We start from the raw sequence: 57,228 nt of genomic DNA on the forward strand, positions 1-57,228 counted from the left end.
TCTACAAAAGTTTGGGAAATAGCAGAAACCGTAATTTTAAAAACTAGGCTGAGGAGATGTCAGTGCAATCGCCATGTGTCGACACCGTTGCGTCACTTACCAAGCTTAGCCGAGAAGATATCGAAAACTTAAAGTAGGAACGACTATATCAACCCAGCATTATTTACTCTTTTCATTTCGAAATAATGGATGAATTTTAAATTTTCTCACTCCTCAGTGCTGTAACTGTCCTTCACCCATCTTAAAATAAACGCGCTTGCAAACAAGCAGATGGGAACAGCTAAGATGGCAATTTGATAGTTGGATTCGCTATAAATACGATGTCCAGCTGCACTTATTTTGCCATCCCAAGCCATATCTAAAATTAACCCCAACAAAGGTTGAAAGATAACCCCGCTCATCATGACGATGGCATTAGTGAAGGCGACTGTGGTGCCGCTAATTTCGTGGCTTGTATTGTTCTTAGCACATGTAAAACATAACACTTGGCCGCCAATGGTCATACCGGCTAACAGCAGTATCACAAACATGATGTTAAGCGGAAGCCATTGGGCGCAAGCAATCGCTGTAAATAAGACAGCCGTTGCTAAAGCCGAAAGCCGCATCACTTTGACATAGTTTTGACAATATTTTGCTAACCAAGCCGCGATAGGACCCCCAATAGCCATACCTAAAAACAACATAACGTTTGCAGTCGAGGCTAACTCGCTGTTGATTTGATATGTGTTTATAAGGAAAGGAACAGCCCAAAGCTCACTAAAAGCAGAGATTGGCAAATACATAAAGCCACCAACAACAGCAGCTAACCAAATTTGTTTGTTCTTAACGACCTCTTGCAAACTTGGCCATAATTTAGGGGCGTCGTGTTTTTCTTGCTCTGTCGGGGTTGGGTTATCTTGAATGCAAAACCAAGACATGATGGCCACCAAAAATCCAGCTGTCGCCAGCATTAACGTTGTTGGTCTCCAGCCATAGTTTTGCACCAGTGTGGCAAGGGGGCGGCCAGCGAACGTGCTACCCAGAGTTCCCATCATGTTGCTAAGGCCAGCTACTAAGGCAAATTGGTGAGGTCTGAACCATTCTGCTGACACCTTTAAACAGCTTATAAAAGCGCAAGCTGAGCCCGCACCAATCAAAAAACGACCGATTTGTGCCAACCATAAATTTTGGCTTTCGGCAAAAAGATAAGTGCCCAGTATGCAAATAAGTGTAGAAAGTGTAACAATTTTCCGAGTGCCAAATTTATCAACAATTAAACCACACGGAACTTGCAAAGGGACATAGGCGAAATAATAGAAAGACACCAAAACCCCTAAGGACGTGGCTGAGACATGAAAGTCTTGGGTCAATCCCTCTGTCATGACGCTGGGTGAAACGCGTAATACCATTTCGTACAGATAAAACAGGCTAGCCACCAGCCACACCATCCAGGCTTTAAAAGGTGCCCTTTCTGGTCTTTGAACAGCACTTGAGGTTGTCATAGAAAAACTCTTTATCTCTTTCATATGTTGTTTCAGAGGGACTAATCAGCGGCGTATGAAGTACCGTAGGTTTCGCGAACGAACTGGACAATGATCCAGCTAAAAAGTAGGGCAGCAATCACGGATGAAAAGGAATATTGATACATGGCTAGGGTGTAGATGGGGGTACCTTCTGCTGATACTTTACCATCCCATGTAAAGTCAAGAATCCAACCTAGTAGAGGCTGAAAGATGGGGCCGCTGGTCATTACCAAACAGTTTGTAAACCCGATGGTTGTGCCGCTGTTATGGGGGGGGCTTACTTCTTTGGCGGCGGCAAAATACAGAATTTGGCCGCCTGATATCAATCCGCCCAAAAATAATATGCCAAACATCAGGTTGAGGGGAATATGGGGAACATAAATAACAATCGAAAAACTAATCAAGGAGCCAAGGGCTGCCCAAGACATAATTTTTTTACGGCTTTGGCAATAATTGGACAGCCAAGCACCCAAGGGGCTTCCTAGAGCCATCCCAAGGAATACCATAATACTGCCCCGCGAGGCCAACTCGTTATCAATACCATACCGTTCCATCAAAAAGGGGACCCCCCACAATTCTGCAAAGGCAGATAGCGGCAGGTACATCATGCATCCATAAATGCCGATCAACCAGTTTTGAGGGTTGGAGGCAACAAGTTTGATGCCTTGTAGAAGGGGTGCTTGTGAAGGACTAGAGGTTTCTTGTTCAATATCCTTTGGGTAATCACGAATGATTAACCAGGAGGTTAATGCTACACCAATGCCGACGATGGCGGCGATTAACATAGCGTTTCGCCACCCATAACCATTTACAAGCAAAGCTAATGGGCTGCTGCCAAACATGCCGCCGAAAGTTCCCATCATCATCGTCATGCCTGTGATCACAGCGAATTTACTGGCATCAAACCATTCGGCCCCAACCTTCGCGCAGCTAAGGTAAGCGCAAGCCGAACCAGCGCCCATCAAGAACCGACCCATCTGCGCCATTAACAGGGTGTCACTGTATGCAAATAAGACGCTTCCCAGAACGCATAAAATGGCAGAGAAGGTTATCACCTTACGGGGGCCCAACGAGTCCACGATAATTCCACAAGGGATTTGCAAGGCGACGTAAGAGATATAATAAAAGGAGACCAAAACGCCTAAAGCGCCTGCCATAACATTAAAATCCCCCATCAAGTTTGCGGTCATGACACTGGGCGAGACTCTTAAGATATATTCGTATAGATAGAAAAGCCAAGCGCAACCAAGAATCATCCAGGCTTTAAAGGAATTTTTTTCACTTAGACAAGAGGAGGAACCACCATGAAGGCCGGAAACAGACTGCAATTCATTTGACTTCATAAAACTCTTTTACTCCAACATATGCAAACAAAACAGCGCCTTTAAGCGACAGGATTTTCTTAGAAACAAACATCTCTATTTTGTCTTTAAGATAAGTTTAGCACAATGTGCAAGCATTAAATGCGAAAAACGGTGTTCGTATGCATTTTATTGAAATTTTTTGAATTTTTATTCTGGCGGGGCGGGAGGGATTTGAACCCTCGATACGCTATTAACGTATACACGATTTCCAATCGTGCGCCTTCGACCGCTCGGCCACCGCCCCATCTTCCATGAAATCAATAGTGGCATAGAAAATGGCCAGCTGTTAAGTTTTTTTTGCATAAAAAATGATTTGAATTGAAGATAACTTTAAGACTTACCCCCCTAAATAAGATCTTTGAACGTCAGGGTTCTTCAAAAGCTCATCTCCTGTTCCTGAAAGAATAATTCTTCCTTGTTCCAAAACAAAGGCCTCATCGCAAAATAAAAGCGCCTGTTCCACGTTTTGTTCCACCAGCAATAACGTGGTGCCTTGTGTGTGGAGGTGCTTTAGAATTCTGAATAGCTCTTTAACCATGAAAGGAGCCAAACCCAAGGTTGGCTCATCGCATAAAATAAGTTGAGGGGTGGTCATTAGACAGCGAGCCAAGGACAAAAGCTGTTGTTCCCCACCTGAAAAAGTTCCAGCCCGCTGTTTTAAACGCTGCTCTAAAAAAGGGAAAAGGTGATAAACTTCTTCAAATTTGTTGCGTTGTTGTCTAGACGACAAGCCAACGGCAATTCCCCCTAATTCCAGATTTTCTTGGACTGTCAGGCTTTGGAAAATTGGATGTCCCTCGGCCATATAGGCCAACCCTAGCTGATAGGTTTGACAAGGTCTAAATGCCGTTATATTGACCCCCTTAAACCTAACCTCGCCTTCGGTTGGTCTATGGATGCCAGCTAGTGTGTTTAAAAGTGTTGTTTTTCCAGCCCCGTTAGTGCCAATAAGGGATACCAATTGCCCTTTACCAATCTTTAGGTCAATACCGTGTAGAACCTCAAAGGCCCCATATCCAACATAAAGATTCTTAATTTCTAGCATGCAGCCGTACCCAGATAAGTTTTAATCACGTCAGGGTGTTGTTGAATGGCAGAGGGGGTGTCTTCGGCAATTTTGGCGCCTTGATGCAAAACGACGATGCGCTGACATAATGCCATTACCGCCCGCATATGGTGTTCAATCATAATGATGGTTAAGCTTAATTGTTGTTTAAGGTCTCGCAGCATCGTTACTAAATTGTCAATTTCCAAAGGCCTAAGGCCGGCCATAACCTCGTCGAGTAACAACAGTTGGGGATTGGTGGAAAGGGCTCGTGCAATTTCCAATCGTTTTTTGTTGGGAAGACTGAGATGGTCTGCCAGCTGTTTGGCTTGGTCCATTAAATTAAGGCAATCCAGGGTATGAATTGCCACTGCTTGTGCCTTGGCAATTGTTTGTACTTTTGTTAAAAAACCCATCATCACGTTTTCCAATACCGTCAGATTTCCAAACGGCTTGGCGGTTTGGAAAGTTCGCGCAATGCCCAACCGAGCAATCTGAGGGGCGTTTAAATTATGGATCGGTTGGCCGTTGAAAAGGATGGATCCCGTATCGGGTTGTTCAAATCCTGAAATTAATTGGAATAGCGTTGTCTTGCCAGCCCCATTGGGGCCAATCAACCCCAAGATTTCATGTGTCTGAACAGTCAGACTTAGGTCATTAATAGCTTGTATACCGTCGAAATGCTTCGACAATCTGTCAATTTTAAGAAGACCGGGTGTGGGATGCATTATGGTGTATCATGATTGCTGTTATCATTAAGCATTTTACGGACTCTAACTGAATTTTTGCAGGTTTGGAAGTGTCTGAGAAGACATCTTTTTTATTCCTGCGGTAAATTTACCTTAGTCATGACGTGAAAGCTTGTGATAAGTTTTGCCATAATGGTAATCAAAGGCGCACCGCATCAAATCTGGGGAGAGCCTATAAAACAGAAAATTATAGTAAAAATGTCTTGGACACTTATCGATGCGGCCGACTCTTTACAAAAATTTTGTCAGGAAGTTCTAGAAGAAAAACCCTCATTCATAGCGATTGACTGTGAATTTGTGCGTCAAACAACGTATTGGCCACACCTTGGTCTGCTTCAATTGGCCACGCCCAACCATGCAGTCATCATCGATCCTGTCATTCATAATCTGTCCCTAGGTCCCCTAGAGGCTATTCTTCAAGAGCCCTCAATCACCAAAGTCTTCCATTCTGGTCATCAAGATATAGAAATTTTATACAATCTGTTGGGGGATTGCCCACGCCCCATTTTTGACACACAAATTGCGGCTGCCTTTGCAGGCCTGGGGGAGGGACTGGGCTACGAAAAGTTGGTCAACGTGTTGCTGGATATAAAAGTCAGCAAGGATGAGCAGTTTACAGACTGGTTAAAGCGTCCCTTACGGCAAGAGCAACTTGATTATGCTATTCACGATGTTTTGTATTTAAAGGAAATTTATGGGTTGTTGAAAGATCGCCTGGATGATTTGGGGCGCCAAAATTGGCCGGAGGAGTTTTTCTTGAACCTGTCCAATCCGAAAACTTTTGCGATTGCTCCTGAAAAAGCCTGGCAACGTCTAAGGGCGCCTTTTTCAAAATGGCAACAATACAGCATTTTGTGGGATTTAGCAGCTTGGCGTGAACAGTACGCCCAAACCCATAACATCAGTCGTAGTTTATTGGCTGACAATCGATTGCTTCTTGATCTAAGTATTGCCCCTTTTATGGAGCAGGCGGAACTGAAGGAAACGCTAAAATCACATCGTCAGAAACTGAATACAGATGCTTTGTTTGAAAACTTTTACCGTTGTTACGAAAAGGCGCATCAGTTTCTGGATCAAGATGATTTAACTCAACAACACCGTAAACAAATTATTAAAGCCTGGACGAGTCAAAGCTTTCAAAATCAACTAACGACTGAACAAAAACAGGCCTTCAAGAATATGCGAATCACCGTTCAAAAGGTGGCGGATCAATTGAGTATACCGGTTTCTTGTGTCTCCAACAGGCGCGAGATAGAGTCATTTATTTCTTGCCCTGATGCAAGTCATAAACTTCTTAACGGATGGAGGGGGGGGCTTTTGAGGGAGGTCTTAAAGTCTTTTTTAAACCAGGGAGAGAATTAAATTATTCCTTCCAATCATCACTCAGAGTCCGGGCAAAGGTCTGGGCCATCCATGTATTGTTTTCCTGGATCAAGTATGATGTTGAAGTTTTTTCCTTCAAAGTTAAATTCCTAATTCCAGCATTAGCAATGACATTGATCTCGCAATATTCAGAAAAATCCCGCAAAATGGCACGAATTTGATATAAATAACTGGTCATTAAATTCAGTATTTGTGACTAAAATCTTGTGAGGTAGATTGTCATTGTTTGATCGTAAAAACTTTATCATCAAAGCAATAATGCTTTTAATTTGTGTGGCGGTTGGCTGGGTTATGGTAAACCGTCTACCAAAGTCAGAGGGCAACGTTGTTAACGTATACTGTTTTTATGGGATGATTCCGCACAGCGTCTTGCGACAATTTGAGAAAGAAACGGGCATAAAGGTTCGTTTTGACGTTTATGATAATAATGAAATATTAGAGGCGAAGCTGCTGGCCACGAATTCAGGCTATGATGTTGTTATGCCAACATCTCCCCCTTATGTAGGGCGCCAAATAGCCATCGGTGTTTACCAACCATTGAAGATGGATCTTTTACCAAATCTGGGCCCTTTGCAGCCCATAATTAGTGAAAAAATGAAAATGATTGATCCAGGGCTTGTCTACACCGTGCCTTATTTTTGGGGAACCGTTGGCATTGCCTATGATTATGATAAAGTTTCTAAACTTTTACCTGATGTAGACCTTGACAGTCACGCCCTATTATTCAACCCCGACAACCTAAAACGCCTAGCTCCATATGGGATTAGTTTCTTTGAAGAGGCGATTGATGTATTCCCCGCTGTTTTGCATTACTTAGGTAAAAATCCAAACAGTGATGACTATGAAGATTTAAAACTTGTCTATAAGCATCTAGAAAAACTAAGGCCCTATATTAGGCGGTTTACATCGTCGCGTTTCATTAATGATTTAGTGATGGGGGATGTTTGTTTAACCCAAGCTTGGTCAGGTGAAGCGCAACAAGCCGTTCAAGAGGCGAAGGAAGTTGGGCGAGATATTCGATTTGTCATCCCAAAGGAAGGGGCGGGCATTTTCATTGATTGTCTGGCTATTCCCAAGGGGGCCAGGCATCCCCGTAACGCCCACGCCTTTATTAATTTTTTGATTCGGCCTGATATTGCCGCCCAAGTCACAAATGACACGTTCATTCCCACAGCAATCTTAAAATCTTTGCCCTTGGTCGACAAAAAAATACGTGATAACGCTTCCATTTATCCTCCCCAAGAGAGTATGAAAACATTAGACTTGTACCAATTGCCTCAGGGTGAAAAAACCTCCCTCTATGAGAGAGAGCGTAATCGCCTTTGGACAAAAATCAGACTTGCACGTTAAGGAAAAAGAAATGCCTCCCACTCATATTCCCCTGCGATCGCTGGAGCCGTGGCAAGATGCAAATGCTGTGCCCTATATTCAGCTGGAAGGAATTACCAAAAGCTTTGGTTCTGTTCAGGCGGTGAGGGGGGTCTCGCTGTCCATCTACAAAGGCGAATTATTCTCGCTTTTAGGAGGGTCTGGTTGTGGAAAAACGACATTATTGCGGTTGTTAGCTGGCTTTGAATCACCGACCAGTGGTCGTATTTTGATTGATGGTGTAGACGTTACCAACTGGCCACCTTATCGGCGACCGGTTAATATGATGTTCCAGTCCTATGCCTTGTTTCCCCACATGACGGTTTATCAAAATATTTCTTTTGGCCTGCGCCAAGAACCACTCAATAAAACCGAAATTAACCAACGCGTACAGGAAAGCTTGGAATTGGTCCAAATGGGCGGATACGCGCACAGGAAACCCCACGAACTTTCAGGCGGACAACGCCAACGGGTCGCCTTGGCACGAAGTCTTGTAAAACAACCAAAATTATTGTTGTTAGATGAACCCTTAGCAGCACTGGATAAGAAACTAAGAGAAAAAACCCAGTTCGAGCTGGTTAACATCCAAGAACGCGTAGGCATTACCTTCGTCGTTGTGACGCATGATCAAGAGGAAGCCATGACCATGTCAACGCGCATGGCGGTGATGGAGGAGGGGCGTATTCGTCAACTGGGCGTTCCCCATGATGTTTATGAATATCCTAATTCCCGTTTTGTTGCCGAATTTATTGGTGGGGTGAATATTTTTGAAGGCCTGGTTGTGGAAGATGAACCCGACCACGTTTTGATTGATTCAGCAGATGCTGGTTGTTTGTTGTATGTAACCGATACGGCAACGCTTCCCATCGGATCGCAGGTGGCCATTGCCATTCGCCCTGAAAAGGTTATGATATCGACGACTCCTGTGGTGGGCAATCGCAACACGGTCAAAGGTATCGTCAAGGAAATAGCTTATTTGGGCGATTTATCAATCTATTATGTCCGGTTGGAGTCTGGAAAAATCATTCAAGCGGCCCTGCCTAATTTGTTGAGGTTATCGGAACGTGATGTGAAATGGGACGATGAAGTCTATTTATTCTGGCGTGCCGAAAATGGCGTCATGCTGACGGTATAAACATGCAACAGTACTTTCAAAAAACCTTCCACAATTGGCAACATCGTTTTCGCCATTCTTTCCAGTCCTTGGCGGTAATCGTCCCGTATCTATGGCTGATTATTTTCTTTTTTATTCCTTTCTTACTCATTCTGAAAATTAGTTTTTCTCAGGCCGTTTTTTCGCTTCCCCCGTTTCACAGCCTTTATGAATGGTTTGATAACGACCTTTTGCAAATTCGTTTGAATTTTGGTAATTTCACGGCTTTGCTGACCGATTCGTTTTATGGCGAAGCCTTTTGGTCGTCGTTAAAAATTGCAGGAACAGCGACTTTATGTTGCCTTGGGCTTGGTTACCTGATGGCTTATGGCATGAGCCGAGCCCCTGAGCATTGGCGAACCCTTTTATTGCTTTTGGTTTTATTGCCTTTTTGGACATCTTTTCTGGTGCGTGTGTACGCGTGGATGAGCTTGCTGAGCGCGAAGGGAATTGTGAATACGCTGTTGTTAAATTGGGGACTTATTAGCGAATCCTTATCCTTATTAGACAATTCTTATGCGGTTTGTTTGGGCATAACGTATTGCTATCTGCCCTTCATGATTTTGCCCATTTATGCATCGTTGGAAAAGATTGACCCTGTTTATTGTGAGGCAGCCTATGATTTGGGGGCAGGGCCCTGGCGAACCTTTTGGCGGGTGACGGTCCCTTTATCAAAGCCTGGTATTATTGCTGGGTGTATATTGGTTTTCATTCCATCAATCGGCGAGTTTGTGATTCCAGAACTTTTGGGCGGACCCGATACGTTTATGATTGGCCGCGCCTTGTGGTCAGAATTTTTCAACAATCAAGACTGGCCGCGTGCCTGTGCTTTGGCCGTTGCAATGATGGTCGTGTTTGTGGTGCCCATCATGGTATTCCAGCATTACCAACAACGAAACTTAAACTTAGCAGGCCGGTAAAGGGCAGGGGCCCAACCAGAGATATTTAACGAACATAATGGATAGTTTTTGTTTGTTGTTTTCTTGTAACGCTCATCCATGTTCGTTATATTTACTTAACGAACAAAAAACCCAAAATATCAACGATCGCAGTATTAACTATTCATGGGTACCTGCAACAATACCCAATCTCCAACACGACCAACATCCGCGAAAAAACAAACTTGTCTCAGCCGACGGTAATTCGTAGTCTTTCTGCGTTAGAGTCGATTGGTATTTGTGAAAGAAATTACCGGAAAGGGGAGACATAAAATATTTGTTTATAAAAATTATTTGGATATTCTAGGCAAGGGAACGGAAAAACCGTTTAGGTATTAGAAGGAAGACTACAACACATGCGTCGATTATCAGTCCCCGGCATCACAGCCTTAATTATTGGGTACACGTTTTTGTATCTGCCCATTTTGTTTTTGGTGGTGTTTTCGTTTAATCAATCCCGTCTTCCAGGTGTGTGGAGTGGCTTTTCAACGCGCTGGTACCAACTGTTGTTTGAGAATGAAACGCTGCTGGCGGCTGTTTTAACCAGTTTTCATATTGCAGCTATGACAGCCACCCTGGCCGTTATTTTGGGTACCTTGGCCGCTGTTGCAATGACCCGTCGCAAAAAATTTCGGGGGCGCACTCTTTTCAGTGGCCTGATTTCTGCCCCCCTTGTTATGCCAGAGGTGATCACAGGCCTTGCCCTTTTATTAACCTTTGTGACCCTGGAACGATTGATTGGTTGGCCAGCCCAACGGGGCATCATGACGGTGACGATTGCCCATACGACCCTGGCGATGGCTTATGTCTATGTGATTGTTCAGTCCCGGTTGCAAGATTTTGACCAATCGTTAGAGGAGGCTGCCCTGGATTTAGGTGCAAGGCCCTTTAAGGTCTTTATGACGATCACGTTGCCCATCATCTCACCCGCCCTTATTTCGGGTTGGTTATTATCGTTTGCCTTGTCGCTTGATGATGTAGTCATTGCCAGCTTTTTATCAGGGCCTGGCGCCACCACGTTGCCCTTGTTAATTTTTTCCAGTGTTCGTTTGGGCGTCACGCCTGAGATCAATGCTCTGGCGACCGTTATTATTGGTATGGTCAGTTTTGGTGTGGTGGTTGCCGGTCTTGTAATAGCTAGACAGCAAAGGAAAAAGCGATTGTATGGTGGGTAAGATTCCTCGCGTATTACAAGTCCTCCCAGCCTTAAAAAGTGGTGGGGTGGAAAAGGCGACCTTAGATTGGGCGCAAATTTTGTGCCAGCAGGCGCCCACATTTGTGACTTCCGCTGGAGGGGGCCTTGTTAAACATTTGGAAGCTTCTGGTGTTGCCCATTTGCCGTTGCCGTTGGATAAAAAGTCTCCCTGGGCTTTGTGGTTAAACGCAAAAGCTTTATGCCAGGTTATAAAAGAGCACAATATTCAGCTTGTTCATGTCAGATCCAGGGCGCCCGCATGGAGTGCTCTTTGGGCGGCGCGGCGGATGAAAGTGCCTTTTATAACGACATATCATGGGGTCTATAACGCCCACAATCGTTTGAAGCGATTTTATAACTCGGTGATGGCACGGGGTGATCATGTCATTGCCATCTCAGAGTATGTAGCCCGGCATATTCAAAGTGAACATGGTCATTTAAAGCCCAATGTTGTGGTTATTCCTGAGGGGATTGATACGGATGTGTTTGATCCCACCAGCGTATCGTGCGAACAGGTGGAAGCCTTGAAACAACAGTGGGGCGTGCCACCCAACAAGTTTTTGATTATGTTGCCAGGGCGCTTGACGCGCTGGAAGGGGCAGGGGGTTTTGGTTGGTGCCTTGAAAGGACTGTCGGATTTGCCCGTTCATGTCGTATTTTTAGGGTCCGATCAAGGGCGGACAGACTATAGCGATCGGTTGCGCCAAGAAACAAAAGATCTGCCCGTAACCTTTGTTCCAAGCTGTGAATATATGCCAACGGCCTATGCTGCGGCGGATTTGGTGTTGTCATGTTCGATCGAGCCGGAGGCTTTTGGGAGGGTAACGGCGGAGGCCTTATCCATGGCACGGCCGTACATAGGAACAGACCTGGGGGCAACGCCGGAGTTGTGTTTAGAAGGTCAAACTGGATTTTTGATTCCAGCGAATGATTTTGATGCGTTAGCGGTCACCATAAGAAACCTTTTTGCCTTAGCGATGGATGAAAAAACAAGAATGGGATTGGTGGCGCGCCAACACATTAGCGATAACTTTTCCTTAAAACAAATGACAGCGAAGACGCTTGATTTGTATCAATTGTTGATTGGCTAATGACGAATTTTTATATGAACCCATAAATCTTATAATTATAATTATGGAAAGTGAAGATCGTTTTCTAAAGTTCCTTGACAAGTCAGAAACATTATTCTATGGCTTAGGTAAATGAACATTACATTAATTGAGGGACAAAATGCTTAACACTTTAAAATACTTGTTTTTAACTAGTTCCGTCCTTGGTGGGGCTTGTATTGCCTCTAATGGAGACCTTGGAAAAGAATTTTCAGAGCTCCCTTCTGGATCTGCTCAGCGATTTGTATCGACTAAGGCCAATGACGAAACCCTTTTAGCAATTAAACAATTTCTAAATATGCAAACGAAAATTTTATATATTCAAATCGAAGAAAATGAGAAATCAATAAAAGCATTTGAAGAAAAAGAATATACAAAAGAAGAAGCAGAAGAGTTGTATGCATACGGTATGATTACCATGACTGATTTGATAAGAATCCAAGCCAAGCAAGTCGACTTAACCTTGACAAGCAAGCAAGCAAGGTGCTTCTACGGCTTCAGGCAAATAGACTAAAAATGAGGAGAAAAATAATTAAAACTTTAAAATAACGTCCTTTGGGGACAAATTATCTGCCTGGCTCATTTTTCTGATGAATCTTTACCCAAATGTCGTGTCATTTTCTGGTTGAGATTCAATTAAGCCTATTTTTTAATTGCAATTAACTCAACGTCAAAAATCAAAGTGGCGTTAGGGGGAATCACGCCGCCTGCTCCTCTAGCCCCGTAACCTAAATTAGAGGGAACAATTAAAGTACGACGTCCCTTAACTTTCATACTTGCCACCCCTTCATCCCAGCCTTTAATAACTTGACCTACGCCAATAGTAAATTCGAAAAACTCATCTCTGTCTCGTGAGCTATCAAATTTAGTTCCATCTTCCAGGGTGCCAGTGTAATGAACGACAACCGTATCTTTGGTTTCAGGAGAAGGACCCGTTCCTTCCTTTACATCGATATATTGAAGACCAGAAGGTGTCGTGACAGTCTTGGGACTATCAGCATTGGCTTGATTCAAAACAGAATTCATTAATAAAGTTACCCCTAGAGTTAAGTGCGTTAAAATTTTTCTTAGCAAAAAAATACTTCAGCTTGGATTAAATAGTAACCAATCAGTACTTTTTCTTGGTCTTAATGTCAACAAATGTCAGCGATGTTGCAAGCGCCAGGATCCGTCTTTAATTCCCGGAAAATGATTTTTAAACGCCTTGACAAGGGAATAATAAAAATGGTGTTGTTTTTCTAAATCTTATTTTAAAAGGAAAATAGAATGTATAAAAGTTTAAAATATTTATTGCTAACTTGCTGTGTTATTGGCACGGCTTATGGTTCAGCCTCGTCTAATAGTGATGCACTAAATTTCGATACTTCGGGCCTGACCACACATAAGTTGAGTACTGGTTGGTTTGGAAGTTCAAAAGACTGTGTTTTTGTTGACGACCTCAATTCCTTCGCGTCACGTAAAAATGCTGAAATTCAAGAAAAGTTGGCACAAATAAACGGACAACACCAACGTGCGTTGGAAGAAGCTGCTCGGGCCGCAAATTCTGAACTTGATAGCTTAAGACAACAATTAGCAGCTGCCAGTACGGAAAAACAGGAAATGTCCTTGGCCTTCGAGCAACAGTTGAACAGCCGATTAACGGAACAACAGGAAAAAGCAGCCAAAGAAAAAGAGGAATTATTGAAGATACCGGCAATGCTGAAAGAGCAAGCTGATCGGGAAAGAGTTGTTCTGGTCAATTCTTTGGAAAATTCTCAAATGCTTATAGAATTGCTGAAAGAGCAACAGAAAGCTCTTTTGACAGCAAAGACAGGTGCTGAAGCTGATGCCCTTTCTCAAAAACAACGTTCGGGACTTTTGGAGCACGCTCTGAAAGAAAAAGAAGGAATTATTAAAAACTTGGAAGAAAAACAACGGGAATTGCAAGATGCTGCGCTTGAAAAACAGGAACTGCAAAAAGACCTTGAAAAAAATCAGGAACAAATTCAACGCCTAGCTGCAAAAAGAAAACGAACTGGAAAGAGAAATTGAGAGGCTGCAAAAAGAAAAGGCAGAAAAAGAGCTTTTAATAGAACAGTATCAGCAAGCCCAACAACGGGGTGATTATTATACCTACCTTTTGAGGCTTATTAACGATCGATCGGTTTCCGATTCTGTCCTAGCCCAACAGATTTACGCAACAGTAATTAGATCAGGAAAATCTCTCGACGCATTTCACACAGCAGGTCAAGAACCACTTACTGCAGCTTTAGTTAATGTGACAAGACCTTACGATGCAATTTATGGCCAAGCGGGTGTAGAAAAAGGCAGCGGAGGTGACCGATATAAAGACAGATTTAGGCTTTTAGGTAATAAAATTGTCGAATTAGGTTTTGGTCCTGACATTGACAAGATCAGCTTTGTAGGTTCACCCTTGGAAAGGCTCTTCGGGGAAGTGACGACACAACTTACCAATGTTGGTGCGCAACCTAATAACCACAGCAGCGAAAGTTCAGCAGCAAAAAAATAAAAACGCCCCCCTTCCCTCTCTTTGGGAAGGGGTTTATTGTGTCAAAGGTTGTGGTGACACCCTGTTGCCCAACCAAAAAAGCGTCCTTACCATAACTGGAAACAGACTGAATGTTATCAGAGCATCCCCCAGCATGTTTGAAAAAGGGATAGATCCATACCCCAAGCACAATAACCCAACCATCTGGATGCCACAAGCGATGCTCAAAAAAACTGCAAACCATCCCCAACAAACCCCCAAACTTGACTGAACCTGGCTCGTTTTTTGACGAATCAACAACAGGTAAAGAACGATAAATTGGCAATTTGAATACCCCAGTGGGTAATCGTAATAGCCATCTTTCAAAAAACCAAAAATCAATAACGAAACAATATTTATAAAGGGCAGCGAATAGATCAGGCTTGTGTACAATAACGTTAAAAATAGGAAAGGACGCAGGCCTATTTTGACCCAAACGTCCATGGCTTCAACGCCCAAGAATCCCGTCGATACACAAAAAAACTTTAAAGTTGCGATGACATTTGAGTGTTTTTTAAAAACTGCTGGCATGACGTCTTAACAAGGCATCCATAACGACCAACTCAATCGGCCCCCTGCCCTTCTTGATCGCAATTTCAGACTGAATGGTTTTGACTAAATTCCTTTTCGCCTGATCAGCGGGCAACCCGCGGTTATATTGATTGGCCAAAACCCTTAACCAATAGATGCCATCCGCCTTTAACGCTGTTTTATCAAGGCCGGCTAACAAATTGAGAGCGGGTGCTGATTTGTAAGCAGGGACGGCTTTTACAGGCGCCTTTTCGTGTGCGGCAGGCCCTTTGGCCCCAAACAAAAACTGTTGTTCAATATTGACGTTTTCTTTTTTCATACAACCCCTGAGTATAGCCTTAGGTTAAGCTACACAATATCAAGGTCATAGTAAAAAGCTTTTTAAAATGGTACAATGCCTGACAGATATGCATTCACGTATTTTAAGGAGAAGCAAATGTCAAATAGATTTGATGATCAACCAATCATAAGAAATTCATCGGCCGCACAGGCTTGGGATGTTGATGCGGGTCTTCGCAGTTATATGATTAAAGTCTACAGCTACATGGCTATGGGGTTGGGCCTGACGGGCCTGGTGGCATTCGTAACAGCCAGCAGCCCTGCCTTTTTCCAGGCAATTTTTGGAACCCCCCTTATGTGGGTGGTGATGCTTGCCCCGCTTGGAATAGTGTTTTTTTTAAGTGCTAGGATAGGCACTCTGTCTTTAAGTGCAGCCCAAACGACCTTCTGGGTCTATGCGGGCGTAATGGGCTTATCCCTGTCCAGCATATTTTACGTCTATACAGGCCAAAGCATTGCCCGCTTGTTTTTCGTATCAGCCAGCGTGTTTGGCGCTATGAGCCTTTATGGGTATACAACGAAAAAAGACCTAACCAATGTGGGTTCTTTCCTTTTCATGGGGCTTATTGGTTTGGTGATTGCCTCCATGGTGAACCTGTTTTTACAAAGTACGGCTCTTCAACTTGCCTTGTCGTATGTTGGTGTTTTGGTATTTACGGGCCTTACTGCCTATGACACTCAGGTTATTAAGGAATTGTATTTTGAGGCTGACAGCACAGAGGTTGCGGGCAAGAAAGCTATCATAGGTGCGCTCAATCTTTACATGGATTTTATTAACTTGTTCCTTGCGCTATTGCGCATCTTTGGCGACCGTCGCTAATTAAAAAAATTCAAAGGGCTATTTAAAAAAATATAAATAGCCCTTATATTACATCAACATGTTTATTTTTGGTTTGTGTTGATGTTTCTTCAATCCCCTTTAAAATTTTCTGGCTCGACAGTTTTGTGTATTGGCGATGTCATGCTTGATCACTTTATCTATGGTCAAGTGGATCGTATCTCCCCTGAATCCCCTATTCCTGTTTTGCGCCAGCAGCATCAGTTCAGCATGTTGGGCGGGGCTGGAAATGTGATGCGCAATATGCTTGCCCTTGGTGGACAGGTCATTTTCATCAGCGTTATTGGTGATGACGCGACAGGTCAAACGTTGAAAAATCAATTAAAATCATTAACCAACGTTCAATCCCAATTGATAACTGAGACAAATCGTCAAACCATTCAAAAGACCCGCTTTATTGCCCAGGGGCAGCAGTTATTAAGAGTTGACGAAGAAGTTGTTCTGCCGTGCACAAAAGCATCCCAAGAACAGATTTTAACAGCGGTACAACAATTTCTTCCCGCTTGCCAGGCGGTTGTTTTGTCTGACTATCATAAGGGGCTTTTTACCGAAGACTTAAGCCAAATTTTAATTGAACATATTCGCCTTCAAGACCCACATATTCCCATTGTCGTTGACCCAAAGGGGCGACACTATGACCGTTATAAGGGAGCGACGATTATTACACCAAACCTTAAAGAATTAAGTGAAGTTGCTGGCTATTCTATCAAATCTCAGGAAGGGATTTTAAAAGAGAGCCACCGCCTGCAGCATGACTTAAATATTGATTCTGTGCTGGTAACCCAAGGTGCGCAAGGAATGACCCTTGTCGAAAAAGAAGGCCAATCCCACTTTTTCCCGGCTCAAACCCGCGAAGTCTATGATGTATCAGGTGCCGGCGATACCGTTGTGGCCGCCTTGGCATTGGGACTTGCCAGTGGGTATTTATTAAAGGAAAGCTGCTACTTGGCCAATGAAGCCGCCGGGATTGCCGTTGGTAAGGTGGGCACAGCCACTGTCAGTTCTGAGGAGCTTGAAAACAGCCTTAATCAACACCACGGTGGCAGTTACAAGCAAAAAATAGTTGACGTGCATCAAGCGCACGACTTATTAAAACGCTGGCGCCACCAGGGTCTGAAAATAGGGTTCACCAACGGTTGTTTTGATTTGCTTCATTTAGGACATTTACATATTTTACGCCAGTCGGCTCAGGCGTGCGATAAGCTTGTTTTGGGGCTGAATACGGATGCATCCATTAAACGCTTAAAGGGTGAACAGCGCCCCATACAAAATCAGCAAACGCGTGCTATGGTTCTGGCTGCCCTTGGTATGGTTGATGCGGTTATTCTGTTTGACGAAGACACTCCACTGGAACTGATTAAAGCTTTGCAGCCTGATGTGTTGGTAAAGGGAGCAGACTACACCGTTGATCGTGTCGTTGGCGCTGACCTGGTGCAGGCGCGCGGAGGACGGGTTCTGTTGGTTGACCTTCAAGAAGGGCACAGCACAACCAACACCGTGGCTAAAATGAAACTGGCTGGTTAATGGTTTATATAGCCCCCTTTCCAAATCATTTGAGTTTTTATGATTTGCGAAAATCGTCTAGTATTCCCTGAAAATCATCATCTTCTACGCGATTATCCAAAATAGCGGCAATTTCTGGTATTTTCCTTAAATCTTCGAGATCTTTTTTGGTTTTAACTAAATCCTGCAAAGCATTAACTTTGTGCATATTAATGAACTCAGCAAGCATTTCTTGGAGCTCTTTGACACGTTCCTGCTTAGTTGAAGCTTGACTCTTGTGTGTAAGAGGTTTTATTTTGCCCACCAAAATTCCGACTTTTATGGAAAAGTTTCTGGATTCATCAATAGGAACACCAGTGCCTTTTAAATTTCCTCTTGCAGCAGCTGCTGCTGCCCCAAGATTTACTGGTGCTATTCCCTCCACAATCGGCTGCTTTGAATGTGGGGAAGAGTGAGACGAAGCTGCGCTATTGCTGCTCTTTCTCAAACCTTTTGCTCCCTGCCCAAGGTGTGCAGCAAGATCAGGGTTTGCTAAGGGGCTCGTGGCTCTTGGTGGCGTCGCAGAAGGAGTCGATGAGAAAGGTGGCGAATCGGGAGCTGAAGGCGGCCCAGGTGGAGCAGGTGGAGCATCAGGTACTGCAGACGAGGATACCGTGGCAGACGTCCTAGAAACCGTGGATGCAGCCTGAAACTTCAATGCATTATCCATATAAGCATTTGCTGTTAACCCATTTATTTGTTGGTCAGGGTGGTTCTTTATAAATTCATAAATGGTGGCAAAACGAAATTCAGTTAAGATTCTACCAATATCATGCAGCGTTAATCTTTGAACTGCCGTTAAAAGAGATTTATCAATCGTAATACTCCCCCATGAAAAACTTCTGATTTTCCCTATAACCTGCTCAGGAACAGCATATAAATTACCCGCCTCCTCAGTAGCATGCGTCCCAAAATACAAAACAATCAGTGTCTTATAATGTTCAATAAGAGACGCGTTTCCAGATTCAGATAAAACCTTCTGACTATTTTCACAAAGAGATTTAAGAGTGTCGTCCATTTTACTGGTCAACGCCAAATGAATGGCGATATGCGTTAAGTTTGTCTTTTCCACATCCGTCGCAGGGTTTTTCTGAATCCCCTGGTTTCCGCCTAATAAAGCTGCAATTTTTGCGTTATGAGAATTAACAGCTTGTGAGTAGGCTGTCGCACTGAATCCAGCACTCCAGTTTCCCATAACCACCACAACTGAAAGCAAAATCAGAAATCTTAATTTCAATCGATGCATCACAACTCACTTAAAATTATAAACACTCCTATACATCAACGTTAATATGAAAACGTTAATATCACCTTAATAATGATCGAGTAGGAGGGGCCTCACGACCCCGTCCTCTCACACCACCGTACGTGCGATGTCGCATACGGCGGTTTCAGTTAAGCTTTTACCACAGCTTTCATGGATCTTAGATTTATAAGCCCTATTTCTTTGAACCAATTGTTATCCATAGCATGATGAACCGGGATACTCAGAGATAACCGCCACCATCCTTTCCCCGATTTTGCTACAGGCCATGCACTGCAAGCAGGCACACCCAAGCTCATGAGGAATTTAGCGATGGACAAGGGTCTCTTTCGCTGTTTAAGTCGATAACACCGTACTTTGTGATGTATCCACCCATCCAAGCTTTTCCTCTGTGAAGGCCATTCTGTTAGTCGAAAATAGTTTCCCCATCCTCTTAGGGCTTGATTTAGGTCAGATACTACTGTTTCTAAGCTAACCCCCCTATTTCGACGGGTAATCCACCGCACCTTGTCTTGAATACGACTCAAACTGTGCTCGGCAACTATAACCTTCCCTTCCTTCAGAAGTCGATACCCAAGAAACTGGCGCTCTTCAACAGAAGCACAAGCACTCTTGGTTTCGTTAACCTTCAGCTTCAGACGTTTTGCAAGAAAATCTTTCACCGATTGCAACACACGTTCCCCCGCTCGCAAACTCTTGACGTAAATATTACAGTCATCTGCGTATCGGCAAAATTTGTGTCCTCGGTGCTCTAACTCCTTGTCCAGCTCATCTAGCACAAGATTTGACATTAATGGTGAGAGAGGTCCCCCTTGGGCCAGCCCTTCTATCCGTTCAATGCAAATCCCCTGTCTCAGCATCTCCGCCTCTAAGAAGCGTCGGATGATCTTTAACAGTCTTTTGTCACCTACCCGCTTTGAAAGCCTAAACATGAGCTTATCGTGGTTAACCCGGTCGAAAAATTTTTCAACGTCAATATCAACCACGATGTCATATCCTGCCTGTACGTACTCTCGCGCCTTTAACAGCGCTTGATGCGCACTTCGGCCAGGTCTAAATCCGTAGCTTGACCCTGAAAATGTTGGATCAAACATGGGCTCTAATACCTGAAGAATAGCCTGTTGGACAAGCCTGTCAACCACACAAGGAATCCCTAACAACCGGGTTTCCTTGCTTTTCCCTGGCTTCGGAATTTCAACCCCCAATACAGGAGATGGTTGGTAGGTTCCTGTCCTTAACGATTCTATAAGTGACTCTTTGTGTTTCGCAATCCAGCCAAACAGATCATCAACTGTCATCCCGTCAACCCCTGCGGCTCCTTTGTTTGCTTTAACACGTTTGTACGCTCGGTTCAAATTTGATGGGTCACAAACCTTTTCCATCAAATACTCTGTCAGAGGCTCATCCATTGTTGACGCCTTCAAGATTTGCTGTACCTCGCTCCCTTCAGGTCTCATACGCTGAAATCTGTCCGGACGTTGGTGATGTTTCCTCATCTTCCTACCTCTCCATCTTAAAGAGTCTTCAACGACTTTCTCTGGCTTAACTGATTCAGGCCTTCAGCTGATTAACTCAGCCTAATACGCCTTCTGCTGACTTCTCTTATCCCCTCTTGATTAATCACTTAACCAATAGTTTGCGTTCAACAAACAGGATAAGAGATCTCCCAAGGTAAGATGCAGGTCTTTCCCAAGGTCAGTGCTGGATCTACTGCTATACGCTTGCGGTCAGTTATTGGGCATCTCCGTCTAAGGCCGTGTTACCCAGCTATAGCAGCCTTTTATCCAGTTCCTGTTCGTCACTTCCTTGTTGCGTCGTCGGCTTCCTTCAGATTCTCCCTCGCGGAAGACACCCTTGCCTAGACTCGCACTTCCGACTTCCACGGCGTGCAGTGGACTCTCACCACCTAAACTATAGCGTCCTTATTCTTCAATAAGGACCTCTGCACCATGCTTGGCGCACCTAGAAGCACCCACACATCGGTGGGTGCATTAGCGAAGATTAATTTATGATGCGTCTGTTTTAAAGGCTCAATGGGATAATAAAAACCAAAATGGTCTTTCGACCTTTCACATGGTCCGTACTAAAAGACGTGTTCTCGGATTTTTGATGCGCTATTGGTTTCGGATCAACGAAAAGTTTAATGTGAATGCCCCTCTGCCCGCTGCATCGCATTGGGCTTTTAAAATCTTTAGATCCGCCAAGCGATAAAAAGAGGAACGTCCTTTTCGGGACATATTGGTACGTGACAGCTTGGCTGGAGGCATAACAGCCTTTATCAAAACTCCCTCCGATCGCAAGAAACAGAAAGACAAAAATGCCAAAGAGTAAAGCTGTAGCATGCTCCATCCCTAAAATCTATTCCACATCTTCCTTAAATTCTAAAATATCACCCGGTTGACAATCCAAATGATGGCAAATGCTTTCAAGCGTTGAAAAACGAATAGTTTTTCAATAAAAATTTAATCCTCTAGATGAACCCACTCATCCAAACGAAAGGCCGATTCGATCAGCCTTTTGGTGTAATCGTTTTGGGGGCTTGTGAAAACTTGCTCCGTCAACCCCTCCTCAATCACCCTGCCGGCCTGCATAACCAACATGCGATGACTAAGGCTTCGAACAACTTTTAAATCGTGACTGATGAACAAGTAACTAAGGTTGTATCGTTTCTGCAAGTCTTTTAATAAATGAATAACTTCTGCCTGAATCGACCGGTCAAGGGCCGACGTCGGTTCATCTAAAACCAAAACTTTTGGCTTCAGAATAAGCGCCCTAGCAATTGCCACCCGCTGGCGCTGACCCCCTGAAAACTCGTGGGGATAACGATGGCGCCAATCGGGGTTCAGACCAACTTCCACCATAGTCTTGCAAACTTTTTCATCAATCTGCGCTGGCGTGAGAGATGGGTGATGCACAGTTAACCCCTCTGCAATGGTCTGAGCAATGCTTAGACGAGGATTTAACGACCCAAAGGGATCCTGGAAGATAATCTGTAAATATTGACGCCAGGGACGCATTTGCCGGGCGCTTAAGGTCAATAAGGATTGCCCCTCAAACTTTAAACAAGACGCCTGACAGGTTTGCAACCGCAACAAAGCATAAGCCAGCGTACTTTTCCCAGACCCACTTTCGCCAACTATCCCCAATGTCTCGCCTTGCTTTAGGCGCAATGAAACATCTTGTACGGCATATACCTGTTCAGGTTTTTTGCCCTTTAAACTGTCCCAAAACGTGCCGGCCTTTGAAAACGAAACATGAACATCGTTGGCTTGTAAAATTATCGGCGCATTCTCTGACACGGGATGGGGATGACCATGGGGTTCAGCTGCAATAAGGTGCTGGGTATAGGGGTGAGCGGGGCTACGCAATACCTGCTGTGTTGGTCCATGTTCAACAATTTTCCCAGCCTGCATGACGGCCACGTGATCGGCAATTTTCGCCACCATGGCCAAATCATGGCTAATCAGTAACAACCCCATGTCAAAGCGTTTTTGTAAACTTTGAATCAGACGAATGATGCCCGCCTGGATGGTGACATCCAGAGCCGTTGTGGGTTCATCAGCAATAAGGATTTCTGGCTCACAAGCCAAAGCCATTGCAATCATCACACGCTGACGCTGGCCGCCAGAAAGCTGATGTGGATAGGCGTTCAGGCGGTCAACACCTTCTGGAAAACCAACCAATTTCAACAATTCAATAACACGCTGGCGCGTTTGTTTTGGCGTGAAGCCAAGATGCACCTGCAATGATTCTCCAATTTGTTTTTCAAGAGTATGCAAAGGATTTAACGCCGTCATGGGTTCTTGAAAAACCATGGCAATTTTGCGCCCCCGAATGGTGCGCAACAAATCCTCAGATTGGTTCAGTAGCTCTTGCCCTTTGAAGGTAATCGAACCATTGGGGTGGTTTGCCTGGGGATAAGGAAGAAGCCCCAAAATTGACAACGCTGTAACGGACTTTCCTGACCCACTTTCCCCAACCAATGCCAGTGTCTGGCCCCGCTCTAGTTGAAAGCTGACCTCTTGGGCCGCCACAAAATCAGGTTGGTTTTGCTGCTTAAAAACAACGCCTAAATTAGAAACCTTTAACAAGGGAAATTGTTGGGTGGGAAAATTCATGAGGCATTCTAAAGGAAAGTCTGGCGGAGGGAGAGGGATTCGAACCCTCGATACGGCTTTTCAACCGTATAACGGTTTAGCAAACCGGCGCCTTCAGCCTCTCGGCCACCCCTCCGTTTCATTCATTCTTAACGATTAGAACCCCTAGTGTCAATCCCATCAAACAGTTCAAGACGCAAATTTTTAAAAATTTCTAACTTTGACGAAAAGTTGGTTACCAATTCAAAAAATGTTCTTTTAAAAGTTTCTTAATCTTTTCTATCTAAAATCTAAGTACACTAACATTCCAGGAATTCAGGATGATTCATGTTTAGAGTTCATAAGATTCTGTGTTTATGGGTCCTGTTTTGCTGTCAGGCCATAAGCCATGATCATATCATTCTGCATAATAATAGTTCTGAGGAACAAAAGATTTTAGTACTTTTTCAATCACGCATTCTTTTAAAAAGTAATGAAAGTGTTTTGGCGCCCCATGGATTTAGTTTTATCATCGATAGCAAAGGAAGAAGATCGTCTATAAGCCCAAATCTTTCTGATTTCACTGAGTTTCAACGTAAAAATTTTGACGTGGATGTCGAATGCGAAATTATCATTCCTGCAAAAACCGAAAAAAGAATTACTCCACCCTATTCCCTGATTCGAAAAATCACCATTTCAAATTCAACGCATGGTCCAATTAGTTTTGATTGGGAAGAGCTTTACTATATGGGCGTAAAGACCAAAGATGATTGGCTTGGCATACGCAAGGAATGCAATTTAAGCGCAACTTCTGCCAATATTATTAAGCTGTTTGACTTTTCAAAGAGTCATAATGTCCTTGACCTAGCTTATGAGAAGACAAAAGAACCCCACCTAAAAAATCCCGCCTCTTTAATTCGCAAGGTTTATAAAAAAACAGATGAAGAGGCTTTACAAGGCATAAACTATTTAGAGAAAAGTTCATTAGAGATTCTTAAAGCTGCGTCTGGAAAAAGCTCATCTTCGACATCAACGTCATCAGAACCAATAATCCCTAAAAAAACCCACCGTATGTGGATTACCGATCTGCATACACCCACCGAGCCCCCGCTGGAGCAACTGGAGTATTACATTAGCTCAGTTGCAAGACTTAACCTTGAGGAAGGCTGGTCTCATAAATTTTGGTGTTGGGATAAGAGCCGATTGCCTAGAACATGCAAAATATTGGAAAATTGCGGGCAGAACATTCAAATTGCTGAATTTTCTCACCCTGATGAATTAAAGAAAATTATAGCTTCGCAGTTCGTTTTTGCTGCCATCGACCATGGCCTCTTTACGCTTGCGGGTAATATTCTGCGCAATAATATTTTGTTCTACGAGGGGGGCTTTTATACGGATATTGGCGCCGAATTCAAACAAAATCCATCGCCTCTATTCCTTCATGCTGATATCGTTGCCCACCACAGAATTGGCAGAGTTGATCGAAGAGCCTGGTGGATTGACCATGACTTTATGGCAGCCAAAGCTGGAAATTTTATTATCAGAGATTTTTTAAACAGAATTAATGCTCTACACGAACTAGCAAGCAACACAGAAGTTGTCGCCTTTTTTAAAGAACCTAGGCTGGAACATTCCTGGAAAAATGCCAGACTTTTGACAGAAATATTTAATTTATTCAGTGAGGCTTATGGTATCAGAGCGTTGATTTTGCCAAACGATGAAACCATTATTGCGGCACATCACCAAACATCTTGGTATGGGGGAGATGGCAAAAGTTGTAAAGACATTGATAAAACAACTTTAAATTGGTTTAAAGTCGCACCAGATTATAAAGATTTACATGATTCCTTGATAGTGGATAAGTTTAACCTTGAACTTTACAAGAAATATTTCGCGCCGGGCCTTACCAGTCCTGGTGAATTGACCCATCATTTTTGTTCCCAAAGCCTTGGCATTAAAGCCTTCGAAGGCTCTTCTGTTCAATCTTTGCCGGTAACAATTACATTAACTTCATGGCCAGGAAAAATTCGAAACGCCCACATAGCGATTGCTTCCCTTTTAAGTCAAACTTTCAAACCAAACAAGGTAATTTTATGGCTGGCTGATGATGAATTTCCCGGCAGAAAAATCCCCAAAGCCATTTCACAATTGGCAACCAGAGGGCTTGAAGTGCGATGGTGCGAAAACATTAGATCGGCAAAAAAGCTAATTCCATCATTGTGTGATTCAGTATTGCGCGAAACGCTGCTTGTGGTCGCTGATATGATATTATGTACAGACCAAACTGGCTCGAGTTGCTTATGATTGCCCATCACGAGCATCCAAAAAGCATCATTGCGCATCGTCCCCGAGTAATGAAGTTTGGTGATGATCAAAAACCAACGGGATATAACAGTTGGCCGTTGTATAAAAATGCCAACCATACAGAAGGGGATATTCTTTTCCCTACAAGTGGAGCCGGGGTCCTGTTCCCTCCCCATTCCTTACATCCAGAGGCTTTAAATACAGCCAGGTTTATGGCACTTTGCCCAACCGGAGATGACATATTTTGGTTTGCCATGTGCGTCCTACAGGGCACAGAAATCCGCGCCCCTTCAGATGCACAGACAAATATTATTGATATTAATGATGAAGAGGCGAAAAAAGTTTCGCTTTGGGATTCGACTAACCGGCTTGGGACCAATGATGTGATGATTAAGGCTGTATTTACCGCGTACGATATCTACAGCCGTTTAAAAGCGCATCTTAAGCCTATGGCCAGAAATTCTGCTTCAGCGTCTGAATCAAACGACCACTAAAAATCGCAAAGGCAATGTCCACAGGCACCTTTAACAAGAAAGGAAAAAACCCAAGGGCGACAGCTGCCTTTATTCCAACAAAGGTGGATAACCACAATACGCCCATCGTAAACAGGGGGACATAAGACAATAAGCAAACCTTAAAAAGGTGGATGAAACCGGTTTGATTGCCCTTAAGATAACTAACGACTGCAACCACGGGAACAAAACCAAAAATATAACCGCCGGTGGTACCGACAAGGTAAAGAAGCCCGCTGTTCAAGCCTTGGAAAACGGGAAGACCGCAGGCACCCTCTAAAACATAGGCAATAACAGAAGAAACGGCCAATCGCGGAGGGCATGTCAGTCCAATTGCCAAGACAGTTGCTGACTGCAGTGTCAAAGGGACAGGCCAAAATGGGACGCTAGTTTGCGCACTGACTGCTATCAAAAAACTGATCAAAACTGCCTGTATCAGGAAAGTCGTTTTCGGAAATTCAAGTGCCTTTTGTTGGGTCACAAATTTATTATAAAAAGTCATAAAATATCTCTTATATGAAAAAAGCCTGTATCCTTTCTAGCAAATAGGCCCCGTAAGCACAAGGTTTGGGTTTTAAAACTGAGTTACGCGCAGCACTTGAACTGTTAAGTATTTTGTATATTGCTGTTCAAATCGAGCTTTCCAAATGGTTTGCTCACCAATTTTTTCCAAAAAATTAAGGGTCAAGAAACTGTAAGCAACAGTCCCGGGTTTCTTTGGTACATTACTTTTGTTGCTTGGATCAAAGCACCGCCCCTTTACCCTTGAAGAGGCGTCAATTACTTGTAAAACAATCTTCTGACCGTTGCTTTCCAAGATTGAATCTATAAACGCAATATGAGATTCAGGCGCCGCGGTCGAAGGTCGCTTAGACGGATCTGGCTCATAGTCAATTCCTTGGTAAATCAAGATATCTCCCACTCTTGCATTGTAAATATCTAAACGAGACCAGAACTTATAAGGCAGCGCTGTTTTCTCTAAGAAATTGGCTATGAGGAAATAATGATAGGGGATAATCTCTGGAGCCCAATGACTGTCGGGCAGAAACTGAAGAGTTATTTGCCATAATCGGTCCCATTCTTCTATGGCCTTGGCACCGAGGTTTAACCTTAATACTTGGTTAGCGAATTCATAGCAACTCCATCGTTTTTCAAGACATGAAGGAAGTTGTTTAGCAGGTATCGCCAAACGAGCGGCTTCAAGATGGGGGGGAGAGATTTCATCAACAGAATAAGTTGAATTTGAGAAGGCTAGAAGAAGAAAGAAAAAATAGAAATGTTTATAAGTGAATGATGAACCTACTATTTAAAGTTTATATGTCATGATATGAAAGAAGAAGGGGATCTAGTTATACTAATAGGCCCCGCCCTTAATGGAATAACATGACTGGTCTTAAAAAAACAAAGGAAATGTTATCAAAACAAACTCTATCAAGAACAATATTCCCGAAGAGATTTACCTGCTTGCTGAACGCCATAACCAAAATTTTCTAGCACTAAGAAACTGCTCACAGCCGTCAGACCGCCTAAAGCACGAAGCATACCAGAGCATGCAATTGTCTTCAGACCCTCTGCAATCGCTCTACCTTTTCTTCCAGCAGTCCACATTGCTTCTGTCCTTTGAAATCCATCGGACCAGACAACCCCACTTTGATCCCAGATTTGACCGCCTACACTTGTCAACCCCTTACCAAACCATTGGGAAAGGCTTCCACTGGCTTCCATTGCCAGACCAGAAAACCAACCTGTTGTCTTGCCCAAAAACCGAGCAAAAGGTCCTGCATTTTTCTTGGCATAACCGCCCGCGTCACAAATGCTCTCTACAACACGCTCTTTCATAGATGGACTAGCTACATAACCGTTGAGCTCCGAGGGCTGGACCCTGGAGAATCCATCGGCTTCTTCGAATTTTTTCGCTGGATCAACCTTGACCGGAGTGCCAGTTCTGAGAGACTCAAGCAACTCTTCATGAACTTCTGCGCAAGGCTTGGCATACAAGGGGTCTTCAGAGAAAGAGTACTCATGAAGCATTTTAACTGCATTCTTCGTTTCATTAGGATTAAATCCAAACTGAGTATCGTTTGGAATTCCAGCAAAATTTCTCGCATGCCCTAAGGAGCTAACCCCTGCGCTAAGAACAACTAACAAACCTAAAAATTGTATTTTTTTCATGATAGCCTCACTTTTTTGAAATCCTATCCTAACAGAAGAGTTTTCAGAAACTCTCTATTAAACAAAGGAATGTTAACACTTCTTTAACCAAATCTCCGTGGCGATTGCACTGACATCTCCTCAGCCTAGTTTTTAAAATTACGGTTTCTGCTATTTCCCAAACTTTTGTAGATTGATTTGATTTTGTAGGTTTTGAGAGATCTACTTCCTGTTTTTTTTATTTTTAGACACTATCCTCCCCTTTAAAAGACTTACCGTTTATATCAGTCAATCCGCTCAAACGCGCTTTAAATTGTGGTCAGCGGTTAGAATTTTCAATAAGTATTTGTTGTCCCAGCCTGCTACCTTCCGTCGACAGCTCACCCCTCGTTTATTCGTTTTTTCTTGCTTGAGTAGATTCAAAGCAATACGTCTCATGACAGCCAAATTCTTGGCCGCGTGGCCAACATGCACCTGGTTATGGTCTTCCCTAAAACCTACATCCAAAGACCAGTGCAGGTTAATTTCTATGTTCCAGTGTTTTCTGACAGCAACCATAAACTGATCAATATTTTCATAGGCTAAACTTGTTAGAAAGTAGCGGGTACTACGCTCAACCTGATTATTAGTTGTGCGTGTTGTTTCAAGCATGCCAACACCCTTTAACCCAGGCCAACGAAGTTGAAATACTGCCGGATCGCGTGCTGATACTAATGTATAGCGACGTGTTTCTATGCGACCATGATCATGGATCTTCTCTACTTTCCGTCGATTAAGCATCTTCTTGTACTGACGTGATTCTCCTATATGGAAAATTGCCTTGACCATTTCATGAAGCTTCGGTTGATTATCTTTTAGAGCTAATACGTAGTCTGCACCTTGAATTAAGATCTCTTCAGCAATTGACTGCTGACAACCCATGGCGTCAATGGTGACTGTACTACCAGTAACATCAATCATCTTGAGTAATTTTGGAATGGCTGTAATTTCATTGGATTTTTCATCCGTTTTAACTTGCCCTAAAAGAAGACTTTGATTGCTTGCCCAGGCACTTACAATGTGTAGGGCTTTTTTCTCTTTTCTTCTGTTGCCAGAACCCCGTAGCGTTTTTCCATCAATAGCAATAATCTCAGAATTAACATCGATAGAGAGTGACTTGATCCATGCATAAAAGCAGGATTCAAATTGCTCTGGGTCAAGTATGGAAAACACACGGCCAAAAGTATCATGAGATGGCACACCATTAGGCAGCTCGAGAAATGTTGATAACCAATCGTATTTGGCTTTGCCAAATTCACTAATATCAACCCAGTTATCAGCGCCACAAATTGTGGCCAATATTGTTATTACCAAGATATCGTGCAATTTGTGAAGCTTGTTGTGGTTATCAATACGAGGATCGGCAAGAGGTTCAAAATGTTTGAGGAAAGTATCTGATAACTGCATCCCTGTTTCCTTTTTCTTTATTGAGAAAAAAGAATAATAACAACGGATAGAACAGCAGAAAAGCCGAATAAAAAATTAGGAAATAATTTTTAGAATACTAAACTAATTTTCAGTGCAATCGCCATGGCAAGTCATAGGCGTATCGAACACAGCCTGTGTCCCTGTCCCGCTTTTGATTTCTGTCGTTGCTCCTGTTGTTGGAAGTCCTCCGGCTATGGTGACCACAGGTTTATTTGTATCAACTACATCAACGCGTCGTATGGAATCATTATTTGTGTCAGCCACATAAAGGTATCTGCCGTAATAAGCCAGTCCTTGAATGTTAGTAAACCTTGCATCTGCGCCATTGCCGTCAACAAATCCAGGATTTTTTGAACCAACAATAATGCTGACACTAGCAATTTCTGGAGCATGAGTTGTTGTGTATTGCGCAAGATTGTTTACGTAAGAAATATATCCTGCATCGGTATTTTTGTGGGCCAGGTACAAATTGCCACCACCCAAAACAGCGGAGGTTATGTCAGGTAATCCAGATATCTGCCATAGCATTTGATTCATTTTACTCGTATCAAACGCCTGTATGCCATGACTAGTGACTACGTAAAGCTTCCCTTGATCACAGTTAAGTGAAACCAAAGAATCGGTGGAGTCAGTTGGTTTTACTTTAAAAGGTAACAGGGGCGCCCCGTCCACCAGAGAATAGCCATTAATGGATATAGAAGACCGTGTTTTCCACCCTGCATATAGCGTAGAACCATCGGCGCTGATTCCCAAACCAGAAAAGATACTGTTTTTATCAGGAGCCCCCAGTTTACCAGTTTCGCCAAGTCCCAAGGGCGTTGTTGTAGGGTTTAGGATTCTGCTGATTTTAATACTGGTTTTTTGGCCATCTGATTTCACTTGGCTTACATAGTAAAGGGAAGAGCCAGCTTGGGATCCAATTGCCAAATATTCGGAACAAACTGTGGGAGGATTAAGAGCGATTTGCTCTACCAGGACATCAGGAGATCCCATGGAAGAACTGGCGGCCAAAGGTTGTATGGCCGCAAAAAATAATAAGAGAAATATCATTACAAAACACCTAAAATTAAAACTAATATTAATTAAATGATAGGCTAAAATTACTAATAATTTCTTAAGTGCGGAATATTATGGAACGCAGATCTTTTCAGTTAGGATAAGGATGCGGCGATTTTAGATCACTTGGTTTAACAACCATAAGGCGCCCTAAGGGCGAGAAAAAAGGGGAACGTGTGGGGGGGCCGGGTTGGAATTTGTGCCTCCCTGCCCCCTACCAGCTTATGTTCCCGAAATGACAAGAGATTTATTGAAGACCAGGGTAACCATGATTATGAAGATATCCTATTAAACTGGCATTAGTTGCTGTGCCTCCGTGAGAATCCTTATCGTCATAGGATTGAAAAGGTAATTTGTTGCGGATCTGCTTTGGATTAGAAGGGATCATAGTAGGGTCCTGTGGTATTGAGTTTACGGCGTTGGTGAAATCCCACTCTCTTTTTTTATCATCGGTGTTTGTTGTTCCGGGATATGCCGCATATTGTTTTTCTAAATTGAGGGTATTGTAATATAAGGATGCATGTTTTTCTTTGCGGTCGTACATGGCCACGGCCAAAGGGCGCCAGCCTGCGTTATTACCAACGGCGAACATGTCACCAATTGGTGTAACAAACTTCTGGTAATAGTTTCTTGCAAAACCTAATGTCCACGAACCATCCGACGATTTATCAAAATTATTATTGGCCATGATGGTGTGAAGCATTGTGTTCCCCCCAGCGCCCGGAATCTGCGAAAGAATTTGCGATAAATTGGACATCTTACACAAATCAATCACCCACGATATCATCTCCCACGCGCCATAACTGGCCGCGGTGTGCAGGGCTGTATCGCATGGCTATTGCACTGAAAATTAGTTTAGTATTCTAAAAATTATTTCCTAATTTTTTATTCGGCTTTTCTGCTGTTCTATCCGTTGTTATTATTCTTTTTTCTCAATAAAGAAAAAGGAAACAGGGATGCAGTTATCAGATACTTTCCTCAAACATTTTGAACCTCTTGCCGATCCTCGTATTGATAACCACAACAAGCTTCACAAATTGCACGATATCTTGGTAATAACAATATTGGCCACAATTTGTGGCGCTGATAACTGGGTTGATATTAGTGAATTTGGCAAAGCCAAATACGATTGGTTATCAACATTTCTCGAGCTGCCTAATGGTGTGCCATCTCATGATACTTTTGGCCGTGTGTTTTCCATACTTGACCCAGAGCAATTTGAATCCTGCTTTTATGCATGGATCAAGTCACTCTCTATCGATGTTAATTCTGAGATTATTGCTATTGATGGAAAAACGCTACGGGGTTCTGGCAACAGAAGAAAAGAGAAAAAAGCCCTACACATTGTAAGTGCCTGGGCAAGCAATCAAAGTCTTCTTTTAGGGCAAGTTAAAACGGATGAAAAATCCAATGAAATTACAGCCATTCCAAAATTACTCAAGATGATTGATGTTACTGGTAGTACAGTCACCATTGACGCCATGGGTTGTCAGCAGTCAATTGCTGAAGAGATCTTAATTCAAGGTGCAGACTACGTATTAGCTCTAAAAGATAATCAACCGAAGCTTCATGAAATGGTCAAGGCAATTTTCCATATAGGAGAATCACGTCAGTACAAGAAGATGCTTAATCGACGGAAAGTAGAGAAGATCCATGATCATGGTCGCATAGAAACACGTCGCTATACATTAGTATCAGCACGCGATCCGGCAGTATTTCAACTTCGTTGGCCTGGGTTAAAGGGTGTTGGCATGCTTGAAACAACACGCACAACTAATAATCAGGTTGAGCGTAGTACCCGCTACTTTCTAACAAGTTTAGCCTATGAAAATATTGATCAGTTTATGGTTGCTGTCAGAAAACACTGGAACATAGAAATTAACCTGCACTGGTCTTTGGATGTAGGTTTTAGGGAAGACCATAACCAGGTGCATGTTGGCCACGCGGCCAAGAATTTGGCTGTCATGAGACGTATTGCTTTGAATCTACTCAAGCAAGAAAAAACGAATAAACGAGGGGTGAGCTGTCGACGGAAGGTAGCAGGCTGGGACAACAAATACTTATTGAAAATTCTAACCGCTGACCACAATTTAAAGCGCGTTTGAGCGGATTGACTGATATAAACGGTAAGTCTTTTAAAGGGGAGGATAGTGTCTAAAAATAAAAAAAACAGGAAGTAGATCTCTCAAAACCTACAAAATCAAATCAATCTACAAAAGTTTGGGAAATAGCAGAAACCGTAATTTTAAAAACTAGGCTGAGGAGATGTCAGTGCAATCGCCATGGGCTGTATCGCCCCATTGATTAGGATGAAGGAAATACCCCAATTTTTGTTGGGGGAGCCCAGTAATATGATCCCTGATAGCCGCCCACATAAGTTTCCAATTATTCCATTTCCAGGATGAGGAGTTTATTAAATAATCTGTGTAACATTCCTGATATATAGATGCCAAAATATGCAAGGAGGTCCATCCATTCGAATCATACGCTGCTGGGGTGGCAATGGGGCCACCATGATCGTGAAATGTAAACGAACTTGTTACATCTGTAGGGTTCTTGTACATCACCGCGCCACGAAGCTTCGCATCATTCCCACTACCCTGTACATTAGGATCATAAGCTGCCATCCAGACTCGTTGAAGCGTTAAGTCAGTAGGACTGGTATGATAGGAGTTTGTTCCTGCTCCACCCGCCATGAAATAAAGGGTCTGGCCACCCGAATCGATCACACAATTCATGGGTGTATCAAACACAGCTTGGTTTGCAGTGCCACTGGTTATAGCTGATACGGGGCCTGAAGGTTGCTGCAGTCCTCCAGCTATTGTAATGACAGGGTGACTTGAATTTGTCACATCAACCCGTCGTATAGCATTGTTGCCCGTGTCCGCCACATAAAGATACTTGCCAAAATAGGCTAGCCCCTGGATTTTCCTAAATCTTGGAACTGTCCCGTTACCATCCTTAAAGCCAGCGGAAGTGGCTCCCCCCGCAATAGGCTTTAAAGGGTTGGAAAGGACAGAAGGGTTTAAAGGGTTATATCCAGGTGGATTAGAGCCTGTATAGCTTGGAAGGTTCGGCAAACAAGCAATATAGCCAGCATTGTACCCTTCATAAGTACCATCCGATTTGCACGCCAGATACAAATTATCACCACCCACAACAGAGGCTGTGATTTTAGGTAAGAAAGAATACTGAGGAATGGTCCAAAGCGGAGTATTTGTGTTGTTTGTACCATAAGCCCATATAGCATTTTCTGTAACCACGTAAAGAATACTCGTAATAATATCACTATGAGCGGTATTATCCACCGCAAGAAGGGCAATCAAGGAATCAGATGTGGTAATCTCGTGAAATGTTGGTAAGATCGCCCCAGTGCTTAAGGCAGAGCTTTGTAAGGATAATGTTGTTGAGTTCTTCTTCCACCCCGTATACAAAGTATTCCCATCAGAACTGATGGTTAAACCAGCAAACGTACTCCCGGTCGGCCCATTTATTGACGGGATGGCTGCACCAGAAGTTATGGGCGTGCTTGCCGGATTGCCTGTTTTGGTAACAGTAACACTGGAACTTGTTATTGAACTTACGTAATAAAGCGCCTGCCCATATGGATCAATTGCCAAATATTTACCCGCAACCGTTGCAGGTAAGCCCGAACCCAGCGCTATTTGCTCCACCAACACATCCGGGGACCCCATTGGGGTGCCTGCATAAACAGACTGCGTCAAATAAAAACATAATAAGAAAAATATCATGACCAATATCCAAATTAAAAACTCGTTCTTAATTTATACATGACAGATATTAAGCATTGATTAATTTCTTAATAAAATTAAGATTAAAAGCGCTAAAAAACTAACTGCTCAGTGAATTGAGTCTATCACTGATGATCTTTCATCCATTTTTTTAAGTGTTTTTCCTGACTGTAAGCATTACTAATATCCTCTGAATCTCCATCATACTCAAAATCAAGGGAATGCTTCTTTTGAATGGCAATGTACGTTGACAACATTTTGTCTTGGGGAACAAACGCATACAATGAAACCAAAAAGATGCTTGAGAACATCATCAAAAGGCACAAAACGCCCCACATGCCAAATAAACTGTCCAACCACTAGGTTAAATAGCCAGTCGATAGGTACATGAATGCTTTAGCAAAAGCCCATGCTTTAGAATATCGCGAAAATCTGGACTGTATGCCAAAGGAACGGATAACAACGGGGGTGGCAGGATCGAAGCTGGCCGTTGATAGCAGCACCACAAGCTGAGCTAAAAATATGGCTGCATGGGTCGGGTTCACCCACAACAAAATAAAACAGAGGGGAACCAAAACAAAGGAAGCAAGCGTTCTTACTTTCAAGATGCGAAAAGGGTCGAAGTGATAAGCCAGACGGGCGCAACCCCAAAGGAAGAAAACCTCTATCAGCAATAACATCGAATTATTAAACAAAATCATGTTGGCTGGCAAACCGACTTTGTCTTTTAAAAGATCGCTTCCATAGCTGTAGGCAAAGTAAAAGGCCGTGGGGCAAATCATATTAAGCCCCATCAAAGCCAAGAAGTTACGTCGCTCAAAGTAACGTTCCCAAATCTTTGGCTTTGGTTTTTTGTTTTTAAGGTGATCCAAAAATTCCTTAGTCTCCTTTAACTTGCGCCTTGAAATGGAGGATGAAAACGCGGTGGCGGCGCCAATGTAAAAGCATGTTTTCCATCCGTTTACAGGATCAATTGACAAACAGAGGCTTCCCAACAAAGTTGCCAGCAAGCCCCCCATGTCACAAGTGATGGGGATCATAGCAGAAGCGAGAAAAATCTTTGGAAAATGAGGGACGACTTCGGCCACAAAAATTTCAGCCCCCTTGGCCTCTCCGGCGGAACTGAAACCCTGTAAAATGCGGCACCCAATAATTAACATGGTGGCGTAATATCCCCATTCAGCAAACGAGGGAATGTTAGCAATAAGCAAACAAGATATGGCCATGATCATGGTGGTGTAGGTTAAGACGACGACCCGACCAAAGTTATCGCCGATATACCCCCCAAAAATACGCGGCAAAGGGACGAATGACAAAGGACGATGAAAAAGCAAAAATGGCCAACATTTTGGCCACCACTGGGTCGGTCTTGGGCATGAAATAGGGGGTTACGACAAAAGCCAGGTGAGTGAACAGCATCAAGTCAAAGTACTCAAGGAAATTACCGGTTAAAACGATGGCAAGGGCTTTTTTCTCGTCTTTTGATAAAGGTATCAACTGGGAAGTCGACGGGTACGCTTTGTCTGCTGGCAACATAAGCTCCTCCTTTTGATGAGATGGAGTATACCTTAAGGAGGTCCTGGTGGTTCATAAGGATTTTACTGAAAATTAATCTTGCAATTTAAAAAATCAATAATCATTTGACAACAGCTGCCAGCGTCCTCTATTCTTTAGTTATGACTCAGAACATAAACTCATCTTTAGTTGTCTCAATTAAAACCAATCACGTGGTGATTGGCGCATAGCGCCATATATTCATACTTCTCCTCTCTTACATTTTTTTTAATTTTTTTTGCCTTCAAAGGCTCCACTCCCTATGCCCATTCCAGATTATTTTGCGGGATTTTTATGACAGAGATTTTTTACAGAAACAAGGCGAAAAAGTTGCGAATAGTTATTCTATTTAAGACTTTTGAGCCGCCGTTTATGGATAAAATATCAAACAGAAAAACCCGGGAAATGATTTGAAATGGGCATAATAAGGGTATGAAAGAGGTATAGTATGTCTGCGTATAAAATTGTTTTAACAGCTGGTTTTGCCATGTTCTCCATGTTTTTTGGGTCCGGCAATCTGGTTTTTCCCCTGCTGATTGGCTTTCAAAGTTTAAGTCATCATTCTTATGCAATCTTGGGGTTGCTTGTAACCGCCGTCTGCGTTCCATTTTTGGGTCTTTTAGGCATTATACAGTTCCAGGGCAATCGGGATTCTTACTTTTCTAGTCTTGGCAAGTTTACAGCCTTTGCGCTTGTCCTTTTGATGTTAACATTGATGGGCCCATTCGGCGTTATGCCCCGTTGCATCACGGTGGCGTTCGGTGGTTTGGCCGTTTTAACCCCTGGTATGCCTTTCTGGGTTTTCAGTCTTGGCTTTTGCTTGCTGCTGGCTGCCCTTATTTGGCAACGCAACAAAATCGTCAGCATCATTGGTTTATTCCTAACCCCCTTTAAATTAGGCAGCATCATTTTATTAATTATCTTTGGTTTGTGGTATGGGCCAGACGTGATGCCGGCGACTCAAACCTCCACGCATGCTTTTTGGTTGGGTATTAGTCAAGGCTATCAAACGATGGACTTAATCGCCGCTTTCTTTTTTGCCACCACCATCTATGAGTATTTGCAGCTGCGTTTGAAGGAGGCAGGTCAGTTGAATCCGTCGGTTCCACAACTTTTCCGATGGGGGCTTTCTGCCAGTTTGGTTGGGGCATTTTTATTGAGCGTTGTTTATGTGGGTTTTACGTTGTTGGGGGCTAAATACGCCGTGTATCTGGATAATATTCCACCTGAATCCATGTTGGTTGAAATTGCCAAACACGCCCTGGGCGCCTATGCCATGCCCGTTGTTGCCTTTACACTGGCGATTTCCTGTTTGGCGACAGCAACAGTTTTAGCAACTTTGGTGGTGGATTTCTTGCAGCAAGACATCAGCCGCAATCGCCTGAGCCGCCCTCAATCGATCGCCATCACCTTGGCGTTGACGTTTGGCATGTCTTTGCTTGGGTTCAAGACCATTTGCCAATTCTTAGGCACCATTTTGGAATGGATTTATCCGTTGCTGGTTGTTTATGCCGTTATTCAAATCGCAAGAAAATCCTTTCGGGCGGGACTTGTCGTATCATGATAATCTTGGATAATGTTTCACCAGGCGGCCGTGTAGCTGTCGCGATGTCGGGGGGGGTCGACTCCTCCGTCGCGGCCGCGTTGATGGTTGAGGCCGGCTACCAAGTCGTCGGCATCACGTTGCAACTGTATGACCACGGCCAAATGATCAACAAAAAAGGTGCGTGCTGTGCCGGGCAAGATATCTATGATGCCAGAACGGTCGCTGATCGTCTTGGGTTTCCGCATTATGTGTTGGATTACGAAAGCGTCTTTCGCCAGGGCGTTATTGATGATTTCGCTGAAAGCTATATGCAGGGGGAAACCCCGGTCCCTTGCATTCGCTGTAATCAACGGGTCAAATTCCGCGACCTTTTGACCACAGCCCGTGACCTTGGAGCTGAAGCATTGGTGACGGGTCATTACGTCCAGCGTTTTTCCAACCCAAATGGAGCCCAATTACACCGGGCCGTCGACCCTAATCGTGATCAAAGTTATTTTCTGTTTGCGACCACCCAAGAACAGTTGGATTATTTACGTTTCCCCTTAGGCGGCATGGAAAAGGCCGAAACCCGCGACCACGCCAGGTGGTTTGACTTAGCCGTCTCGGAAAAGCCTGATAGCCAGGATATCTGCTTTGTGCCCAGTGGTGGCTATGCGGCGGTGGTCGCCAAACTAAGGCCAGGCGCCCTGGACCCTGGCGAAATTGTTGACCTGCAAGGCGTTGTTTTGGGCCAGCATCAAGGAATCATCAACTTTACAGTGGGACAACGGCGGGGCCTTGGGGTTTCGGCCGCTGATCCCTTGTATGTCATACGGTTGGAACCAGAGGCTAAACGCGTTGTTGTGGGCCCCCATGAGGCCTTGGCCAAACATGAGTTGCTTGTGAAGGAGGTCAATTGGTTGGCCGACCCGCGTTTGTTTGAACAAGGACACCCGTGCCAGATAAAAATCCGGTCCACCCATCAACCGGTCGACGCCATGGTTCATGCGTTGCCGGACCATAAGGCCAAAGTCTTCTTTTCTTTGCCGGAGTACGGCGTCTCGTCAGGGCAGGCTTGTGTTTTTTATGATCAGGGACAGGTTCTGGGCGGTGGATGGATTTCTTCAAAAGGTTGAAGGAAAATAGATCTTTAATCGTAATGATATTTACAAGCCACAATCGTTAAAGTTTCATTCTCGTAAGAATAAATAAGGCGGTGTACATCGTCTATCCGCCTAGACCAAAACCCAGAATAATCTCCCTTTAAAGGCTCAGGCTTTCCTATGCCAACGAAAGGAGACCTTAGGCATTCTTTGATAAGAGTGTTGATTTTTAAAAGCTTTTTTTTATCAATAGCTTGCCATTCCACATACTGTTCCCATGCTTTTTGCTCAAATAAGATCATGCCTCGGCGTCTTCAACTAAGTCCCTTTCTTGGACTTTTCCCTTTCTGACATTTTCCATGGATTTCATAAGCTGGGCATGGTTTTGGGGGCTTTTCATAAGATAAAATGTTTCCTGCCACGCATTGTACTCTTCAAGGGACATCATGACCAACGCAGGTTCTTTTTGGCGTGTGACAATCGTTAACTCATGGTTATCACAGCAGTCAGTCATGATTGTTTTCATGTTTTTTCGAAGCTCTGTAAAACTTACTACCTGCATAGTGCGCTACCCATAATGTACATATATACGTACATATTAAGGTATAGTCCGGATTGTGTCCAGAAAATTTACAGATGTATAACAAACCTTTCTTAAAACCCTTTTATTACCAAAGCGGCTTTTATTCCCCCTCTAACTGCACATGGGATTCGTCTAAATGACAGCGTTGAGCAAAAAACTTCCGAATCATGCTAAAGAACCCGGGTCCATAAGCTTTGCGAATCGGCATTGAAATGGCTTTTGTAGTCCCCTCAATCCCGTAATATTTTAGCCCACGGTGGTCACCACCATGCCCTGGGGTTGTAATTTCCATACCAAAGGCTGTTGCAAGTCTTTCCAATTCCACCCATCCAAATTTCGCAAAATAAGGCCCCATTAACTGGCGGTGAAGGTCAAAAAGATCTTTCGATGCTTCCAAAACGGGAAAATCCTTTTCCTCTTCTGTTTCTTCTTCATCTTTTGCAGAACTGTCCTCTGAAGTTTTAGAAGCATCAGGAGTACCCCGCGTTTTAATCTTTGCTTTTGGCAAGGGTGATGGTGTTTCCTCTGTTGCAGGTACATAGCTGGAACCTGAAGAGCTTGAACTTGAACTAGAAGAGCTTGAACTGGAGGCAGCTGACCCCATCGTAACGACAGAAGTCGATGAATCTGCCGCACGTGCGGCCGCACTGGACTCTAATGCCGCGCGACGTTCGGCATTACGTTTATCAGTTGCAGCTTTTTGGGCCTTTCTATCTTGCTGCAGCAGATCCTGGTGTTTTTTTTGGCTAGCAAGTAGTATTTGGTATTCCACCTGATAACGTTTTACTGTTCCTTCAATAAATAGAGGAGTAAATCGACTTTTACTAGTCTTGTTTATCTTTTGTTCCAAGCGGCGACGTTCCTGACGCGAAAGGTGTACGCTTTTGTCAGATACTATCGAAGTTTTGATTTCCTTCAATCCTGTAATATCCAACAATTTTTTTTGGATAGCGTCTTCATTATCCCCGCGTAGCGCTGCATGGTGTACGACTGCTTCCAAGCAACTTTCTTCGATATAAGTATCCAGGTCCTTAATAGTTGCCTCCTGACCTTTAAAAAACGCCACAAGAGCTGGATACTCTGCAAAAAGAGTTTGTATATACCCATCAAGATCCATCTGAAAGAGATATCTCGTCCCCAAGATTAGCTGTTCAAACAAAATACGGTCAAGTTCAGCATCATGTTGCATCTCAGGGGAACGTCGATGATACACATCCCTAAACGTATACGACCTTGTGTCCAGCATTGAAAAGAAAGACTGCTTCCTGTTTTTCATTCCATTATAAAGATTCGATATTATCATATCAGCAAACTGCTGAAATACATTAGCCTCGCCTTGAAACTTACACATGCTTGCACAGTTGTATTGTAGCAGGATTAGATTGCTAATAGCTTGTTCAATGCCACTTCTAATCCAATCTTCATAACTTTTTAGATCACTTCCCCTCAAGAACATATCGCTGATTTCATGGAGTGGGCGTCCTTTTTTTGCCTCTGTTTCAATATAAATAAGAAAAGAATACTCATCGAAATGAAAAGTCATCATTGACTGCAAGTACTCTTGGATCTTGGGTGCTGTTTTGCCCACTCGTGGGTCTTTGAAGGAGCTCTCAGCAGGGGGAGGAGCTAGGGCAAAATCCTCCTGCGTCCATATCCTATCTTTTTCTCTCGATAAAATTTTTTTCAAGTTGCTGTTTACGTCTTCGCCATTTTCCTCACTCATTTGTAATAGGCGCAATCCCCAAGAGGGTTGTCTTTCCATCGCTTCGGCGCTAGAGCTATGGTCAAAAGCAGCCGACGCAAAAACAGGCTGAATCAAGCAAGCCATAAGAAGCACAATATATTTAAGGAACATGTCTTTTCCATACTAAAAGGTCAGCGAATCGTATCTTTATATATAAGAACGCATTCCAAAATTACAACCATAAATCTATATTGCTTATTTCTTGTGATCATGGATGCAGGCAGGTATCATAATCTAAATCTTCCACTTTTTTCATAAGGCAGCCCTGATGGCAGATCGTCTTCCTTTAACCGTACCAATTTTGGGTGAGTCCATCACCGAGGCGACTGTTGGTCGCTGGTTAATAAAGGTCGGGGATTTTGTGCAATTGGACGAGACGATTGTTGAATTGGAAACAGATAAAGTGACGGTGGAAGTCAATGCCTCTTCAAAAGGTGTTTTAGAATCCATGACGGTGACCAAAGGCGAAACCGCTAAAATTGGGGATGTTCTGGGATATATCGATCCTGACAAAACGCAGACTATCGCTGCCAGCGTCTCCAAACCTGTGGAATCTAAAAAAACACAGCCCTTATCCAAGGAGCCACAAAAGGAAATTATTGAATCAAGGCGTTTAGAAAAACGAGTCCCCTTATCGCCCTTGCGGCTGCGTATTGCCGAACGCCTGAAGGAGTCCCAAAACACTGCCGCCATTCTTACAACATTTAATGAAGTTGACCTTTCAGCAGTACAAAATTTACGTCAACGGTATAAAGATGCCTTTGAGAAAAAGCATGGCGTTAAATTGGGTTTAACGTCCTTTTTCGTCAAGGCGACAGTCCAAGCCTTGCAAGAAATTCCTTTATTAAACAGCCAGATTGATGGCAACGACATTGTCCACAAAAACTATTATGACATCGGCATTGCTGTGGCCAGCCCCCAGGGGTTGGTGGTGCCGATTTTGAGGGATGCGGACCAACTTGATTATGCTGGCATTGAAAAGGCCATCGCTGATTTCAGTGACAGATCGAAAAATAATAAGCTGACCCTGCAAGACTTAAGTGGGGGAACTTTCAGCATCACAAATGGAGGGGTTTTTGGTTCCCTGCTTTCAACACCCATTTTAAATCCCCCCCAGTCGGGTATATTGGGCCTGCATAAGATTCAAGATCGCCCCGTAGCCATTAATGGACGCGTGGAAATACGGCCCATGATGTACACGGCCTTGTCTTATGATCACCGATTGATTGATGGGAAAGACGCCGTCACCTTTTTGGTTCTTGTGAAAGAGTTTCTTGAAAATCCGGGCAAATCTTTACTGGGATTGTAGCTTTACACTCCTTTCAAATGATTTTGCGAGATTCATTTTTTTCTCTGGCTGTTTAATTTTCTGCACATAAACTGCGGTTCAAAATCCTTGCGTAGCTGGCTATGCGTGGATTTTTCACCTTGCTTCTGTACAAAAACTCCTTCATAAAATTCTCGCAAAATCATTTGAAAGGAGTATATCTTTCCAAAAAAATGCTTATAATGGCCTGGATTTTACTTTTCCAAAAGGTTTGTAAGAAACGATGCTTATTGTTGCCTTAAAAGAATCCGTGGCTCATGAAAAACGGGTTGCTATCACACCAGAAATTGCTAAGAAATATGTCGATCTTGGTTACCATGTGGCCATAGAAATCGATGCAGGCAAAGAGGCTGGTTATTTGAACGCAGCTTATGAAAAGTGTGGAGCCAGCATAGAAAAAAACCGCGAGACTTTGATTGAGAAAGCTGATGTTGTCTTAAGCGCAGCACCCTTAGATCCCAAAGACATTCAGTCACTAAAAAAACAGGCTTTGTTGATTGGCTTATTAAAACCACATCAGCACAGCGATGTTCTTCCAATTTTGGAAAAAGCTGATATCACCAGCTTCAGCATGGAACTGTTACCCCGCATCACGCGTGCCCAAACCATGGATGTGTTGTCTTCTCAAAGTAACTTGGCCGGGTATAAAGCCGTCGTTGACGCAGCATCTGAATTTGGTCGGGCGTTCCCATTAATGATGACCGCGGCCGGCACCATTCCCGCCGCCCGTGTTTTGGTATTAGGCGCCGGAGTCGCTGGTCTGCAAGCAATTGCCACCGCCAAACGGTTAGGGGCCATCGTGTCAGCCTTTGATGTCAGAACAGCTGCGAAGGAACAAGTTCAAAGCCTTGGCGCCACTTTTATCGAGGTTGAAGCTGAAGAGACCGGTGATGCCGCTGGCGGTTATGCCAAAGAAATGAGCGAAGCTTATAAACAAGCCCAGGCCGATAAACTGGCCGAGGTTGTCAAAAATCAAGACATCATCATCACCACAGCCCAAATCCCCGGGAAATCAGCCCCTGTATTAATAACAGCAACTATGGTCAAATCCATGAAACCTGGATCTGTTATCGTTGATCTGGCCGCTGAAAGTGGTGGCAATTGTGCTGACACTGTATGGGGAAAAACTGTTGTTAAACATGGCGTTATTGTTATAGGACCTGCCAATATCCTAAGCCGCATTGCTGGCGATGCCAGCCAGCTTTACAGCCGAAATTTGTTTAATTTCATCAAAAATCTGTTCGCGGACGAGACCCATACCATCAACTGGCAAGACGAAATCATCACATCAACGGCGTTGACCCATGATGGCAAAATCGTTCACCCCAATTTCCCACCCAAATCTTAAAGGCTAACCGATGGATATTCAAAGTTTAACATCTAACAGCAGTAAAGTCCTTCAAGCCGCGCGCGAGCTTGTTGAAAACGCCAAGGAATTGGATATCACTGTTAAGCATTTGGCCCAACAGCCTGGCATAGAGGGAATGTCCCCCTTTATGATTGGTTTGACGGTCTTTATTTTGGCCTGCTTTGTCGGCTATTACGTGGTCTGGAAAGTGACCCCTGCCCTTCATTCACCCTTGATGTCCGTGACCAACGCCATTTCCAGCGTCATTATCGTGGGTGCACTTATAGCCGCTGGCCCCGCTGTGACAGGCATTTCAACAACCTTTGGCTTCTTCGCCGTTGTCCTGGCCTCCATCAATATTTTTGGTGGATTTATTGTGACGCAACGAATGCTCAAAATGTTTGCAAAAAAATAAATAAAGAAGAGAAACAATCATGTCAATCAATCTATCCGCGTTTTTCTATTTAATCTCGGCTGTATGTTTTATTTTTTCCTTAAAGGGATTATCATCCGCAGCCACGTCGCGCAACGGTAATTTATATGGCATGTGCGGGATGGTTATTGCCATCCTCACCACCCTGTTAACGCCTGGGGTTGAACAGTATCGTTGGATTGTTCTGGCCATTGCCATAGGGGGTGGCATCGGCTACTTTATTGCCAAAAATATTGCCATGACAGCCCTGCCCCAGTTGGTTGCTGCCTTTCACAGTCTGGTTGGCCTAGCCGCCGTATTTGTGGCAGCCTCTGCCCTTTATGCCCCTGGTATTTTCCATATCGGCATGGAAGGCCGCATTGGTTTGACAAGCCTTTTCGAGATGGGCTTGGGTGCTATTATTGGTGCGATTACCTTTACGGGTTCGATCGTTGCCTTTGGAAAACTCCAAGGTCTTATAAGCGGCAAGCCTCTTATTTTTCCTCAACAACATAAGCTGAACGCCCTTATAGGGGTTGGCATTGTTGTCCTATTGCTTTTATTTGTTGGCACATCCTCTTCCTTTGTTTTTTGGATGATGACGTTGTTGGCCTTTGCGTTGGGATTCCTTTTAATTCTGCCCATTGGAGGGGCGGATATGCCTGTGGTTATCTCCATGCTGAATTCTTATTCAGGGTGGGCTGCTGCCGGTATTGGGTTTACCTTGAACAACAACTTGCTAATTATCACGGGCGCCCTGGTCGGCGCATCGGGTGCCATCCTTAGTTACATTATGTGTAAGGGGATGAACCGGTCAATTTTTAATGTTATTTTGGGTGGCTTTGGAACGGACCCAGCGGCCGCCTCTGAGGCCGCAAGCGGTCAGTCAGACAAACCTGTTAAAGTCAGCAGTGGTGAAGATGCCGCGTATATTATGGGCAATGCTGGTTCTGTGATTATTGTGCCAGGCTATGGTATGGCGGTGGCTCAGGCTCAACATGCATTGCGGGAAATGGTTGATCTTTTAAAACAAAAAGGGGTGAAGGTTCGGTACGCAATTCACCCTGTGGCAGGCCGTATGCCAGGCCACATGAACGTGTTGTTGGCCGAAGCCAATGTGCCGTATGACGAAGTTCTTGAACTGGAAGAAATCAACCACGATTTCTCATCCACAGATGTGGCCTTCGTCATTGGCGCCAATGATATCACCAACCCAGCTGCCAAAACTGATGCTACTTCCCCCATTTATGGGATGCCGATTCTAGATGTGGAAAATGCCCGTACGGTTTTGTTCGTGAAAAGATCTCTGGCGTCGGGCTATGCTGGTGTCGATAATGATTTATTCTATCGCGACAACACGCTGATGGTTTTAGGCGATGCCAAGAAAGTATGCGAGCAGATCTTGAAGACGTTAAAAGAATGAAACTTTAAGCCTTTTAGCGGGAGGGCTTTTTGTTATGGCATGATTCTTCTCGCACACTACCAGCACAGTCTTTTAATGATTCTTGCGGATAGGTGAGGGTATCAAATATGAATCCTATTCTGGATAGGGTATTTACAGGTGATTATTCTTATCAACGAGTCATTTCATCACCGCAACTCAGCCTTCAGGGTACGGCCTGCTTTGAACACAGTAAGGCCAATCAAAAAATATATATGGAACAAGGGTCCTATTTCTTGGATGGGAAAGAACAGACCTGCTATCAAAAACAATTTTTCTCAGTTGAAATATCAAGGTTATATATTCATAAAAGCGATCACAGTTTATTGCATGAATTCAGCCTTAATGATGTGTCAGATTTTCCCTTTCAGTTAACCCACAGCCATCAGTGTGGAAATGATGCTTATCATTTAACGATGACTATTCATTCCGCAAACAGTTTTTCAACGACCTATGTCGTACAGGGGCCCTTCAAGGATTACACAATTGACACTGTTTTTAGCAGGATGGAAGCCGCAGTAGAATCAGTTGAACGGATCGTTAAGCTTTTTTCTTAAGAGTTTGGGTTTACACCCTATGATAAGGAATGATTGACTACACCCAATTCAGCTCATTTTTCGGGATTTTTATGGCAGAGATTTTTCAACAAACAAGGCGAAAAAGCCTGGAATAGTCATTCTATTTAAGGCTTTTTCGCCGCCGTTTATCGGAAAAAGATCAAGCAGAAAAACAGGGGAAATGGTTTGAATTGGGTATATTACCATGAAAAACGAAAATGGCGCTTTAGAATTTCATGGTAAGCTGAGAATCACTTCAATATGAAGAAACAGCACAGCCTAAAAGTCCGCGGACTTTGATCCGATCAGACAACGCATAATCACGCGATCCCGGATAGACAACCGTCAACTCATCAAGTTCCAAGTCATCAAGCGCACTGCGCATAGAGGCCGTAATTTTTGGAGCGTCTGCATACTTAAATTCGAACCCCCTTTTTTTCCATCTTTGAATATGATTAAATCAAGCTTTGCCTGGTTATGACTGGCCAAAAAAAAACAGTCTTCTGGGTCCGTACGATACAGGCGGCATATTGCTTCTAAGGCGAAACCTTCCCATGATGCGCCAACTTTTGGATGATGCACCAGATCTTGTTGGGTGTGGATACCAAGGACTATGTGCAAAAGACCTGAATCACGGAAGTAGATTTTAGGATATTTGACCTGTCGCTTTTTAATGTTGGCAAACCATGGATTCAAAGTTCTAATCATGAAAGTTGCATGTAAGTAAGACAAGTACTTCTTAACAGTTGGTTGAGAAATTCCTAGTGCCTGTGCAAGCTCTGAACCATTAAACATTTGGCCATGGTAATGAGCCAGCATGTACCACATTTTTCTTAAGATATCCGGATTGAACGAAAGCCCAAATGTTCCCAGATCATGTTCGACATAAGTTCGAATATAGTCTCCGCGCCATTGGTAACTTGCGACATCATCGAGAATATAACTTTTTGGGAATCCCCCCTTTACCCACAACTGAGTTTGGTCGGGAGTTTCATCTAATGAAAAAGGGGTGTTTTCTATAAATGAAATCCGCCCGGCAAGTGATTCAGACGCTTGATGAATAAGTTCACGAGATGCACTTCCAAGAATCAGGATTTGTTGATCTAAGGCTTCATCATGCAAATAACGTAAAAAAGGAAAGAGGTTGGGCCGTCTTTGAATCTCATCAATGATAATAAGACCTGAAAGAGGTCGAAGTGATAGTTCGGGGGCATCAAGCAGTTCAATATCCAAGGGTTTCTCAAGGTCAAAACACCCTGGGTCTTGAGGTCGTTTGCCCGACAATGCCCATAATTCTCTGGCAAGGGTCGTTTTTCCGCACTGACGTGGCCCTACAAACAAACAATCCTATTCACACGAAAGGCTTCTTTAATGCGGTTCATAAGTGTCGATCGTTGTATGAGCATGGGTGGCCTTTCTGATATATCAGGACCAATACACCATGAAAAACGAAAATGGCACTTTAGAATTTCATGGTACCGTCAGTAAACATTACACAATCTCGGGATAATCCTCAGACCTATCCCGATAGTAACGGATGTTTTCATTATCAGCAGCGACGTCACCATACGCAACATAGACGCGACCTTCGAATCCGCCTTTTTCCCGTTTCTTTTCCTGGCGTTTTTCTTCAATTTGTTCATATGATAGACCCAGTCGATTCGCCAGGGCGTGCATGACTTCTAACACATCAGCTAATTCCTCAACGTATTCATCAGGGGTTTTGGCCGCAATGACCTCCTTGGCCTCCTCCAGCAATTTGTCTTGCAGGCGCATCAGATATTCATCCGCATCCATAATACGCACAAGCCCGTCAATATTCAGACTTCGCATAATATCTGGCATCTTGTCGCGGGTGAGTTTATCAACCTTAAAACGATGTTTTTTAGTCATAGATATCCCCAATGGATAAGGTTTTATGTTGGATTATACCCCTTTCAAGTAAAAATTTTTACCAACCAACGGAAATTTTCTAAGAAAATATTCAAAAAATCAACTAGACGGAGGAAAGTAAATCTTTTCTACTCCCACTTTATTCACCATCACAGTCGGATTTATATGGTTACCGTCGACCGAAAGTCTATCGCAAGCAGTCTTCTTGGACACTTAATTGAACGCTATGACGTTGCTTTGTATGGATGTCTTGCTACTGTCATGAGCATTCATTACTTCCCAACAGGTAATAAAGATGTAGCCATGCTTGCAAGTTTTGGCACGTTTGCAGCCGGCTATTTTATGCGCCCTTTAGGCGGCATTTTATTTGGATCTTATGGTGATCGTTATGGCCGTAAAAAAGCTTTCTTATTGTCTGTTGGGCTAACCATCATTCCAACGACAATCATGGGTCTGCTGCCAACTTACGCAGAAATTGGCATAGCCGCCTCCGTCATTATTTTTGCCTGCCGCCTTGCCCAGGGCCTTTGCGTTGGCGGTGAATTTGGGGGCGTGGGCGTTTACATTGGGGAACATGTGCCTGCAAACCGGGTTGGGTTCTCGGCAAGTTTTGTTTGTGCCTTTGGTATTTTGGGGGCCGTTTTCGGTACAGCGTTGGGTAGTTTTTGTATCGCATGGTTTATGCCCGCATGGGGATGGCGTCTTCCCTTTCTGATAGGTGCCCTTGCCACGTTAGGCGCATACTTTATAAGACGCCGTATGCAGGAAACTCCCGTCTTTAAACAGATAGAACAATCGAAGACGCAATGTCATAGCCCCCTTAGGACTGTTTTGAAGCAGGACCCATGGAATATTTTGTGCGCCCTTGGTGTTGGCGGATGTGGCCATTCATTGCTGTACGTATCAACCCTGTATTTGAACGATGTGTACATCAATAAAATTGGTTTGACATTGCATGAAAGTTTAATGGTCAATACGCTGATCTTTTTATATTGGGTTCTGTTGTCGCCCGTTATGGGGTATATTTCTGACCGCTTTGACCTGCAAAATTTCATGCAGAAAACGAGTCTTTGCATCTTGTTTCTAGTTTTCCCCTTGTTCTTCATGCTGGACAAAGCCACAACGTTTTACGGAACGCTTATTTTTCAAGTTTTATTTTCGACTTTGGGTGTTGCCTTTGTGGCCCCTATTTCCGGTCTGTTCACACGCCTTTTCCCACCAAAATATCGTTACACAGGGGTTGCCTTTGGAATTACACTGGGGCAAGCCATCTTAGGCGGAACGACTCCCCTTATTTGTATATATTTAGCAAAGTCGTGGGGAAGCTTGGTGGCACCTGGCGTCTATATTTTCATCACAACCGTCATTGGATTTTTATCCGTAACTTTCTTGCGGCGGTATGACGATGCGGTTATGTCTTTCCAACAAGATACCGAAAATCGTTGTTTTGCATGACGACTTTAATCATATCGCTTTTTGACTGACAATCCGTTTTTTGTTTAGCGTGTTCCAGATGGGTTTCGACAGTTTTAAAAGAAATGCCTAAGCGTCTGGCGATCTGCTTGGCCGTTCGCCATAGACACACCCCACCAGACAATCCATTTCCCTTTTGGAAAGCACAATATCTTTCCCCCCCCAGAAATAAAGGAATCTGATTCAAGGAAGTTTCTTGCATAAACTTTTCAATTTTTTTATTAAGGTCTGAAGGGGCCATCATTTCTTCTAAAGAAAAGGGAATCAGTAACTTACGATCATAGCCATCAATCAAAGGTTTGGCCTGGACGTAGAAGTACTTTCTGAAGTGATCAAGAACGTAATGATGATTGCTGTAAATATCAAGAACCTGGGGGGTGGCACGCGTCCCCGCAAATGCAAAGCTTTCAATATAACTATTGTGTTTGATATAGACGGAAATACCATGCCAAATGTCATGGGCATAAAGGGAACCTAAAATAGGGTCTTCATGATCAACTTTTTCACTCCATACATTGTCGATTAAGGCTTGTTCCGTTGTCAGTTTTATTTTCTTTTTAAAACTTGAACTGACCCAATTTGATGAACCAAGAACATAATCCATCCACTGTTCGTGATTAAACAAATAAAGAAGATTCCCATCGTTATAAAAACGCCTGTATGTCAAAAACCGAATAGAAAGATTGTCTTCAAGGGGTTTTGCAATTTCCGAAAGTTTTTTTTGAATTGACTGGTTATATTCTTTAACACTTCTGTAATTGTTCATGAATTTTTACCAAACTAACGTCATATTTTGCACGAGGCCAATTCACACATTATCCCTATGCAAACAATCCTGGCAATCCATAAAAGTTGAAATTAATTCAAAATACTTACGCACGGTTCGCCAATAAAATAACTAAGAAGCCTTGAATTTCTTGGCCTTCTCAATTAACAAATTTCGCCTTAACGCCGATAGGTGATCAACATATAAAACACCTTGCAAATGATCAATTTCGTGTTGTAAACAAACTGAGACCCAATCGACAAAGTCTTTTTCCTGAGTCGTATTATTTTCATCCAGATACTTCAAACGAATGGCCGTATGCCGCTCTACCTGTGCACTTTGGCCTGGTACTGACAAACAAGCCTCCCAGTTTTTTTGGACGTCTTCCGATCGCCAAACTATTTCCGGGTTGGCGATTTTTAAGGGACCAAGGCCTGGCGCATGGTCTTCCAAATCCAACACGACCACGCGTTTATTAATTCCGACCTGCGTTGCAGCAAGCCCCGCCCCATCCTCAGCATACATGGTCTCTAGCATATCATCCATAAGCTGCCGAATGTTGTCATCCACACCCAAGATGGGTACAGCTTTCACTCGCAAACGAGCATCAGGGACGGTAAGAACAGTCAAACGAGCCATGAGTGCTTACTGATTCCCCCGACGTAAAAAGGCTGGAATATCCAAAACGTCATGATCCCTGTCATCTTCGGAAGGTTGTGCCTTTGAAGTCTGTTCAGCCATAGAAGCCTCTTGAGAACGCTGACGTCCAACCCCTGTGAACCTTTCAAACAAAGAGGGAGATCGTTTCCTCTCAACCTTAGGCGATGGCTCAGCATACCCAGGGGATTGTTGTTGGTATGAGGGAATATCCAAAGGAGCTGTAGACGGTGCTGGAGATGAATAGTAGCCTTGCTGGTTGGTTCCTAACGGAGCCGCTGGAGCAGGTGCCTCTTGTGAAGCTGCTAAATCTAGTTCGGCCGAAACAGCATGCCTTGCATTTTGCAAGGACTCTGCAGGCGCAGCATTAACCGTTGGTCCTTTTGCCATATAGGCAGACGAAGACATCTGCTCAGCGGCGGCATTTCTCCACGCTGCTTGCTGAGCCAAACTTGATCCAATGCCTGTGGCAACCACAGAAACACGAATACGCCCATTTAATTTTTCATCAAAGGTGGAACCAAAAATAATGTTCGCTTCAGGGTCGGCGTTCTCGCGCACCCGGTTCGCAGCCTCATCAACTTCGTACAACGTCATGTCATAGCCACCGGTGATGTTGATCAAAACACCCTTGGCGCCCTTCATCGAGACATCATCAAGCAATGGATTATCAATCGATATGTCAGCAGCCTCGACCGCACGGCGATCACCCTCGGCCTCACCAGTACCCATCATCGCCTTGCCCATTTCAGCCATAACCGCTCTGATATCAGCGAAGTCCAGATTGATAAGACCAGGTCGCATCATCAAATCGGTCACGTTTCTAACGCCAGAGCATAAAACGTTATCAGCCATTTCAAAGGCTTGAGCAAACGTTGTGTGTTCGTTGGCAACCCGGAATAAATTTTGGTTGGGAATAATGATCAGGGTATCGACGTATTGTTGTAATTCTTCAATGCCTTTTTCAGCCATTCTGGTACGGTGTGTCCCTTCAAAATTGAAAGGCTTTGTGACCACACCCACAGTCAAGATCCCACTTTCTCTGACAGCACGGGCAATCACGGGCGCTGCCCCTGTTCCGGTGCCACCCCCCATGCCAGCCGTGATAAAGACCATGTTGCTACCCCGCAAATGCCCCAGAACCTCGTCTAAAGATTCTTCAGCGGACGCACGTCCTACATCTGGCTTAGATCCTGCGCCCAAACCTTGGGTAATATGCAGTCCCAATTGAATACGTTTTTCAGGCATAACCAACGACTGGTCCATGGATTGCGCATCTGTGTTTGCGACGACAAACTCCACCCCCTCCAGCTTAGCCCGGATCATATTATTAACAGCGTTCCCCCCCGCTCCACCAACACCTATAACTGAAATGCGTGGTCTAAGGTCAAGTTCATGAGTATTTGATTTATGTCCGTTCATAGCTAGCAATAATCCTTTTACAAAAAAGCGTTGGGGGAACCTAAAGTCGTTGGGTAAAATTTTATTATAAAAAATTTTAATTGACCAATGATATTTAGCTTGATCACACCCTTTATCTTTATTGCTTCTTTAAGAAAAAATCCACCTTAATTTATATCAAAAGACCTTTTTTTTATTTGATAAAAAAATTTAAGAAAATAAAGCTAAAATAACTAACACGTTTCAACAACAATAGATCATATGCCAATATAATTAAAAAAGGCAGGATCAGAGCTTCCGGCTTTATCCTTAAAAGCCTTTTTTGCATATGGAACTTAGATCGATATTGTCTCATACTTTTATACGCAGCTGTTTTTAACACATATCAGTACGAGTCTAAATTCATAACCAAAACAAGCATTTCAGAGGAAAAAGTATACATGCATTCCATAGTAAAAATATTGTCCTTAACGTTGATCTTGCAGGGCCTTACATATGCCGCTTCATCAGACATCAAACCAGATATGATGTCTCTTGCAAGCAAAAGAAGCAGCGGTTTTCTAGTGTCAAAACTCGAAAAAAAGGAACCAATTCTTTGGGAGGATCTGCATAACTTTTTGAAAGATAGCCCTGCGCAGTTCCTTTGTGATTTTGATTTAATTGTAGAACAAAAAGACGGAATCAATCGTTTTGTTGACGTATTTCATCTTGAGAGTTTTCAACAAACTCTGGCAAAACTAGGCACCCCCCCTGACCAAAGCACCACCCCAGTGTTGTTAACTGTAGGATGGGCGCTCTACCTTACAAAACAATATGATGAAGCCATCAAGTTGGTTTACAAAATTTTGCAAAGACATGCAGAGCGTCAAGAGTGGTCTACAATAGCCACGAATATTGCTATCTGGAGTTATAAGAGCAGAGCCCTTAGTGCAAAAATCCCAGGGGACCTTTTGTTCGCCGCACGCCATTATGAAGGATCAGAACGAGCAGAAATGGCAAGTGATGCATATCACCTGGCAGGCAACCAATATCTAGAATACGCAAAAAAAACAATCGACAATGAATATTACTGGCAACAAGCAGCGGAGGCGTTTGAAATGGCTTCGAAACTGACTGCGAATGAGAAAAACAAATCAATAAACAATGGTTTCTCTGTGTCGTGTTATCTGAGTTATGCTGAAGAAATCACCACACCCTTTCTATATACAACAGGTCAAACCAGGCCTAATTTGATAGATTTTCGGGCAGCAGCTAAAGCTTATACAAGTGCTGGAAAAAATAGCGACGCAAAGAGAATGTATAGGAAGATTATTAGTTTAACCCCTTCAACAACTCAGAATATTCCTATTCATTCGCTGTTCATGATTGTCAGAACTTACGAAGAGCTTGGAATGGGTGATCAAGCACCAGTAGATTATCAAAAAATTGCAGAAGTATTTATAGCTAATCAACACGTCCTACAAAGCCCCCCTAATTTGGAAATAGCAGCCCAGGCTCTTGAAAAAGCGAACCAGAAGGATAAAGCTAGAGAATTCCTCATCAAAGCAGCCTCAGGTTTCGAACAACTTGCAACTGTTGCAGCCAACCAAAAAAACCCATCTTGGGGCCTTTGGAACCAGGCCGCTGAAGCTTATGGAAAACTTGGTATGGAGCAGCAAGCACAAGCCGCAAAAGATAGAGCAGCCTTACAGTATGTGTTAGAAAATCCAATGACAGTGTCGTCATCTTCCTCGCCATCAATCTCTATAAAGGAAGTTGAATAACCACGCGTGTACCACCAAGGGGCGATGATCTAAGGTAAATCTGTCCCCCATGACTGCGAATCGCATCACGCGCAATGCTCAGACCAAGCCCCACACCCCCTTGGTCCAAGTTGCGCGCCGAATCAAGGCGATAAAAAGGCCGAAAGACGTTTTCCCGCTCTTGTGGGGAAATGCCTGGCCCGTCATCATCCATAATCAACTGCCAGTAATGTTGGGACGTTTGGACTTGCAGGTGAAGAGTGTGCGAATACTTTTTAGCGTTTTCCAATAAATTCGTTAAACACCGGGTAAACAGTCCAGACTTTAGCGACACGACTAAATCGGCTGGGATTTCCAAAGCTACTTGAAAACTTTCATCTTTAAATTGTTGTGTCAGTTCATTTATCAAGCCAACAAGATCAACTTGCTTTATTTCCTCCTCACCGGCCCCGCGGGCATACGTTAAAAATCCCTCAACCATTTGCTTCATAATTTGCACATCTTGGCTTAAGGCTTGCTGGTCAAGATTTTCAGGCATTAAGGCTAACTGAAGTTTCATGCGGGTTAAGGGGGTTCGCAAATCATGGGAAACACCGGCCAACATTTCCAAACGGTCAGCCAACTGACGCCGCAATCGATCTCGCATCATTTGAAAGGCAAAACCGGCTTGTCGAACTTCCGTTGCCCCCTCTGGCTTAAAGGAGACAATCTCATCACCTTTACCAAAACTCTCCGCGGCCTGAGCCAGCCGTCGAATGGGGCGAATTTGGTTGCGCATAAACAAAGAGGCCACCAAAAACAACAAAATCGCCGAGCCCGTCGTCCAAATAAACACCAACGGTGTTGTCCGACTAAACAAGCGTTTTCGGGACAAGGTAACCTTTAAAAGCCCTTTTGAATTTAAAACCGATATATAGATAAAATTATTATCCATGCGCACATAATAGGGGGATTGTAGTTTTTGATCTAATGCTTCGCCTAAAAACTGATACAACCAACTGTTTCGGTGCAAGCCTGTTTTTGGCATTTTCCCGTTGGGTTCCAAAACCAGATGAAGGCTTAAGTTTTGCTGGGCCAGCGCATGAATACGCTTAAAATCATCATCTCGTTCAACCCAATGGACAACCAAAGCGATATCACCAGCAATTGTGTCGGACAATAATCGCAAAATGGTTTCTGTGTGACGATCAAAGAAAATATATCCTAAAACGACCTGCATACAAATTAAGGGGGTTACCAAAATGATAAGCGTACGGCCAAACAGGCTTTTGGGCAAAAACCGTTTAAAGGGACGCCAAGGGCGAAAATAGCGCTTTAATTTTGGCATATGACATAACCTGCTTTAAAAACTAACGAATACGATAAAAGTCTTTGGCACTCTGAATCATAATTTCAAACTCTTCCTCATGGGGTGTCGTTTCGTCAGCACCTTCAATAAATGTGCCACCAATAACGCCAACATCATTTTCAGGCGATCCTATAAGTTTTTTAGGAAACATTTGAAAAACACGTCTAACCTTAAAGCCACTTTTGGTTTTTCCAACCTTAAGATTGACAAAAAGTACATACTGTAAGTCTTGGACGTTTTGATTTTTCAACATAATTACATGGCCTTGAACAGGAAACATTTTGGTGTCTTTTGAAAGCTCCCTAGATCCAAGTCCTGTACAATTGAAGATAAATTGCGAATCAACTTGATCAAAATTTGTTATATTTTCCTTTTTAAAAGTAACTTTCCCATCCAAAGATTGTCTTTAGGGACTGCATCAAAAGAGCAGAGTCAACAAAAATGCCATCATCATAAACCACCATCTGGCGTTTTGTGGCGTTACCAAAATCCAAAATAACGTCTTTAGCGGGCTCCATCACAACACCAACAAAGGGTTCCAAGCCTGATTCTTGGCGTGTTTCAAAATAGATCGGTACAAATGAAACCCCTGCTTTAATGATAGGATGTTGACCTTTAGCGACCTTGACAAAAAAGCGGTAGGCTTCAGGGCCAATTTTATTGAGAATCTTTTGAAGTTTAGTACAATTGTCATGCAGACGAAGGGGGGAAATCAAACCACCCGCATTGTGGGAGGACAAACCATCAAATTTTTCAGCGATAATCTTGATATTTTTATAACCCTTGTTTACCAATTCCAGGGCTGTAAGCAATCCAATTATTCCAGCTCCAACAATGGTAATTTCGCTCTGTTCTGTTAGTTCAGAACCGGCTTCATCTTGCAATAACTCGATTACATATTCTGCTGCGCCGGGAGCCAGGCTCACTCCACTTTCTGCATGACCATAATTATTCGCTATATATTTTTTACCCACATGATTCACATCAAGGACAGGCGGCCCACGACGCATCGGCCGATAACAAATTATTTTTTCTCCAAGGTTAGCAACTTCCAACCTAGGCGGGGTTATGTGCCTAACTTCAATTTCCTTTTTAGGGGAATTGAAATAGAAGAACGCTGCGCCCCCCATTCCAATGGTAATAACTGCGGCTAGCACTTTATTTTTTTTGCTGCGTGCCATAAGGCCCTTTAGAAAATAATTTTAAAGTTAGACGATAAAAAAACTATATTTGTAGTTAGTTAACCGAATTTTAGCTAAAAGTAAACGTTGGCTTTCTTTATAATTTATCTTTAATTTACAATAATTACAGAAAAACTGGTTATCATAAGGGTGGCAGTGACAGTGGCATTGAAAAATTTTGACAACCTTTTTTTTGAAAGGTATAGTCTTGATTAAGCGGCGGGGTAGCTCAGTTGGTTAGAGCAGCGGAATCATAATCCGCGTGTCGGGGGTTCGAATCCCTCCCTCGCTACCACTTATAGCTAAATCTCAATCAGGAATAAATTCGTGAAGATCAATGGTAATTCTGTTCGTATTGGTAATGTAATTGAACATCAAGGAAAACTTTGGGTTGCCACGAAGACTCAACATACGCAACCAGGCAAAGGCGGCGCCTATATGCAGGTTGAACTGAAAAATTTGATTGATGGCACGAAAACAAATGAACGGTTTCGATCGTCGGAACAGGTTGAACGGGTATACCTTGACGAATCACCCTATCAATATTTATACGCCGAAGACGACAATCTGATCTTTATGGACCAGCAAACTTTTGAACAAATTACCTTATCGAAAGACTTTGTTGGGGATGCTGCTGCCTATCTTCAAGATGGCATGGTGGTGGATGTGTCATCCTATGAGGAGCGCCCCATCAGTGTGAAACTGCCTGATACGGTTATTTTAAGGATTACTGAGGCCGAGCCAGTGGTGAAGGGACAGACAGCTTCTTCATCGTTTAAACCAGCTATGTTGGAAAATGGCCTACGGGTCATGGTTCCCCCCCATATTGATTCAGGCATTCGCATCGTGGTCAACACGGCTGATAATACCTATGTGGAACGGGCGAAAGATTGACAGTCCACCACCTTTGAAAAAACGCCGAACAGGAATACTGAATATTGTTTTCATACCCCCTGATCAGCATTCCTTTCGGTGAAAATTTCAATCAGCGGTTGGTTGACGCCCTTA

56 protein-coding genes, 3 tRNA genes and 3 pseudogenes (1 of these 62 only partly in view) are annotated in these 57,228 nt (G+C 43.5%); 26 read left to right on the forward strand and 36 right to left on the reverse strand.

The features are described from left to right. Window positions 1-206 precede the first annotated feature (206 nt). The 5 genes from EQU50_RS00815 to EQU50_RS00835 form a co-directional block, all read right to left on the reverse strand. Entirely contained in the window at window positions 207-1,481 is a 1,275-nt protein-coding gene (locus EQU50_RS00815) for an MFS transporter (protein WP_165380275.1), read from the reverse strand. Window positions 1,482-1,522: 41 nt separating this feature from the next. Continuing rightward, window positions 1,523-2,845: an MFS transporter gene (locus tag EQU50_RS00820; RefSeq protein ID WP_130153275.1), complete on the reverse strand. Its 1,323-nt coding sequence runs from the start codon at window positions 2,843-2,845 to the stop codon at window positions 1,523-1,525. Between the two features lie 174 nt (window positions 2,846-3,019). Further along, window positions 3,020-3,110, reverse strand: a tRNA-Ser gene (locus tag EQU50_RS00825). A 93-nt stretch (window positions 3,111-3,203) separates the two neighbouring features. Beyond that, window positions 3,204-3,911: an ABC transporter ATP-binding protein gene (locus EQU50_RS00830; RefSeq protein WP_130153276.1), complete on the reverse strand. Its 708-nt coding sequence runs from the start codon at window positions 3,909-3,911 to the stop codon at window positions 3,204-3,206. Beyond that, a complete protein-coding gene (locus tag EQU50_RS00835) occupies window positions 3,905-4,639 on the reverse strand; it encodes an ABC transporter ATP-binding protein (protein WP_130153277.1) in 735 nt (244 codons plus the stop codon). The genes EQU50_RS00830 and EQU50_RS00835 overlap by 7 nt, the downstream gene beginning before the upstream one ends. A 219-nt stretch (window positions 4,640-4,858) precedes the next feature. Here EQU50_RS00835 and EQU50_RS00840 point away from each other — a divergent pair, with 219 nt between their 5' ends. Further along, window positions 4,859-6,022 carry a ribonuclease D gene (locus EQU50_RS00840; protein WP_165380276.1) on the forward strand — a complete coding sequence of 388 codons (1,164 nt, stop codon included), beginning with the start codon at window positions 4,859-4,861 and terminating at the stop codon, window positions 6,020-6,022. Between the two features lies 1 nt (window position 6,023). Here the strand turns inward: EQU50_RS00840 and EQU50_RS00845 are convergent, their stop codons facing one another. Further along, the gene (locus tag EQU50_RS00845; RefSeq protein WP_130153279.1) at window positions 6,024-6,221 is read right to left on the reverse strand and encodes a hypothetical protein; all 198 of its coding nucleotides are present in this window, start codon (window positions 6,219-6,221) and stop codon (window positions 6,024-6,026) included. Between the two features lie 44 nt (window positions 6,222-6,265). Between EQU50_RS00845 and EQU50_RS00850 the strand changes: the two genes are divergently transcribed. The 6 genes from EQU50_RS00850 (at window position 6,266) to EQU50_RS00875 (ending at window position 12,320) form a co-directional block, all read left to right on the forward strand. Then, window positions 6,266-7,393 (forward strand): extracellular solute-binding protein, encoded by a 1,128-nt coding sequence (locus EQU50_RS00850; protein WP_130153280.1) that lies wholly within the window; start codon window positions 6,266-6,268, stop codon window positions 7,391-7,393. Between the two features lie 10 nt (window positions 7,394-7,403). After that, window positions 7,404-8,546 carry an ABC transporter ATP-binding protein gene (locus EQU50_RS00855; protein WP_130153281.1) on the forward strand — a complete coding sequence of 381 codons (1,143 nt, stop codon included), beginning with the start codon at window positions 7,404-7,406 and terminating at the stop codon, window positions 8,544-8,546. A 2-nt stretch (window positions 8,547-8,548) separates the two neighbouring features. Next, window positions 8,549-9,484, forward strand: coding sequence for an ABC transporter permease subunit (locus EQU50_RS00860; protein ID WP_130153282.1), 936 nt, complete (start codon window positions 8,549-8,551; stop codon window positions 9,482-9,484). Between the two features lie 374 nt (window positions 9,485-9,858). Then, the gene (locus tag EQU50_RS00865; protein ID WP_130153283.1) at window positions 9,859-10,677 is read left to right on the forward strand and encodes an ABC transporter permease subunit; all 819 of its coding nucleotides are present in this window, start codon (window positions 9,859-9,861) and stop codon (window positions 10,675-10,677) included. Next, entirely contained in the window at window positions 10,667-11,788 is a 1,122-nt protein-coding gene (locus tag EQU50_RS00870) for a glycosyltransferase family 4 protein (protein WP_130153284.1), read from the forward strand. The genes EQU50_RS00865 and EQU50_RS00870 overlap by 11 nt, the downstream gene beginning before the upstream one ends. A gap of 139 nt (window positions 11,789-11,927) precedes the next feature. Continuing rightward, window positions 11,928-12,320, forward strand: a complete 393-nt coding sequence (locus tag EQU50_RS00875) for a hypothetical protein (RefSeq protein WP_130153285.1) — start codon at window positions 11,928-11,930, stop codon at window positions 12,318-12,320. 128 nt (window positions 12,321-12,448) lie between these two features. Here EQU50_RS00875 and EQU50_RS00880 read toward each other — a convergent pair. Next, a pseudogene (locus EQU50_RS00880) lies at window positions 12,449-12,790 on the reverse strand (FKBP-type peptidyl-prolyl cis-trans isomerase); the annotation flags it as partial. Between the two features lie 282 nt (window positions 12,791-13,072). Here EQU50_RS00880 and EQU50_RS00885 point away from each other — a divergent pair. Continuing rightward, entirely contained in the window at window positions 13,073-13,837 is a 765-nt protein-coding gene (locus tag EQU50_RS00885) for a hypothetical protein (protein WP_130153287.1), read from the forward strand. 226 nt (window positions 13,838-14,063) lie between these two features. Continuing rightward, on the forward strand, window positions 14,064-14,315 hold the full coding sequence (locus tag EQU50_RS00890) for a hypothetical protein (RefSeq protein WP_130153288.1): 252 nt from the start codon (window positions 14,064-14,066) through the stop codon (window positions 14,313-14,315). 33 nt (window positions 14,316-14,348) lie between these two features. On the opposite strand, the gene EQU50_RS00895 is transcribed toward EQU50_RS00890, so the two are convergent. Beyond that, a complete protein-coding gene (locus EQU50_RS00895) occupies window positions 14,349-14,864 on the reverse strand; it encodes a hypothetical protein (protein ID WP_130153289.1) in 516 nt (171 codons plus the stop codon). Further along, the gene (locus EQU50_RS00900; RefSeq protein ID WP_130153290.1) at window positions 14,848-15,183 is read right to left on the reverse strand and encodes a hypothetical protein; all 336 of its coding nucleotides are present in this window, start codon (window positions 15,181-15,183) and stop codon (window positions 14,848-14,850) included. The genes EQU50_RS00895 and EQU50_RS00900 overlap by 17 nt, the downstream gene beginning before the upstream one ends. Window positions 15,184-15,387: 204 nt before the next feature. Here EQU50_RS00900 and EQU50_RS00905 point away from each other — a divergent pair, with 204 nt between their 5' ends. Together EQU50_RS00905 and rfaE1 are read left to right on the forward strand one after the other, a co-directional pair. Further along, a complete protein-coding gene (locus EQU50_RS00905) occupies window positions 15,388-16,023 on the forward strand; it encodes a Bax inhibitor-1/YccA family protein (RefSeq protein ID WP_242508803.1) in 636 nt (211 codons plus the stop codon). Between the two features lie 81 nt (window positions 16,024-16,104). Next, the gene (gene rfaE1, locus EQU50_RS00910) at window positions 16,105-17,565 is read left to right on the forward strand and encodes a D-glycero-beta-D-manno-heptose-7-phosphate kinase (RefSeq protein WP_130153292.1); all 1,461 of its coding nucleotides are present in this window, start codon (window positions 16,105-16,107) and stop codon (window positions 17,563-17,565) included. A 37-nt stretch (window positions 17,566-17,602) separates the two neighbouring features. Here the strand turns inward: rfaE1 and EQU50_RS00915 are convergent, their stop codons facing one another. From EQU50_RS00915 to EQU50_RS00940, 6 genes and pseudogenes are all read right to left on the reverse strand, one after another. Next, window positions 17,603-18,829, reverse strand: coding sequence for a hypothetical protein (locus EQU50_RS00915; RefSeq protein ID WP_130153293.1), 1,227 nt, complete (start codon window positions 18,827-18,829; stop codon window positions 17,603-17,605). Window positions 18,830-18,978: 149 nt separating this feature from the next. Continuing rightward, window positions 18,979-20,343: a group II intron reverse transcriptase/maturase gene (ltrA, locus tag EQU50_RS00920; RefSeq protein ID WP_207216274.1), complete on the reverse strand. Its 1,365-nt coding sequence runs from the start codon at window positions 20,341-20,343 to the stop codon at window positions 18,979-18,981. A gap of 618 nt (window positions 20,344-20,961) precedes the next feature. After that, window positions 20,962-21,189 carry a hypothetical protein gene (locus tag EQU50_RS00925; protein WP_130153294.1) on the reverse strand — a complete coding sequence of 76 codons (228 nt, stop codon included), beginning with the start codon at window positions 21,187-21,189 and terminating at the stop codon, window positions 20,962-20,964. Window positions 21,190-21,205: 16 nt separating this feature from the next. Then, a pseudogene (locus EQU50_RS08560) lies at window positions 21,206-21,298 on the reverse strand (helix-turn-helix domain-containing protein); the annotation flags it as partial. A gap of 11 nt (window positions 21,299-21,309) precedes the next feature. After that, window positions 21,310-22,965, reverse strand: a complete 1,656-nt coding sequence (locus EQU50_RS00935; RefSeq protein ID WP_130153295.1) for an ABC transporter ATP-binding protein — start codon at window positions 22,963-22,965, stop codon at window positions 21,310-21,312. Between the two features lie 21 nt (window positions 22,966-22,986). Further along, a tRNA-Ser gene (locus EQU50_RS00940) sits at window positions 22,987-23,080 on the reverse strand. Window positions 23,081-23,271: 191 nt separating this feature from the next. Between EQU50_RS00940 and EQU50_RS00945 the strand changes: the two genes are divergently transcribed. Both EQU50_RS00945 and EQU50_RS00950 read left to right on the forward strand, forming a co-directional pair. Then, entirely contained in the window at window positions 23,272-25,227 is a 1,956-nt protein-coding gene (locus EQU50_RS00945) for a glycosyltransferase family 32 protein (protein WP_130153296.1), read from the forward strand. After that, window positions 25,194-25,721: a hypothetical protein gene (locus EQU50_RS00950; protein ID WP_207216275.1), complete on the forward strand. Its 528-nt coding sequence runs from the start codon at window positions 25,194-25,196 to the stop codon at window positions 25,719-25,721. The genes EQU50_RS00945 and EQU50_RS00950 overlap by 34 nt, the downstream gene beginning before the upstream one ends. Here EQU50_RS00950 and EQU50_RS00955 read toward each other — a convergent pair. The 6 genes from EQU50_RS00955 to EQU50_RS00980 all read right to left on the reverse strand — a co-directional run bounded on the left by EQU50_RS00955 (window position 25,675) and on the right by EQU50_RS00980 (window position 31,200). Then, entirely contained in the window at window positions 25,675-26,241 is a 567-nt protein-coding gene (locus EQU50_RS00955) for a biotin transporter BioY (RefSeq protein WP_130153298.1), read from the reverse strand. The genes EQU50_RS00950 and EQU50_RS00955 overlap by 47 nt on opposite strands. Before the next feature lie 72 nt (window positions 26,242-26,313). Further along, window positions 26,314-26,928, reverse strand: coding sequence for a hypothetical protein (locus EQU50_RS00960; RefSeq protein WP_130153299.1), 615 nt, complete (start codon window positions 26,926-26,928; stop codon window positions 26,314-26,316). A 242-nt stretch (window positions 26,929-27,170) separates the two neighbouring features. Further along, on the reverse strand, window positions 27,171-27,911 hold the full coding sequence (locus tag EQU50_RS00965) for a hypothetical protein (protein WP_130153300.1): 741 nt from the start codon (window positions 27,909-27,911) through the stop codon (window positions 27,171-27,173). A 276-nt stretch (window positions 27,912-28,187) separates the two neighbouring features. Next, window positions 28,188-29,336: an ISAs1 family transposase gene (locus EQU50_RS00970; protein ID WP_130153184.1), complete on the reverse strand. Its 1,149-nt coding sequence runs from the start codon at window positions 29,334-29,336 to the stop codon at window positions 28,188-28,190. Between the two features lie 102 nt (window positions 29,337-29,438). After that, the gene (locus EQU50_RS00975; RefSeq protein WP_130153301.1) at window positions 29,439-30,407 is read right to left on the reverse strand and encodes a hypothetical protein; all 969 of its coding nucleotides are present in this window, start codon (window positions 30,405-30,407) and stop codon (window positions 29,439-29,441) included. 253 nt (window positions 30,408-30,660) lie between these two features. Continuing rightward, window positions 30,661-31,200 carry a hypothetical protein gene (locus EQU50_RS00980; RefSeq protein WP_165380277.1) on the reverse strand — a complete coding sequence of 180 codons (540 nt, stop codon included), beginning with the start codon at window positions 31,198-31,200 and terminating at the stop codon, window positions 30,661-30,663. 169 nt (window positions 31,201-31,369) lie between these two features. Between EQU50_RS00980 and EQU50_RS00985 the strand changes: the two genes are divergently transcribed. Next, the gene (locus EQU50_RS00985; RefSeq protein WP_130153184.1) at window positions 31,370-32,518 is read left to right on the forward strand and encodes an ISAs1 family transposase; all 1,149 of its coding nucleotides are present in this window, start codon (window positions 31,370-31,372) and stop codon (window positions 32,516-32,518) included. A 147-nt stretch (window positions 32,519-32,665) separates the two neighbouring features. On the opposite strand, the gene EQU50_RS00990 is transcribed toward EQU50_RS00985, so the two are convergent. From EQU50_RS00990 to EQU50_RS01005, 4 genes are all read right to left on the reverse strand, one after another. Next, on the reverse strand, window positions 32,666-34,165 hold the full coding sequence (locus EQU50_RS00990) for a hypothetical protein (RefSeq protein WP_130153303.1): 1,500 nt from the start codon (window positions 34,163-34,165) through the stop codon (window positions 32,666-32,668). A gap of 125 nt (window positions 34,166-34,290) precedes the next feature. After that, window positions 34,291-34,479: a hypothetical protein gene (locus EQU50_RS00995; RefSeq protein WP_130153304.1), complete on the reverse strand. Its 189-nt coding sequence runs from the start codon at window positions 34,477-34,479 to the stop codon at window positions 34,291-34,293. Between the two features lie 45 nt (window positions 34,480-34,524). Next, entirely contained in the window at window positions 34,525-35,499 is a 975-nt protein-coding gene (locus tag EQU50_RS01000) for an MFS transporter (RefSeq protein ID WP_165380278.1), read from the reverse strand. After that, entirely contained in the window at window positions 35,432-35,701 is a 270-nt protein-coding gene (locus EQU50_RS01005; protein WP_130153306.1) for a hypothetical protein, read from the reverse strand. Before EQU50_RS01005 ends, EQU50_RS01000 begins: the two co-directional genes overlap by 68 nt. A gap of 466 nt (window positions 35,702-36,167) precedes the next feature. Between EQU50_RS01005 and EQU50_RS01010 the strand changes: the two genes are divergently transcribed. Then, the gene (locus tag EQU50_RS01010) at window positions 36,168-37,283 is read left to right on the forward strand and encodes a branched-chain amino acid transport system II carrier protein (RefSeq protein WP_130153307.1); all 1,116 of its coding nucleotides are present in this window, start codon (window positions 36,168-36,170) and stop codon (window positions 37,281-37,283) included. Further along, window positions 37,280-38,380, forward strand: coding sequence for a tRNA 2-thiouridine(34) synthase MnmA (gene mnmA / locus EQU50_RS01015; protein ID WP_130153308.1), 1,101 nt, complete (start codon window positions 37,280-37,282; stop codon window positions 38,378-38,380). The genes EQU50_RS01010 and mnmA overlap by 4 nt, the downstream gene beginning before the upstream one ends. Before the next feature lie 14 nt (window positions 38,381-38,394). Here mnmA and EQU50_RS01020 read toward each other — a convergent pair whose 3' ends face one another. From EQU50_RS01020 to EQU50_RS01030, 3 genes are all read right to left on the reverse strand, one after another. Then, on the reverse strand, window positions 38,395-38,649 hold the full coding sequence (locus tag EQU50_RS01020) for a Txe/YoeB family addiction module toxin (protein WP_130153309.1): 255 nt from the start codon (window positions 38,647-38,649) through the stop codon (window positions 38,395-38,397). Further along, window positions 38,646-38,909: a type II toxin-antitoxin system Phd/YefM family antitoxin gene (locus tag EQU50_RS01025; RefSeq protein WP_130153310.1), complete on the reverse strand. Its 264-nt coding sequence runs from the start codon at window positions 38,907-38,909 to the stop codon at window positions 38,646-38,648. Before EQU50_RS01025 ends, EQU50_RS01020 begins: the two co-directional genes overlap by 4 nt. A 121-nt stretch (window positions 38,910-39,030) precedes the next feature. Beyond that, the gene (locus EQU50_RS01030; protein WP_130153311.1) at window positions 39,031-40,785 is read right to left on the reverse strand and encodes a hypothetical protein; all 1,755 of its coding nucleotides are present in this window, start codon (window positions 40,783-40,785) and stop codon (window positions 39,031-39,033) included. Between the two features lie 157 nt (window positions 40,786-40,942). Between EQU50_RS01030 and sucB the strand changes: the two genes are divergently transcribed. From sucB to EQU50_RS01055, 5 genes are all read left to right on the forward strand, one after another. Next, complete coding sequence (sucB, locus tag EQU50_RS01035; RefSeq protein WP_130153312.1) at window positions 40,943-41,983, forward strand: dihydrolipoyllysine-residue succinyltransferase; 1,041 nt, start codon at window positions 40,943-40,945, stop codon at window positions 41,981-41,983. A 241-nt stretch (window positions 41,984-42,224) separates the two neighbouring features. Beyond that, window positions 42,225-43,349 (forward strand): Re/Si-specific NAD(P)(+) transhydrogenase subunit alpha, encoded by a 1,125-nt coding sequence (locus tag EQU50_RS01040; RefSeq protein WP_130153313.1) that lies wholly within the window; start codon window positions 42,225-42,227, stop codon window positions 43,347-43,349. Window positions 43,350-43,359: 10 nt separating this feature from the next. Beyond that, on the forward strand, window positions 43,360-43,764 hold the full coding sequence (locus EQU50_RS01045; RefSeq protein ID WP_130153314.1) for an NAD(P) transhydrogenase subunit alpha part 2: 405 nt from the start codon (window positions 43,360-43,362) through the stop codon (window positions 43,762-43,764). Window positions 43,765-43,783: 19 nt separating this feature from the next. Beyond that, the gene (locus EQU50_RS01050) at window positions 43,784-45,184 is read left to right on the forward strand and encodes an NAD(P)(+) transhydrogenase (Re/Si-specific) subunit beta (protein ID WP_130153315.1); all 1,401 of its coding nucleotides are present in this window, start codon (window positions 43,784-43,786) and stop codon (window positions 45,182-45,184) included. Between the two features lie 107 nt (window positions 45,185-45,291). Then, window positions 45,292-45,759 carry a DUF6314 family protein gene (locus tag EQU50_RS01055; protein WP_130153316.1) on the forward strand — a complete coding sequence of 156 codons (468 nt, stop codon included), beginning with the start codon at window positions 45,292-45,294 and terminating at the stop codon, window positions 45,757-45,759. Window positions 45,760-46,015: 256 nt separating this feature from the next. Here EQU50_RS01055 and EQU50_RS01060 read toward each other — a convergent pair. Both EQU50_RS01060 and EQU50_RS01065 read right to left on the reverse strand, forming a co-directional pair. Next, window positions 46,016-47,100, reverse strand: a pseudogene (locus tag EQU50_RS01060) (ATP-binding protein). A 150-nt stretch (window positions 47,101-47,250) separates the two neighbouring features. Continuing rightward, window positions 47,251-47,652: a nucleoside triphosphate pyrophosphohydrolase gene (locus tag EQU50_RS01065; protein WP_130153317.1), complete on the reverse strand. Its 402-nt coding sequence runs from the start codon at window positions 47,650-47,652 to the stop codon at window positions 47,251-47,253. A gap of 165 nt (window positions 47,653-47,817) precedes the next feature. On the opposite strand from EQU50_RS01065, the gene EQU50_RS01070 reads away from it, so the two are divergent. After that, a complete protein-coding gene (locus EQU50_RS01070; RefSeq protein WP_165380279.1) occupies window positions 47,818-49,107 on the forward strand; it encodes an MFS transporter in 1,290 nt (429 codons plus the stop codon). Here EQU50_RS01070 and EQU50_RS01075 read toward each other — a convergent pair. The 3 genes from EQU50_RS01075 to ftsZ all read right to left on the reverse strand — a co-directional run bounded on the left by EQU50_RS01075 (window position 49,064) and on the right by ftsZ (window position 51,970). Next, window positions 49,064-49,891 (reverse strand): helix-turn-helix transcriptional regulator, encoded by an 828-nt coding sequence (locus EQU50_RS01075; protein WP_130153319.1) that lies wholly within the window; start codon window positions 49,889-49,891, stop codon window positions 49,064-49,066. The genes EQU50_RS01070 and EQU50_RS01075 overlap by 44 nt on opposite strands. Window positions 49,892-50,023: 132 nt before the next feature. Then, complete coding sequence (gene def / locus EQU50_RS01080) at window positions 50,024-50,530, reverse strand: peptide deformylase (protein ID WP_130153320.1); 507 nt, start codon at window positions 50,528-50,530, stop codon at window positions 50,024-50,026. A gap of 6 nt (window positions 50,531-50,536) precedes the next feature. Further along, window positions 50,537-51,970, reverse strand: coding sequence for a cell division protein FtsZ (gene ftsZ, locus EQU50_RS01085; protein WP_130153321.1), 1,434 nt, complete (start codon window positions 51,968-51,970; stop codon window positions 50,537-50,539). 419 nt (window positions 51,971-52,389) lie between these two features. Between ftsZ and EQU50_RS01090 the strand changes: the two genes are divergently transcribed. Further along, window positions 52,390-53,712, forward strand: a complete 1,323-nt coding sequence (locus EQU50_RS01090; RefSeq protein WP_130153322.1) for a tetratricopeptide repeat protein — start codon at window positions 52,390-52,392, stop codon at window positions 53,710-53,712. On the opposite strand, the gene EQU50_RS01095 is transcribed toward EQU50_RS01090, so the two are convergent. The 3 genes from EQU50_RS01095 to EQU50_RS01105 are packed head-to-tail and all read right to left on the reverse strand — an operon-like array spanning window position 53,693 to window position 56,013. Further along, window positions 53,693-55,018 (reverse strand): ATP-binding protein, encoded by a 1,326-nt coding sequence (locus tag EQU50_RS01095; RefSeq protein WP_130153323.1) that lies wholly within the window; start codon window positions 55,016-55,018, stop codon window positions 53,693-53,695. The two genes, EQU50_RS01090 and EQU50_RS01095, sit on opposite strands and share 20 nt — an antisense overlap. A gap of 22 nt (window positions 55,019-55,040) precedes the next feature. Then, window positions 55,041-55,436, reverse strand: coding sequence for an FAD-dependent oxidoreductase (locus tag EQU50_RS01100; RefSeq protein WP_130153324.1), 396 nt, complete (start codon window positions 55,434-55,436; stop codon window positions 55,041-55,043). Continuing rightward, window positions 55,414-56,013 carry an FAD-dependent oxidoreductase gene (locus EQU50_RS01105; protein ID WP_165380280.1) on the reverse strand — a complete coding sequence of 200 codons (600 nt, stop codon included), beginning with the start codon at window positions 56,011-56,013 and terminating at the stop codon, window positions 55,414-55,416. Before EQU50_RS01105 ends, EQU50_RS01100 begins: the two co-directional genes overlap by 23 nt. A 425-nt stretch (window positions 56,014-56,438) precedes the next feature. Between EQU50_RS01105 and EQU50_RS01110 the strand changes: the two genes are divergently transcribed. The 3 genes from EQU50_RS01110 to EQU50_RS01120 form a co-directional block, all read left to right on the forward strand. Next, window positions 56,439-56,515 (forward strand) — tRNA-Met (locus EQU50_RS01110). 32 nt (window positions 56,516-56,547) lie between these two features. Continuing rightward, window positions 56,548-57,114, forward strand: a complete 567-nt coding sequence (gene efp / locus EQU50_RS01115; protein WP_130153326.1) for an elongation factor P — start codon at window positions 56,548-56,550, stop codon at window positions 57,112-57,114. A 44-nt stretch (window positions 57,115-57,158) separates the two neighbouring features. Further along, window positions 57,159-57,228, forward strand: partial view of a PD-(D/E)XK nuclease family protein gene (locus EQU50_RS01120; RefSeq protein WP_130153327.1) — the start only. The gene runs 2,684 nt beyond the window's last position; 70 of the gene's 2,754 nt are visible here — the first part of the coding sequence; its start codon is at window positions 57,159-57,161; its stop codon lies off the right edge, out of view.

The sequence above is a fragment of the Candidatus Finniella inopinata genome (assembly GCF_004210305.1).
Classification (GTDB): domain Bacteria; phylum Pseudomonadota; class Alphaproteobacteria; order Paracaedibacterales; family CAIULA01; genus Finniella; species Finniella inopinata_A.

Bases quoted from the DNA above. Each gene is read 5' to 3' on its own strand.
- EQU50_RS00815 (WP_165380275.1), bottom strand. From the start codon at position 1,481: ATGACAACCTCAAGTGCTGTTCAAAGACCAGAAAGGGCACCTTTTAAA.
- EQU50_RS00820 (WP_130153275.1), bottom strand. From the start codon at position 2,845: ATGAAGTCAAATGAATTGCAGTCTGTTTCCGGCCTTCATGGTGGTTCC.
- EQU50_RS00830 (WP_130153276.1), bottom strand. From the start codon at position 3,911: ATGCTAGAAATTAAGAATCTTTATGTTGGATATGGGGCCTTTGAGGTT.
- EQU50_RS00835 (WP_130153277.1), bottom strand. From the start codon at position 4,639: ATGCATCCCACACCCGGTCTTCTTAAAATTGACAGATTGTCGAAGCAT.
- EQU50_RS00840 (WP_165380276.1), top strand. From the start codon at position 4,859: ATGTCTTGGACACTTATCGATGCGGCCGACTCTTTACAAAAATTTTGT.
- EQU50_RS00845 (WP_130153279.1), bottom strand. From the start codon at position 6,221: ATGACCAGTTATTTATATCAAATTCGTGCCATTTTGCGGGATTTTTCT.
- EQU50_RS00855 (WP_130153281.1), top strand. From the start codon at position 7,404: ATGCCTCCCACTCATATTCCCCTGCGATCGCTGGAGCCGTGGCAAGAT.
- EQU50_RS00860 (WP_130153282.1), top strand. From the start codon at position 8,549: ATGCAACAGTACTTTCAAAAAACCTTCCACAATTGGCAACATCGTTTT.
- EQU50_RS00865 (WP_130153283.1), top strand. From the start codon at position 9,859: ATGCGTCGATTATCAGTCCCCGGCATCACAGCCTTAATTATTGGGTAC.
- EQU50_RS00870 (WP_130153284.1), top strand. From the start codon at position 10,667: ATGGTGGGTAAGATTCCTCGCGTATTACAAGTCCTCCCAGCCTTAAAA.
- EQU50_RS00875 (WP_130153285.1), top strand. From the start codon at position 11,928: ATGCTTAACACTTTAAAATACTTGTTTTTAACTAGTTCCGTCCTTGGT.
- EQU50_RS00885 (WP_130153287.1), top strand. From the start codon at position 13,073: ATGTATAAAAGTTTAAAATATTTATTGCTAACTTGCTGTGTTATTGGC.
- EQU50_RS00895 (WP_130153289.1), bottom strand. From the start codon at position 14,864: ATGCCAGCAGTTTTTAAAAAACACTCAAATGTCATCGCAACTTTAAAG.
- EQU50_RS00900 (WP_130153290.1), bottom strand. From the start codon at position 15,183: ATGAAAAAAGAAAACGTCAATATTGAACAACAGTTTTTGTTTGGGGCC.
- EQU50_RS00905 (WP_242508803.1), top strand. From the start codon at position 15,388: ATGATTAAAGTCTACAGCTACATGGCTATGGGGTTGGGCCTGACGGGC.
- rfaE1 (WP_130153292.1), top strand. From the start codon at position 16,105: ATGTTTCTTCAATCCCCTTTAAAATTTTCTGGCTCGACAGTTTTGTGT.
- EQU50_RS00915 (WP_130153293.1), bottom strand. From the start codon at position 18,829: ATGCATCGATTGAAATTAAGATTTCTGATTTTGCTTTCAGTTGTGGTG.
- ltrA (WP_207216274.1), bottom strand. From the start codon at position 20,343: ATGAGGAAACATCACCAACGTCCGGACAGATTTCAGCGTATGAGACCT.
- EQU50_RS00925 (WP_130153294.1), bottom strand. From the start codon at position 21,189: ATGCTACAGCTTTACTCTTTGGCATTTTTGTCTTTCTGTTTCTTGCGA.
- EQU50_RS00935 (WP_130153295.1), bottom strand. From the start codon at position 22,965: ATGAATTTTCCCACCCAACAATTTCCCTTGTTAAAGGTTTCTAATTTA.
- EQU50_RS00945 (WP_130153296.1), top strand. From the start codon at position 23,272: ATGTTTAGAGTTCATAAGATTCTGTGTTTATGGGTCCTGTTTTGCTGT.
- EQU50_RS00950 (WP_207216275.1), top strand. From the start codon at position 25,194: ATGTACAGACCAAACTGGCTCGAGTTGCTTATGATTGCCCATCACGAG.
- EQU50_RS00955 (WP_130153298.1), bottom strand. From the start codon at position 26,241: ATGACTTTTTATAATAAATTTGTGACCCAACAAAAGGCACTTGAATTT.
- EQU50_RS00965 (WP_130153300.1), bottom strand. From the start codon at position 27,911: ATGAAAAAAATACAATTTTTAGGTTTGTTAGTTGTTCTTAGCGCAGGG.
- EQU50_RS00970 (WP_130153184.1), bottom strand. From the start codon at position 29,336: ATGCAGTTATCAGATACTTTCCTCAAACATTTTGAACCTCTTGCCGAT.
- EQU50_RS00975 (WP_130153301.1), bottom strand. From the start codon at position 30,407: ATGATATTTCTCTTATTATTTTTTGCGGCCATACAACCTTTGGCCGCC.
- EQU50_RS00980 (WP_165380277.1), bottom strand. From the start codon at position 31,200: ATGATATCGTGGGTGATTGATTTGTGTAAGATGTCCAATTTATCGCAA.
- EQU50_RS00985 (WP_130153184.1), top strand. From the start codon at position 31,370: ATGCAGTTATCAGATACTTTCCTCAAACATTTTGAACCTCTTGCCGAT.
- EQU50_RS00990 (WP_130153303.1), bottom strand. From the start codon at position 34,165: ATGATATTTTTCTTATTATGTTTTTATTTGACGCAGTCTGTTTATGCA.
- EQU50_RS00995 (WP_130153304.1), bottom strand. From the start codon at position 34,479: ATGATGTTCTCAAGCATCTTTTTGGTTTCATTGTATGCGTTTGTTCCC.
- EQU50_RS01005 (WP_130153306.1), bottom strand. From the start codon at position 35,701: ATGTTGCCAGCAGACAAAGCGTACCCGTCGACTTCCCAGTTGATACCT.
- EQU50_RS01010 (WP_130153307.1), top strand. From the start codon at position 36,168: ATGTCTGCGTATAAAATTGTTTTAACAGCTGGTTTTGCCATGTTCTCC.
- mnmA (WP_130153308.1), top strand. From the start codon at position 37,280: ATGATAATCTTGGATAATGTTTCACCAGGCGGCCGTGTAGCTGTCGCG.
- EQU50_RS01020 (WP_130153309.1), bottom strand. From the start codon at position 38,649: ATGATCTTATTTGAGCAAAAAGCATGGGAACAGTATGTGGAATGGCAA.
- EQU50_RS01025 (WP_130153310.1), bottom strand. From the start codon at position 38,909: ATGCAGGTAGTAAGTTTTACAGAGCTTCGAAAAAACATGAAAACAATC.
- EQU50_RS01030 (WP_130153311.1), bottom strand. From the start codon at position 40,785: ATGTTCCTTAAATATATTGTGCTTCTTATGGCTTGCTTGATTCAGCCT.
- sucB (WP_130153312.1), top strand. From the start codon at position 40,943: ATGGCAGATCGTCTTCCTTTAACCGTACCAATTTTGGGTGAGTCCATC.
- EQU50_RS01040 (WP_130153313.1), top strand. From the start codon at position 42,225: ATGCTTATTGTTGCCTTAAAAGAATCCGTGGCTCATGAAAAACGGGTT.
- EQU50_RS01045 (WP_130153314.1), top strand. From the start codon at position 43,360: ATGGATATTCAAAGTTTAACATCTAACAGCAGTAAAGTCCTTCAAGCC.
- EQU50_RS01050 (WP_130153315.1), top strand. From the start codon at position 43,784: ATGTCAATCAATCTATCCGCGTTTTTCTATTTAATCTCGGCTGTATGT.
- EQU50_RS01055 (WP_130153316.1), top strand. From the start codon at position 45,292: ATGAATCCTATTCTGGATAGGGTATTTACAGGTGATTATTCTTATCAA.
- EQU50_RS01065 (WP_130153317.1), bottom strand. From the start codon at position 47,652: ATGACTAAAAAACATCGTTTTAAGGTTGATAAACTCACCCGCGACAAG.
- EQU50_RS01070 (WP_165380279.1), top strand. From the start codon at position 47,818: ATGGTTACCGTCGACCGAAAGTCTATCGCAAGCAGTCTTCTTGGACAC.
- EQU50_RS01075 (WP_130153319.1), bottom strand. From the start codon at position 49,891: ATGAACAATTACAGAAGTGTTAAAGAATATAACCAGTCAATTCAAAAA.
- def (WP_130153320.1), bottom strand. From the start codon at position 50,530: ATGGCTCGTTTGACTGTTCTTACCGTCCCTGATGCTCGTTTGCGAGTG.
- ftsZ (WP_130153321.1), bottom strand. From the start codon at position 51,970: ATGAACGGACATAAATCAAATACTCATGAACTTGACCTTAGACCACGC.
- EQU50_RS01090 (WP_130153322.1), top strand. From the start codon at position 52,390: ATGCATTCCATAGTAAAAATATTGTCCTTAACGTTGATCTTGCAGGGC.
- EQU50_RS01095 (WP_130153323.1), bottom strand. From the start codon at position 55,018: ATGCCAAAATTAAAGCGCTATTTTCGCCCTTGGCGTCCCTTTAAACGG.